Source organism: Microbacterium sp. KKR3/1 (assembly GCF_021272365.1).
GTDB classification, from domain to species: Bacteria; Actinomycetota; Actinomycetes; order Actinomycetales; family Microbacteriaceae; genus Microbacterium; species Microbacterium aurugineum.
The window spans coordinates 223,493-277,895 of the sequence record NZ_JAJSDW010000003.1; the positions used below are offsets into that span (position 1 = coordinate 223,493).

At 68.3% G+C, this 54,403-nt stretch carries 56 protein-coding genes and 2 tRNA genes (2 of these 58 cut by a window edge); 37 read left to right on the forward strand and 21 right to left on the reverse strand.

From position 1 onward, the window contains the following. Positions 1 to 325, forward strand: the 3' portion of a protein-coding gene (locus tag LVJ59_RS15935) for an Lrp/AsnC family transcriptional regulator (protein ID WP_047519065.1). It extends 143 nt beyond the left edge of the window; the window shows 325 of its 468 coding nt (coding positions 144–468); its start codon lies off the left edge, out of view; the stop codon is at positions 323 to 325. Next, positions 322 to 1,716 (forward strand): aspartate aminotransferase family protein, encoded by a 1,395-nt coding sequence (locus LVJ59_RS15940; RefSeq protein ID WP_232763757.1) that lies wholly within the window; start codon positions 322 to 324, stop codon positions 1,714 to 1,716. The genes LVJ59_RS15935 and LVJ59_RS15940 overlap by 4 nt, the downstream gene beginning before the upstream one ends. A 156-nt stretch (positions 1,717 to 1,872) precedes the next feature. Here LVJ59_RS15940 and LVJ59_RS15945 read toward each other — a convergent pair whose 3' ends face one another. Then, a complete protein-coding gene (locus LVJ59_RS15945; protein WP_232763758.1) occupies positions 1,873 to 3,414 on the reverse strand; it encodes a PucR family transcriptional regulator in 1,542 nt (513 codons plus the stop codon). A gap of 100 nt (positions 3,415 to 3,514) precedes the next feature. Here LVJ59_RS15945 and LVJ59_RS15950 point away from each other — a divergent pair, with 100 nt between their 5' ends. Both LVJ59_RS15950 and LVJ59_RS15955 read left to right on the forward strand, forming a co-directional pair. Next, on the forward strand, positions 3,515 to 4,999 hold the full coding sequence (locus LVJ59_RS15950; protein ID WP_232763759.1) for a CoA-acylating methylmalonate-semialdehyde dehydrogenase: 1,485 nt from the start codon (positions 3,515 to 3,517) through the stop codon (positions 4,997 to 4,999). Positions 5,000 to 5,013: 14 nt separating this feature from the next. Further along, the gene (locus tag LVJ59_RS15955) at positions 5,014 to 6,402 is read left to right on the forward strand and encodes an aspartate aminotransferase family protein (protein ID WP_232763760.1); all 1,389 of its coding nucleotides are present in this window, start codon (positions 5,014 to 5,016) and stop codon (positions 6,400 to 6,402) included. Positions 6,403 to 6,441: 39 nt separating this feature from the next. Here the strand turns inward: LVJ59_RS15955 and LVJ59_RS15960 are convergent, their stop codons facing one another. After that, a complete protein-coding gene (locus LVJ59_RS15960; RefSeq protein WP_232763761.1) occupies positions 6,442 to 7,695 on the reverse strand; it encodes an MFS transporter in 1,254 nt (417 codons plus the stop codon). Positions 7,696 to 7,998: 303 nt separating this feature from the next. On the opposite strand from LVJ59_RS15960, the gene LVJ59_RS15965 reads away from it, so the two are divergent. Then, on the forward strand, positions 7,999 to 9,315 hold the full coding sequence (locus tag LVJ59_RS15965) for an alpha/beta hydrolase (protein ID WP_232763762.1): 1,317 nt from the start codon (positions 7,999 to 8,001) through the stop codon (positions 9,313 to 9,315). Positions 9,316 to 9,427: 112 nt separating this feature from the next. On the opposite strand, the gene LVJ59_RS15970 is transcribed toward LVJ59_RS15965, so the two are convergent. From LVJ59_RS15970 to galU, 4 genes are all read right to left on the reverse strand, one after another. Next, a tRNA-Ala gene (locus tag LVJ59_RS15970) sits at positions 9,428 to 9,500 on the reverse strand. 51 nt (positions 9,501 to 9,551) lie between these two features. Further along, positions 9,552 to 10,400: a hypothetical protein gene (locus LVJ59_RS15975; protein WP_232763763.1), complete on the reverse strand. Its 849-nt coding sequence runs from the start codon at positions 10,398 to 10,400 to the stop codon at positions 9,552 to 9,554. Between the two features lie 93 nt (positions 10,401 to 10,493). Next, entirely contained in the window at positions 10,494 to 11,105 is a 612-nt protein-coding gene (locus LVJ59_RS15980; RefSeq protein ID WP_081997095.1) for a GNAT family N-acetyltransferase, read from the reverse strand. 42 nt (positions 11,106 to 11,147) lie between these two features. Further along, positions 11,148 to 12,035 carry a UTP--glucose-1-phosphate uridylyltransferase GalU gene (gene galU / locus LVJ59_RS15985; protein WP_131491515.1) on the reverse strand — a complete coding sequence of 296 codons (888 nt, stop codon included), beginning with the start codon at positions 12,033 to 12,035 and terminating at the stop codon, positions 11,148 to 11,150. Positions 12,036 to 12,076: 41 nt separating this feature from the next. Between galU and LVJ59_RS15990 the strand changes: the two genes are divergently transcribed. Genes LVJ59_RS15990 through mscL form a run of 3 tightly spaced genes read left to right on the forward strand, consistent with a single transcriptional unit; the run spans position 12,077 to position 13,408 of the window. After that, positions 12,077 to 12,673, forward strand: a complete 597-nt coding sequence (locus LVJ59_RS15990) for a 5-formyltetrahydrofolate cyclo-ligase (RefSeq protein WP_232763764.1) — start codon at positions 12,077 to 12,079, stop codon at positions 12,671 to 12,673. A gap of 15 nt (positions 12,674 to 12,688) precedes the next feature. Next, entirely contained in the window at positions 12,689 to 12,961 is a 273-nt protein-coding gene (locus LVJ59_RS15995; protein ID WP_232763765.1) for an FmdB family zinc ribbon protein, read from the forward strand. A 24-nt stretch (positions 12,962 to 12,985) separates the two neighbouring features. Then, positions 12,986 to 13,408: a large conductance mechanosensitive channel protein MscL gene (gene mscL, locus LVJ59_RS16000; RefSeq protein ID WP_131491513.1), complete on the forward strand. Its 423-nt coding sequence runs from the start codon at positions 12,986 to 12,988 to the stop codon at positions 13,406 to 13,408. A 90-nt stretch (positions 13,409 to 13,498) separates the two neighbouring features. On the opposite strand, the gene LVJ59_RS16005 is transcribed toward mscL, so the two are convergent. Next, on the reverse strand, positions 13,499 to 13,705 hold the full coding sequence (locus LVJ59_RS16005) for a hypothetical protein (protein ID WP_047524264.1): 207 nt from the start codon (positions 13,703 to 13,705) through the stop codon (positions 13,499 to 13,501). Further along, complete coding sequence (locus LVJ59_RS16010) at positions 13,698 to 17,417, reverse strand: AAA family ATPase (protein ID WP_374199089.1); 3,720 nt, start codon at positions 17,415 to 17,417, stop codon at positions 13,698 to 13,700. The genes LVJ59_RS16005 and LVJ59_RS16010 overlap by 8 nt, the downstream gene beginning before the upstream one ends. Positions 17,418 to 17,595: 178 nt before the next feature. On the opposite strand from LVJ59_RS16010, the gene LVJ59_RS16015 reads away from it, so the two are divergent. The 3 genes from LVJ59_RS16015 (at position 17,596) to LVJ59_RS16025 (ending at position 19,521) form a co-directional block, all read left to right on the forward strand. Then, positions 17,596 to 18,108, forward strand: coding sequence for a methylated-DNA--[protein]-cysteine S-methyltransferase (locus tag LVJ59_RS16015; RefSeq protein WP_047524472.1), 513 nt, complete (start codon positions 17,596 to 17,598; stop codon positions 18,106 to 18,108). A gap of 135 nt (positions 18,109 to 18,243) precedes the next feature. Then, positions 18,244 to 19,101: a LuxR C-terminal-related transcriptional regulator gene (locus LVJ59_RS16020; RefSeq protein WP_232763766.1), complete on the forward strand. Its 858-nt coding sequence runs from the start codon at positions 18,244 to 18,246 to the stop codon at positions 19,099 to 19,101. Between the two features lie 75 nt (positions 19,102 to 19,176). Then, the gene (locus LVJ59_RS16025; protein ID WP_047522476.1) at positions 19,177 to 19,521 is read left to right on the forward strand and encodes an Lsr2 family protein; all 345 of its coding nucleotides are present in this window, start codon (positions 19,177 to 19,179) and stop codon (positions 19,519 to 19,521) included. A 30-nt stretch (positions 19,522 to 19,551) separates the two neighbouring features. Here LVJ59_RS16025 and LVJ59_RS16030 read toward each other — a convergent pair whose 3' ends face one another. Further along, complete coding sequence (locus LVJ59_RS16030) at positions 19,552 to 20,202, reverse strand: MarR family winged helix-turn-helix transcriptional regulator (protein WP_232763767.1); 651 nt, start codon at positions 20,200 to 20,202, stop codon at positions 19,552 to 19,554. A 90-nt stretch (positions 20,203 to 20,292) separates the two neighbouring features. On the opposite strand from LVJ59_RS16030, the gene idi reads away from it, so the two are divergent. From idi to LVJ59_RS16070, 8 genes are read left to right on the forward strand one after another with little or no spacing between them, the layout of a single operon-like run. After that, complete coding sequence (idi, locus tag LVJ59_RS16035; protein ID WP_232763768.1) at positions 20,293 to 20,814, forward strand: isopentenyl-diphosphate Delta-isomerase; 522 nt, start codon at positions 20,293 to 20,295, stop codon at positions 20,812 to 20,814. Between the two features lie 3 nt (positions 20,815 to 20,817). After that, a complete protein-coding gene (locus LVJ59_RS16040; protein ID WP_232763769.1) occupies positions 20,818 to 21,900 on the forward strand; it encodes a polyprenyl synthetase family protein in 1,083 nt (360 codons plus the stop codon). Beyond that, positions 21,897 to 22,805: a squalene/phytoene synthase family protein gene (locus tag LVJ59_RS16045; protein WP_047522490.1), complete on the forward strand. Its 909-nt coding sequence runs from the start codon at positions 21,897 to 21,899 to the stop codon at positions 22,803 to 22,805. The genes LVJ59_RS16040 and LVJ59_RS16045 overlap by 4 nt, the downstream gene beginning before the upstream one ends. After that, positions 22,802 to 24,391, forward strand: coding sequence for a phytoene desaturase family protein (gene crtI / locus LVJ59_RS16050; RefSeq protein WP_153244562.1), 1,590 nt, complete (start codon positions 22,802 to 22,804; stop codon positions 24,389 to 24,391). Before LVJ59_RS16045 ends, crtI begins: the two co-directional genes overlap by 4 nt. After that, complete coding sequence (locus LVJ59_RS16055) at positions 24,391 to 24,738, forward strand: lycopene cyclase domain-containing protein (RefSeq protein ID WP_047522494.1); 348 nt, start codon at positions 24,391 to 24,393, stop codon at positions 24,736 to 24,738. Before crtI ends, LVJ59_RS16055 begins: the two co-directional genes overlap by 1 nt. Beyond that, entirely contained in the window at positions 24,735 to 25,076 is a 342-nt protein-coding gene (locus LVJ59_RS16060; protein ID WP_232763770.1) for a lycopene cyclase domain-containing protein, read from the forward strand. Before LVJ59_RS16055 ends, LVJ59_RS16060 begins: the two co-directional genes overlap by 4 nt. Then, the gene (locus LVJ59_RS16065; RefSeq protein WP_232763771.1) at positions 25,073 to 25,966 is read left to right on the forward strand and encodes a prenyltransferase; all 894 of its coding nucleotides are present in this window, start codon (positions 25,073 to 25,075) and stop codon (positions 25,964 to 25,966) included. The genes LVJ59_RS16060 and LVJ59_RS16065 overlap by 4 nt, the downstream gene beginning before the upstream one ends. 38 nt (positions 25,967 to 26,004) lie before the next feature. Continuing rightward, the gene (locus LVJ59_RS16070) at positions 26,005 to 28,191 is read left to right on the forward strand and encodes an MMPL family transporter (RefSeq protein WP_232763772.1); all 2,187 of its coding nucleotides are present in this window, start codon (positions 26,005 to 26,007) and stop codon (positions 28,189 to 28,191) included. A 40-nt stretch (positions 28,192 to 28,231) separates the two neighbouring features. Here the strand turns inward: LVJ59_RS16070 and LVJ59_RS16075 are convergent. The 4 genes from LVJ59_RS16075 to LVJ59_RS16090 all read right to left on the reverse strand — a co-directional run bounded on the left by LVJ59_RS16075 (position 28,232) and on the right by LVJ59_RS16090 (position 30,948). Continuing rightward, a tRNA-Arg gene (locus LVJ59_RS16075) sits at positions 28,232 to 28,304 on the reverse strand. 47 nt (positions 28,305 to 28,351) lie between these two features. Next, positions 28,352 to 28,849: an HNH endonuclease gene (locus LVJ59_RS16080; protein ID WP_134351903.1), complete on the reverse strand. Its 498-nt coding sequence runs from the start codon at positions 28,847 to 28,849 to the stop codon at positions 28,352 to 28,354. 309 nt (positions 28,850 to 29,158) lie between these two features. After that, entirely contained in the window at positions 29,159 to 29,971 is an 813-nt protein-coding gene (locus LVJ59_RS16085; RefSeq protein WP_232763773.1) for a M23 family metallopeptidase, read from the reverse strand. A gap of 275 nt (positions 29,972 to 30,246) precedes the next feature. Then, positions 30,247 to 30,948 carry a metal-dependent transcriptional regulator gene (locus LVJ59_RS16090; RefSeq protein ID WP_047522511.1) on the reverse strand — a complete coding sequence of 234 codons (702 nt, stop codon included), beginning with the start codon at positions 30,946 to 30,948 and terminating at the stop codon, positions 30,247 to 30,249. A 101-nt stretch (positions 30,949 to 31,049) separates the two neighbouring features. Here LVJ59_RS16090 and serC point away from each other — a divergent pair, with 101 nt between their 5' ends. Continuing rightward, positions 31,050 to 32,162 carry a phosphoserine transaminase gene (serC, locus tag LVJ59_RS16095; RefSeq protein WP_232763774.1) on the forward strand — a complete coding sequence of 371 codons (1,113 nt, stop codon included), beginning with the start codon at positions 31,050 to 31,052 and terminating at the stop codon, positions 32,160 to 32,162. A gap of 10 nt (positions 32,163 to 32,172) precedes the next feature. Here serC and LVJ59_RS16100 read toward each other — a convergent pair whose 3' ends face one another. Both LVJ59_RS16100 and LVJ59_RS16105 read right to left on the reverse strand, forming a co-directional pair. After that, positions 32,173 to 32,814, reverse strand: a complete 642-nt coding sequence (locus LVJ59_RS16100) for a DUF3027 domain-containing protein (RefSeq protein WP_232763775.1) — start codon at positions 32,812 to 32,814, stop codon at positions 32,173 to 32,175. Next, entirely contained in the window at positions 32,798 to 33,178 is a 381-nt protein-coding gene (locus LVJ59_RS16105; RefSeq protein WP_047522525.1) for a cold-shock protein, read from the reverse strand. Before LVJ59_RS16105 ends, LVJ59_RS16100 begins: the two co-directional genes overlap by 17 nt. 118 nt (positions 33,179 to 33,296) lie before the next feature. Here LVJ59_RS16105 and LVJ59_RS16110 point away from each other — a divergent pair, with 118 nt between their 5' ends. Genes LVJ59_RS16110 through LVJ59_RS16120 form a run of 3 tightly spaced genes read left to right on the forward strand, consistent with a single transcriptional unit; the run spans position 33,297 to position 36,972 of the window. Then, positions 33,297 to 33,572: a hypothetical protein gene (locus tag LVJ59_RS16110; protein WP_047522527.1), complete on the forward strand. Its 276-nt coding sequence runs from the start codon at positions 33,297 to 33,299 to the stop codon at positions 33,570 to 33,572. 10 nt (positions 33,573 to 33,582) lie between these two features. After that, a complete protein-coding gene (locus LVJ59_RS16115; protein WP_232763776.1) occupies positions 33,583 to 35,295 on the forward strand; it encodes a helicase-associated domain-containing protein in 1,713 nt (570 codons plus the stop codon). A gap of 36 nt (positions 35,296 to 35,331) precedes the next feature. Beyond that, on the forward strand, positions 35,332 to 36,972 hold the full coding sequence (locus LVJ59_RS16120; RefSeq protein WP_047522531.1) for a DNA repair helicase XPB: 1,641 nt from the start codon (positions 35,332 to 35,334) through the stop codon (positions 36,970 to 36,972). A 35-nt stretch (positions 36,973 to 37,007) separates the two neighbouring features. Here LVJ59_RS16120 and LVJ59_RS16125 read toward each other — a convergent pair whose 3' ends face one another. Beyond that, a complete protein-coding gene (locus LVJ59_RS16125) occupies positions 37,008 to 38,015 on the reverse strand; it encodes a CPBP family intramembrane glutamic endopeptidase (RefSeq protein ID WP_232763777.1) in 1,008 nt (335 codons plus the stop codon). A gap of 162 nt (positions 38,016 to 38,177) precedes the next feature. On the opposite strand from LVJ59_RS16125, the gene LVJ59_RS16130 reads away from it, so the two are divergent. From LVJ59_RS16130 to LVJ59_RS16140, 3 genes are all read left to right on the forward strand, one after another. Beyond that, entirely contained in the window at positions 38,178 to 38,870 is a 693-nt protein-coding gene (locus LVJ59_RS16130; protein WP_047522533.1) for a response regulator transcription factor, read from the forward strand. Between the two features lie 62 nt (positions 38,871 to 38,932). After that, entirely contained in the window at positions 38,933 to 40,639 is a 1,707-nt protein-coding gene (locus tag LVJ59_RS16135) for a cell wall metabolism sensor histidine kinase WalK (RefSeq protein ID WP_232763778.1), read from the forward strand. A gap of 162 nt (positions 40,640 to 40,801) precedes the next feature. Next, complete coding sequence (locus LVJ59_RS16140; protein ID WP_131491493.1) at positions 40,802 to 41,089, forward strand: WXG100 family type VII secretion target; 288 nt, start codon at positions 40,802 to 40,804, stop codon at positions 41,087 to 41,089. Between the two features lie 66 nt (positions 41,090 to 41,155). On the opposite strand, the gene groL is transcribed toward LVJ59_RS16140, so the two are convergent. From groL to LVJ59_RS16160, 4 genes are all read right to left on the reverse strand, one after another. Continuing rightward, complete coding sequence (gene groL, locus LVJ59_RS16145) at positions 41,156 to 42,775, reverse strand: chaperonin GroEL (protein WP_047521477.1); 1,620 nt, start codon at positions 42,773 to 42,775, stop codon at positions 41,156 to 41,158. 124 nt (positions 42,776 to 42,899) lie between these two features. Next, the gene (locus LVJ59_RS16150; RefSeq protein ID WP_232763779.1) at positions 42,900 to 43,478 is read right to left on the reverse strand and encodes a LytR C-terminal domain-containing protein; all 579 of its coding nucleotides are present in this window, start codon (positions 43,476 to 43,478) and stop codon (positions 42,900 to 42,902) included. 79 nt (positions 43,479 to 43,557) lie between these two features. Further along, the gene (locus LVJ59_RS16155; RefSeq protein WP_047521479.1) at positions 43,558 to 43,815 is read right to left on the reverse strand and encodes a DUF3263 domain-containing protein; all 258 of its coding nucleotides are present in this window, start codon (positions 43,813 to 43,815) and stop codon (positions 43,558 to 43,560) included. 9 nt (positions 43,816 to 43,824) lie between these two features. Continuing rightward, entirely contained in the window at positions 43,825 to 44,817 is a 993-nt protein-coding gene (locus LVJ59_RS16160) for a DUF2332 domain-containing protein (protein WP_232763780.1), read from the reverse strand. Positions 44,818 to 44,888: 71 nt separating this feature from the next. Here LVJ59_RS16160 and msrB point away from each other — a divergent pair, with 71 nt between their 5' ends. Next, positions 44,889 to 45,293 (forward strand): peptide-methionine (R)-S-oxide reductase MsrB, encoded by a 405-nt coding sequence (gene msrB, locus LVJ59_RS16165; protein WP_047521486.1) that lies wholly within the window; start codon positions 44,889 to 44,891, stop codon positions 45,291 to 45,293. Beyond that, a complete protein-coding gene (locus tag LVJ59_RS16170) occupies positions 45,290 to 45,883 on the forward strand; it encodes a nitroreductase family protein (protein WP_232763781.1) in 594 nt (197 codons plus the stop codon). Before msrB ends, LVJ59_RS16170 begins: the two co-directional genes overlap by 4 nt. Before the next feature lie 4 nt (positions 45,884 to 45,887). Here the strand turns inward: LVJ59_RS16170 and LVJ59_RS16175 are convergent, their stop codons facing one another. Continuing rightward, complete coding sequence (locus tag LVJ59_RS16175; protein ID WP_232763837.1) at positions 45,888 to 46,799, reverse strand: DMT family transporter; 912 nt, start codon at positions 46,797 to 46,799, stop codon at positions 45,888 to 45,890. Positions 46,800 to 46,905: 106 nt separating this feature from the next. Between LVJ59_RS16175 and LVJ59_RS16180 the strand changes: the two genes are divergently transcribed. The 9 genes from LVJ59_RS16180 to LVJ59_RS16220 form a co-directional block, all read left to right on the forward strand. Then, positions 46,906 to 47,538, forward strand: coding sequence for an SOS response-associated peptidase family protein (locus LVJ59_RS16180; RefSeq protein ID WP_232763782.1), 633 nt, complete (start codon positions 46,906 to 46,908; stop codon positions 47,536 to 47,538). Positions 47,539 to 47,617: 79 nt separating this feature from the next. Continuing rightward, a complete protein-coding gene (trxB, locus tag LVJ59_RS16185) occupies positions 47,618 to 48,595 on the forward strand; it encodes a thioredoxin-disulfide reductase (RefSeq protein ID WP_232763783.1) in 978 nt (325 codons plus the stop codon). Beyond that, complete coding sequence (gene arsB / locus LVJ59_RS16190; protein ID WP_308191519.1) at positions 48,595 to 49,701, forward strand: ACR3 family arsenite efflux transporter; 1,107 nt, start codon at positions 48,595 to 48,597, stop codon at positions 49,699 to 49,701. The genes trxB and arsB overlap by 1 nt, the downstream gene beginning before the upstream one ends. Continuing rightward, positions 49,698 to 50,690: a metalloregulator ArsR/SmtB family transcription factor gene (locus LVJ59_RS16195; protein WP_232763784.1), complete on the forward strand. Its 993-nt coding sequence runs from the start codon at positions 49,698 to 49,700 to the stop codon at positions 50,688 to 50,690. Before arsB ends, LVJ59_RS16195 begins: the two co-directional genes overlap by 4 nt. 25 nt (positions 50,691 to 50,715) lie before the next feature. Then, on the forward strand, positions 50,716 to 51,126 hold the full coding sequence (locus tag LVJ59_RS16200) for an arsenate reductase ArsC (RefSeq protein ID WP_047521495.1): 411 nt from the start codon (positions 50,716 to 50,718) through the stop codon (positions 51,124 to 51,126). 105 nt (positions 51,127 to 51,231) lie between these two features. Beyond that, positions 51,232 to 52,143: an ABC transporter ATP-binding protein gene (locus LVJ59_RS16205; RefSeq protein WP_047521497.1), complete on the forward strand. Its 912-nt coding sequence runs from the start codon at positions 51,232 to 51,234 to the stop codon at positions 52,141 to 52,143. Continuing rightward, positions 52,140 to 52,955 (forward strand): integral membrane transport protein, encoded by an 816-nt coding sequence (locus LVJ59_RS16210; protein WP_047521499.1) that lies wholly within the window; start codon positions 52,140 to 52,142, stop codon positions 52,953 to 52,955. Before LVJ59_RS16205 ends, LVJ59_RS16210 begins: the two co-directional genes overlap by 4 nt. Before the next feature lie 10 nt (positions 52,956 to 52,965). After that, a complete protein-coding gene (locus LVJ59_RS16215) occupies positions 52,966 to 54,240 on the forward strand; it encodes a histidine kinase (RefSeq protein ID WP_232763785.1) in 1,275 nt (424 codons plus the stop codon). Beyond that, positions 54,237 to 54,403, forward strand: partial view of a response regulator transcription factor gene (locus LVJ59_RS16220; RefSeq protein WP_232763786.1) — the 5' portion only. It continues 511 nt past the right edge of the window; 167 of the gene's 678 nt are visible here — the first part of the coding sequence; its start codon is at positions 54,237 to 54,239; the stop codon falls past the right edge of the window. The genes LVJ59_RS16215 and LVJ59_RS16220 overlap by 4 nt, the downstream gene beginning before the upstream one ends.

Sequence of the window (54,403 nt, forward strand, 5' to 3'; positions counted from 1 at the left end):
GCGGCTCACCGAGTCCGGCGTGATGCAAATCGTCGCCGTGACCGACCCCATGCAGCTCGGCTTCCCGCGCCAGGCCCTGATCGGCATCCGCGTCTCCGGCGACACGCGCCACGTCGCCGAGGCCGTCGCAGCGATCGATGCGGTCGACTACGTGGTCATCACGGTCGGCTCCTTCGACGTGCTCGCCGAGGTCGTCTGCGAGGACGACGACGACCTGCTGGCACTGATCAACGACACCATCCGGCCGATCGACGGAGTCCTCTCCACCGAGACCTTCATCTACGCGAAGCTGCAGAAGCAGCTCTACAACTGGGGGACCAGATGAACACCGCCCGCACCGCTCCCTCGGAGTCCGCACTGCAGACGATGGCGAAGGACCATCTGTGGATGCACTTCACCCGCCAGTCGACGATGGCCGAGTCCGGTGTGCCGATCATCGTGAAAGGCGAAGGCCACCGGATCTGGGATGCGAAGGGCAAGGAGTACTTCGACGGGCTCGCCGGCCTGTTCGTCGTGAACGCCGGGCACGGTCGACGTCGGCTGGCCGAGGCGGCTGCCGCACAGGCATCGGAACTGTCGTTCTTCCCGCTGTGGTCGTATGCCCACCCGGCGGCGATCGAGCTGGCCGACCGTCTCGCCGACGAGGCGCCCGGTGACCTCAACCGCGTCTTCTTCTCGACGGGTGGCGGCGAGGCGGTCGAGACCGCGTTCAAGCTGGCCAAGCACTACTGGAAGCTGCAGGGGAAGCCCACCAAGCACAAGGTCATCTCGCGCGCGGTCGCCTACCACGGCACTCCGCAGGGAGCGCTGGCGATCACCGGTATCCCGGCGATGAAGTCGATGTTCGAGCCGGTCACGCCCGGAGGCTTCCGCGTGCCCAACACGAACTTCTACCGCGCGGCCGAGATGGGAGGACCCGCCGACGACCTCGAAGCCTTCGGCCGGTGGGCGGCCGATCGCATCGAGGAGATGATCCTGTTCGAGGGGGCCGACACGGTCGCCGCGGTCTTCCTGGAGCCGGTGCAGAACTCCGGCGGGTGCTTCCCTCCCCCTCCCGGCTACTTCGCCCGGGTGCGCGAGATCTGCGACCGCCACGATGTCCTGCTCGTCTCGGACGAGGTGATCTGCGCGTTCGGTCGCCTCGGCCACACGTTCGCCTGCACGGGGCTCGGGTATGTGCCCGACATGATCACCTGTGCCAAGGGGATGACGAGCGGGTACTCCCCGATCGGCGCGACGATCATCAGCGACCGGATCTACGAGCCGTTCTCGCACGGCGACGTCTCTTTCCCGCACGGCTACACGTTCGGCGGGCACCCCGTCTCGGCTGCGGTCGCGCTGGAGAACCTCGCGATCTTCGACGAGGAGGGACTCAACGCCCACGTGCGCGAGAACTCACCGCTCTTCCGCGCCGAGCTCGAGAAGCTGCTCGACCTGCCGCTGGTCGGCGACGTGCGCGGGGACGGCTACTTCTTCGGCATCGAACTCGTCAAGGACAAGGGCACGAAGGAGACCTTCGATGATGCCGAGTCCGAGCGCCTGCTGCGCGGCTTCCTCTCCCCCGCATTGTTCGAGGCCGGTCTGTACTGCCGCGCCGACGACCGCGGCGACCCCGTCATCCAGCTCGCACCTCCGCTCACGGTGGGCCCTTCGGAGTTCCGTCAGATCGAGCAGATCCTCCGGGACGTGCTGACCCGCGCGCAGTCCGCACTGTAGACCCCGTCCTGTCGTCGAGCCCCGTCCTGTCGTCGAGCCCCCGTCCTGTCGTCGAGACCCCGTCCTGTCGTCGAGACCCCCGGTGGTTCACGCGACCTGGCGGGGGCCTCGACGCGGAGAGGGGGTCTCGGCACCAGAGTGAGAGGGACGGCGCGTTCAACCGTGCGCAGCGCTCCGCCGCGCGGTGAGGGCGAGGTGCAGCGCCGCGAGGATCTCCCCGTCGTCGAGGTCGGCACCCAGAAGCTCGGCGATCAGGGTGAGGCGCTGGTAGAAGACGGACCGGGATAGATGGCTCGCTGCCGCCGCTGCTGACCGGTTGCCGGGGTGTGCGACGAGCGCCGCCAGCACATCCACGAGGTCGCCGCGGCGCTCCCGGTCATGCTCGACGAGCGGCGCGAGCATCCGTTCGCTGTGCTCGTGAAGCCGATGATCGTCCCGCAACGAAGCGACGAGCCGTTCGAGGGGACGGTCCTCGACCCTGCGCACACGAGGACCGGCACCCGGATGATCCCCCGCCGCAAGGTCTCGGGCGATGCGGAGGGAGGCGAGGAGTCCGAGGACGTCTTCCGCGGACGGACCGACGAACACCGTGCGGTCGGGGCCCACGATGCGCGAGATCATGGCGTCGGTGAAGGGTACGGATGCCGGCGCCGAGAGCAGCGCGACATCGTGGGAGTCCACGCGGGCCGCGACCACCGCGCACCCCGCCTGACGCGCCCGATAGGCGAGCTCACTCGCCGATACCACCCCGTGCGCGACGATGCCGTGGCAGTGATGCCCGTCGAACACGAAGCCACCGGCGGCGAGACGGGCGGCGATGTCGGCGGGGCTCGCGAACCGCGCTCCGAGCAGGTCGTCGATGAGTCCGCTCTGCGCCAGGATCGACCACTCGGCGTCGCCCCCGTCGGCGAGGCACCCGAAGGCCAGCGCCGTCGCCCCCTGTTCGAGCACCGTGAGTCGCCCGGCCGGGTGCGCGGGACCCTGCAGCGCTGACAGGGTCCCCCAACGCACCCCTCGCGCCTGCACGGGCACCGACTCCCCGTCATCGGCGAGCCGCGCGAGCACCTCGACGACGGGCACGCGAAGAGGTTCGACGGCGATCACCTCGTGCGCGAGATTCTGCAGCACCACCGGAGACCCCAGTGCCCGCGCGGTCTCCGCGACCACCACGTCGGCCGGAGCGCCCTGGAGGCTGAGCGCCGTGAAGAGTTCGTGCAGGCGCTGACGCTCGGAGAGGGCGTCGGTCTGCGCGGAGATCAGCGCTCGATGCACGGCCTCGGTCACGGCCACGAACTTGACCTCGCTCGTCAGCACGATCAGCGCGAGTCCGGTCTCGGCGCACTCATCAGCCACCGCATCCGGCACCCGGGCATGCGAGACGCCGAGTTCCAGGACGATCCCCGCGATGCCCGCGCGACGCAGCCCCCGGACGAAAGCCCTCTGCTCGTCCGCCTCCTCCGGCCACCCTGCGCCCGTGCTCAGCAGCAGTTCGCCGCCGTCGAGCAGCCGGGCGACACCGGCGCTGTCGGAGACGTGAGCCCAGCGCACTTCGGCGTCGAGTGCGGCCCCACCGACGAGGACTTCCGGCGCCCCGGCCTGCACCACCGGCTCCGCGAGGACCTCGGCGACCGTGAGCAGGGCGGTGGCACGGATCGGACGATCTGTCCGATCCGACCCGAAGTCCTGACGGTCTGACATCACAATTGTCCCCCAGACTCTGTGAACATTGAGAAACACCAGCGTAGCGAACCTCGGTCAGAGTGTTCGAGATCACTTCTTCACCACTCGGAGGAACACCGTGGACATCGTCCGTCACGTCATCAACGGAGTGGAGACCGCCGAGGCGGCTCGCACCGGCCAGGTCTTCGATCCCGCCACCGGCGAGGTCTCCACGCACGTCGCCCTCGCCTCGTCCGCCGAGGTCGAATCCGCCATCTCCGCCGCAGCGGCCGCCCTGCCCGCATGGCGCGAGACGAGCCTGATCAAGCGCGCCGACGTCTTCTTCCGTCTGCGGCAGCTCCTCAAGGAGCGCACCCCCGAACTCGCCGCGATCGTCACGTCCGAGCACGGCAAGGTGCTCTCGGATGCCGCGGGCGAGGTGTCGCGCGGTATCGAGAACGTCGAGTTCGCCGCCGGCCTCGTGCACCTCCTCAAGGGCGAGCGCAGTGAGCAGGTGTCCCGCGGCGTCGACGTCCACTCCGTCAAGCAGCCCGTCGGTGTGGTGGCGGCGATCACGCCCTTCAACTTCCCCGTGATGGTGCCGCTGTGGATGATCGCCTCTGCGATCGCCTGCGGCAACACGGTCGTCCTCAAGCCCAGCGAGAAGGATCCCTCCGCCGCCGTGTGGATCGCGAAGCTGTTCGCCGAGGCCGGGCTTCCCGACGGCGTGCTCAACGTCGTCAACGGCGACAAGGAGGCGGTCGACGCACTCCTGGAGTCGCCTCGGGTGAACGCCGTCAGCTTCGTGGGGTCGACCCCGATCGCCCGCTCGATCTACCAGCGCGCCTCGGCCGCAGGGAAGCGGGTGCAGGCGCTCGGCGGCGCGAAGAACCACATGGTGGTGATGCCGGATGCCGATATCGACGCCGCCGCCGATGCCGCGGTCTCCGCCGCCTACGGTTCTGCCGGGGAACGCTGCATGGCCGTCTCCGTGCTCGTCGCCGTGGGTGACATCGCCGACGACCTGGTCTCTGCGATCGCCTCGCGCATCGACGGCCTGAAGATCGGCCCCGGTACCGATGCCGCGAGCGAGATGGGTCCCCTCATCACGCGCGAGCACCGCGACAAGGTCGCCTCCTACGTGACGGGAGCCGACGCCGAAGGCGCGACGGTCGTCGTGGACGGCACGCAGAAGTCCTTCGATTCCGAGGGGTTCTTCCTCGGCGTCAGCCTGATCGACCGGGTCGCGCCGGGCATGAAGGTCTACGACGACGAGATCTTCGGGCCGGTGCTGTCCGTGGTGCGCGTGGAGACCTACGCCGAAGCGGTCGAGCTCGTGAACGCGAACGCCTATGGCAACGGGACCGCGATCTTCACGCGCGACGGCGGCACCGCCCGCCAGTACGAGTTCGACATCGAGGTCGGCATGGTCGGCGTGAACGTCCCGATCCCGGTGCCGATCGGTGCCTACTCGTTCGGCGGATGGAAGGACTCGCTGTTCGGCGACTCGCACATCTACGGTCCCGAGTCGGTGCACTTCTACACCCGCTCCAAGGTCGTCACGACCCGCTGGCCGGACCACACCCCGTCGCAGATCGATCTCGGCTTCCCGAGCAACCACTGACTGGAGCGACCACGATGACGAACTTCACCGACCGCCACGGGGCCGCCCACCCGCTCCCCGCCCCCGAGGCCGAGGCGCAGGTGCGCGCGGACGACCGCGGCCATGTGTTCCACTCCTGGAGCGCGCAGGCACTGATCGACCCGCTGCCCGTCGCCACGGGTCAGGGCTCGACGTTCTGGGACTACCAGGGGAACGCCTATCTCGACTTCTCGAGCCAGCTGGTGAACCTGAACCTCGGGCACCAGCACCCCGACCTGGTCGCCGCGATCCAGCAGCAGGCGGGGCGCCTCGCGACCATCCAGCCCTCGATGGCGAACGACGTGCGCGGTGAGCTGGCGCGTCTGATCGCGGAGGTCGCACCCGATGGCCTGGAGAAGGTCTTCTTCACCAACGGCGGCGCCGAGGCCAACGAATACGCGGTGCGCATGGCACGGCAGTTCACCGGCCGGCGCAAGGTGCTCTCGATGTATCGCAGCTACCACGGCTCCACGTCGACGGCCATCTCGCTCACGGGCGACCCGCGTCGCTGGGCCAATGACACGGTCGACTCCGGCGCGGTGCGCTTCTTCGGCCCCTATCTGTACCGTTCGCCGTTCCACGCCGAGACGCCGGAGCAGGAGTCCGAGCGCGCGCTCGCGCACCTCGAGCAGACGATCCAGCTGGAGGGGCCGCAGACGATCGCGGCGATCATCATCGAGACCGTCGTGGGCACGAACGGCGTGCTCGTGCCACCGCCCGGCTACCTGCAGGGCGTGCGCGATCTGTGCGACCGCTACGGGATCGTCTACATCGCCGACGAGGTCATGGTCGGCTTCGGTCGACTCGGCGAGTGGTTCGGCATCGACGCGTTCGACGGACGCCCCGACCTCATCACCTTCGCAAAGGGTGTGAACTCCGGCTACGTGCCGCTGGGCGGGGTCGTGATCTCGGACCGGATCGCGAGCGCCTTCGACACGATGCCGTTCGCCGGCGGGCTGACCTACTCCGGGCACCCGCTCGCGTGCGCGGCCGGGGTCGCGACGTTCGAGGTGTTCCGCCGCGACGGCATCCTGGAGCGCGTGTGCGACCTGGGCGCGCGTGTGGTCGAGCCGACCCTGCGTCGATGGGAGCAGACGCACCCGAGCGTCGGAGAGGTCCGCGGGCGCGGGCTCTTCTGGGCGATCGAGCTCGTGCGCGATCAGGAGACCCGCGAGCCGCTGGTGCCGTTCGACGCGACCGGAGCGGATGCCGCCCCGATGGGTGCTTTCGCCGCGGCCGCCAAGAAGGCCGGCGTCTGGCCGTTCACACACTTCAACCGGGTGCATGTCGCTCCCCCGCTGGTGATCGACGAAGAGGAGCTGGTGCGCGGTCTGGACGCGATCGACAGCGCGCTGACGGTCGCCGACGAGGTCGCCGCCGGCTGATCCGAGCTCGAGCCCCGCGCGCTCCCGCGGGGCTCGAGCTCAACCGCCCGACGGGTCCGAGTTCGTGGTCGCAGCACCCTGCAGCGAGTGCAGCTTCGCCAACGGCGAGAGGGCTACGTAGAGCAGCTGCGCAGCGAACAGTGCGGTGGCGAGAAGCAGGCATCCTGCCGTGCCCCAGAACACGCTCACCAGCGCGGCCAGTGCCGCGCCGACCGGTCGGGCACCGTAGGTCGCCACGACGAGAAGGGAGGAGACGCGCCCCAGCATGTCGACCGGCGTGATCGCCTGACGGATCGACGTCGTTGTGATCGCCCAGATCACCGGGCCGAATCCGAAGAGGAAATAGCTCAGCATGGCGAGCACGGACGTGGGCGCGACAAGTGTGACCGCCAGGGCGAGCGCGGCTCCGAAACCTCCGAGAGGACCGAGCAGCGCCGCGCCTCCGAGGCTGAGCCGCCTGGTGATCGCGGGCGAGACGGCTGCACCCACGGCCATGCCCACTCCGCTCGCGGCGAGCGCGTACCCCACGTGCACCGGCGTCATGAGAAGGATGTCGACGGCGTAGACGACGAAGATCGCCTGGATGATGAACCAGCCGATGTTGAAGACGAGCGAGGTCAGGATGATGGTGCGCAGCACCGGGATCGACCATCCGAATCGGGCGGCCTCGCGCAGGTCACGCAGGATGGGTCGACGAGGTGCGCCGCTCTGCGGTGGGATGTCGAGGCGGAGAAGCAACAGTATGCCCAGCACGCACAGTGTGGTCGCCACGACGAAGGCACTCGATGCGCCGAGCCACGACGCGAGCAGGCCGGCAGACGCGGGCCCGGCGATGAGCGCCGCGCTCCGGCCGAGCTCCACCCAGCGGTTCGCCTGGATGAGTTGATCCCGATCGACGAGCTGCGGTACGACAGCGGGCATCGCGACGCTGAACGCCACGGTTCCGACGGCGCCGAGGAAGCCGATGAGCACGAGCTGTGGGAACGTGAGCACCTCGCTGACCAGGAGGACGATGGTCAGCGCCAAGGTCACGGCACGCAGCGACTCGGAGACGATCAGCACGGATCTGCGGTTCAGCCTGTCCACCAGCAGACCGACGGGGATCGCGAAGAGCAGGAACGGGAGCGTGTGAGCCACCTGCAGAACCGCTGTCTGAGCCGGGGAGGCTGAGAAGACCAGCACAGCGACCAGCGGCGCGGCGGCGAGGGACACCTGCTCGGCGAATTGGACGAGGACACCCGACCAGCCGATGCGAACGAAGGATCGGGGAAGCTTGCTCGTTACCGAAGACACGTCCTCACGCTATTGAGCATCCGCGGCGGACTCCGGCGGGAATCGGACGCGGCATCCGGCGAGCAAATCTCGGCGGAGAGGGGACAGAACCACTCAGCTCCCGACGAGCGACTACTGAGTTCAAGGATTCTTCGCCACAGTGTCTCACGGAGCCACGTAAGTTAACCCAGTCGCCAAAATGCCGGACACATCCCGAATCACGGCATCACCCACGGATCTGCAGGACTCGAAGCCTGGTCCGACGCTGAGCGACACTGCGTGGTGCGCACACGTGCGCCACTGGTCACATTATAAGGAACTTCCATGAATTCTGCTACCCCCAAACGTCCCTCGATCGGCGCACGCATCAGCCGCAGGACAGCCTCCGTCGTTGTCTCGATCGTCGCCGTCGTCCTCGGAATCGCTCTCGGTGTGCTCGCTGCCGTCCTCGGCCTCAGCATCAGCCTGCCGCTCGGTCTGATCGCTGGGGCGGTCACCCTCTTCGCCAGCGTCTGGGTACTGACGGCCCTCGCACACAAGATCTGGCCGTCGAGCAAGTCGATCCGCCCGAGGCTGGCGCGCCGGAAGGCACCCTATGTGGTCGCCGGTGCCGCCCTCGCGATCGCGGGCGTCGCCGCAGGAGCCACGGTGCTCGCTCCGGTGGAAGGCGAGGAGAACCCGGTCGCAGCGATCGAACCCCGCTACTGGGATCTCGACACGGGCTCGCGCGTCGCCTATTGGAAGTTCGATGCCAAGACCGCATCCACCTCGGATGTGCCGATCATCTTCGTTCACGGCGGCCCTGGAGGCTCCAACCAGGCTCACGACTTCGAGTTCTTCCCCGAGCTCGCGGCGACCGGACACGACGTGTACCTCTACGACCAGCCCGGCGCCGGCTTCTCGCCGAACCTCGACCTCGACGACTACACGCTGGAGCGCATGGTCGAAGACCTCGACGCGATCCGCGAGGAGACCGGCTCAGAGAAGGCCATCGTCATCGGCCAGTCGGCCGGTGGGTTCGTGATCGAGGCGTACGCTGCCGAGCACCCCGAGCACGTCGAGAAGGCCATTCTGACCGCCCCCGGCGGGTACCTCACCTCCCCCGAGATCACGGCTGCCTCGGCCGAAGAGGAGAAGAAGCGCGAGGAACTCGGTCTGAACGTAGACGCGGGTGACATCGGCAACATGAACGAGAAGGTCACGCCCCGCATCCTGACGACCATCATGCTCCACTCGTTCGGCTTCTCCGCCGCCGCGGAGAACCTCACGTCGCAGGACGACGTCAAGCGCTGGTCTGCCGTGGCCCTGGGCGACAACACGGGTCTGAACTTCCACGCCAACCTCATGCTCGCCAAAGACTTCGGGATCCACGCCGAAGACACCCTGGAGAAGCTGAAGGAGCTCGACGTACCGACCATGATGCTCAAGCCGCAGTTCGACTACGTGCTCTGGAGCGTTCAGTACCCGTACGTGGAGGCGAACCGCGACATGCAGGTCGTCTACATCGAGGACGCGGAGCACACCGCCTGGGTGAAGCAGCCGAAGGCAGCCCGTGACGCGATCGCCACCTTCATCGAAGGAGGAACGCAGGACGTCTACACCGGTTCGGAGTCGCCCGCGATCACCCTCGGCAGCCGCTGAGACCTGGCGGGACGCACGTCCGGTGTGAGCATTAGGAGCTCCCTTCGCCCGTGCAGCAAAAGAGACGGCCGGTCAGTCATGATCTCTCATGTCTGATCGGCCGTCTTCTCGGTGGACCTAAGGGGATTCGAACCCCTGACCTCCTCGATGCGAACGAGGCGCGCTACCAACTGCGCCATAGGCCCGTGAACAACATCTACGCTATCACGGCGAACGGGATGCTCGCTTCCGTCCGATCATCCGGCGGCACGGCGAGAGAGGAGTTCGCGCACGTGCGCCTCGATCTCGGCGTCGTCGACGAAACCCATCTTCGCGTAGGGCGAGGATGCGGCGGGAAGCGGTGTGGGCGCGGCCGGCGCCATCTGCTCGGCACGCTCACGGAGCGCGGCCACCCGCGCGGCCTTGCGGCGTTCTTCCTGCGCCTCGATCTGATCCTGAGCGGCCTGCGCGCGCGACCCGGCGACGGAGACCAAGGGCTCCGGCAGCGGCCGTGGCGTCCAGGTCGCTCGGCCCTGGTCATGCAGTTCAGGAGCAGCGACGCGTTCGACCACCGGAGCGGACACGACGTGCGTGGCGCGTGCGGCCCGAGCGGCGACAGCTGCCATCCGCTGAAGTGCGATTCCGGCGGGAACGATCAGAGCGCCACCGAGCCACAGCAGCAGCGAGGAGCCGGCGACGACGAGCTGCCAGACGCCGAAGCCGACGGCGGCGAGGCCGAGCAGGAGCGAGACGGTGGACACCATGCGCACGCGACGACGGGCGCGGGCACGACGGATCACCGGGTCGGCCCTGGTCGCGGCGAGCTGTTCCCGCAGCGACTCGAGCTCTGCGGCCTCACGTTCCGACTGCACGCGCTTGGCGAGCTTCTGCTGCGCCAATGCGGTGCGCGCATTCAGTTCGAAACGCACCTCTTGCGGCGTCTCGCTCGTCTCGGCGAGAACCCTCAGCGCCTGGTTCAGGCGGACGGCGTTGCGCTCCGCGGCGTTGTACTGAAAACGACCACGCCACGACGGGAGCAGATAGAGCATCCAGAGGAGCACGGCGACGAGGACGATCACCCCTCCACTCAGCACCGGCCCGTCCATGGTGATAACGCTACGGGCACAGGGGCGGCGTGGCCGTACAGAAGGGCGCGTGTCGCGGCGAGTCCTTCCGGATCCGCCCGGTTCGGGGTCTCGTCAGAACGAGATGCGGTCGGAGGGCGGCACGGTCGAGGCATCCGGCGGCACCTGACCGCTCAGCCACCGCGCCAGCACTCCCTGCGGCACATCCTCCTGCGTCAGCGCGAACGCGTAGTGATCACGCCAGTCGCCATCGATGTGGATGTACCGGCGGCGCAGACCTTCGTAGCGGAACCCGAGCTTCTGCACGACGCGGATGCTCGCGGCGTTCTCGGGACGGATGCAGATCTCCATCCGGTGCAGCCCGTACTCCGTGAAGCATGCGTCCGTGGCGAGCGCGACGGCGGTCGGGGTGATGCCCCGCCCGGCGAACCGCTCGCTCACCCAGTAACCGATCGTCGCCGAGCACAGGGAGCCGCGGGCGACACCCCACACGTTGAGCTGTCCCGCCACCTCACCGTCGTACTCCATGACGAAGGGGTAGCCCGAACCGTCGCGGTACTGCTGCAGCAGCCTCCTGATGCTGAGTCGCATGTCGAAGGACACCGAGCCGTAGGGGACCGTCGCCTCCCACGGCTGCAACCAGGAACGGTTCGCGAGCAGTTCGTGCTGCAGCGGGCGGGCATCCTTCGCGCGGATGAGCCGCAGTTCGATGGGTCCGTGTCGCATCCCCGCCGCCAGTTCCATGCCGCACCGACCCCGCAGAGTCGCCTAGAGGCGTTCCGCGAACTCCTTGAGCCACGGGCGCAGTTCGGGGCCGAGGTCATCCCGGTCCGCTGCGAGCTGGACGATCGCCTTGATGTAGTCGACGCGGTCGCCCGTGTCGTAGCGGCGTCCGCCGAAGATGACGCCGACGACGCCGGGACCCTGCGGATCGGTCGCGAGCTCCTGCAGCGCATCCGTGAGCTGGATCTCGCCGCCCTTACCCGGCTCGGTGCGCTCGAGGATCTCGAAGACCGATGCCGGCAGGACGTAGCGGCCGATGATGGCGAGGTTCGAGGGAGCATCCTCCTGCGCGGGCTTCTCGACGAGCCCGGTGACGCGAACGGCGTCCGACCCCTCGATGTCCTCGACAGCGGCCGCGCCGTACATGTGGATGTTCGCGGGGTCGACCTCCATGAGCGCGATCACCGCGGCACCGGTGCGTTCGTGCTCGGCGATCATGTCCGTCAGCAGGGGGTCGCGCTCGTCGATGAGATCGTCTCCGAGGAGCACCGCGAAGGAGCTGTCCCCCACGTGGGTCCGTGCCCGCAGGACGGCGTGCCCGAGGCCCTTCGGCTCTCCCTGACGCACGAAGTGGATGTCGGCGAGGTCGCTCGACTTCATCACCCGCTCCAGCCGCCCCGTGTCGCCCTTCTCCATGAGCTTCACCTCGAGCTCGGGAACCGAGTCGAAGTGGTTGGAGATCGCGTTCTTGTTGCGGCCGATGATGACGAGGATGTCATCGATCCCGGCGTCCGCCGCCTCTTCGACCACGTACTGGATGGCCGGCTTGTCGACGACCGGAAGCATCTCCTTCGGCATCGCCTTCGTCGCAGGCAGGAATCGTGTCCCCAGTCCTGCTGCGGGAATGACGGCCTTGATCTTCTGTGCACCCATCCCCACAGCCTAGCGGTGAGCATCGCCGTAGACTCGAAGCCATGTCGAACGACGTCGAACACGCCAAACGCGCGCTCCGCGCCGATCTGCGCGAGCGGCGTCAGCTCCTCTCGGACGCGCAGCGCGAAGCCGCCGCCACCGCCATCGGCGAACGACTCGACGCGCTCATCGACGATCTCAGCGCCCGCTCGATCTCGTGCTTCCTCTCCACCACCACAGAACCGGGCACTCGTGAATTCGTGACGCGGGCGGTGCGCCGCGGAATCCGCGTCCTCCTTCCCGTCACACGCGCCGACGGGCTTCTCGACTGGGCCGTCGCCACGGAGGACGATGAGATCACCGAGGGGCTCTACGGACTTCCGGAGCCGACCGGAGAGGTCCTCGGCCCGATCGCCGTCAACGACGTGGAGCTGATGATCGTCCCCGCCTCCGCCGTCGACCGCAGCGGGATGCGGATGGGCTGGGGGCGCGGATACTTCGACAAGACGATCGGCTCGATGGAGAGATGCCCTCCGGTCTATGCGGTCGTCTATGATTCCGAGGTACTCGACGAACTTCCGAGCGAGGTGCACGACCAGCCGGTGAACGGCGTCGTCACCCCCTCGCAGACGCTCACCCTGTCGCCTCCGCGACGCTGACCCGCAAGGACGCCCATGCCCACCTACGCCTATGCCTGCACCTCGTGCGGACACCAGTTCGATGCCGTGCAGAGCTTCGCCGACGATGCGCTCTCGGTGTGCCCGGAGTGCGGCGGCGCCCTGCGCAAGCAGTACGGCTCGATCGGGGTGACGTTCAACGGCTCCGGCTTCTATCGCACGGACTCGCGCGCCAAATCCAGTGGTTCGAAAGACACTTCGGCATCATCGAAGTCGGAATCGACGACGAGCGCCAAGCCGGCCGCTGCGTCGACACCGGCCTCTTCCTGAGGCCCTGACCTGTTCGGAGATCCCATGTTCAAAGGCTTCAAGGACTTCCTGCTCCGCGGCAACGTCATCGACCTCGCCGTCGCCGTCGTCATCGGCACGGCGTTCACCGCGATCGTCACCGCGGTCGTCAACAGCATCATCAACCCACTGATCTCCCTCTTCCTCAAGGCCGACGCCGCGGGAGACTTCGGGATCCCCGTGACGAACATCTACGGCGAAGAGGTCCTGTTCCCGATCGGCGACCTGATCTCGGCGATCATCAGCTTCCTGGCCGTCGCCGCGGTGGTCTACTTCGTCTTCGTCCTGCCGATGAACACCTTCAAGGCCCGGGTCGAAGCACGAAAGGGCACGCCGGCGGAAGAGCCTGAGGAAGAGCCCGCCGCAGCGAGCGAGGCCGAGCTGCTCGTCGAGATCCGCGACCTGCTCAAGGCACAGCGCGGGGCCTGACCGCTCCCCCCGTCAACAGAGACGCACGGCCCCTCCTCGGAGGGCCGTGCGTTTCTCGTCCGCCGACAGCACCATCGGCAGCCCGGTCCCTCAGTAGTGCGGGGGCACGTCCTGGATGAGCTGGTCGTCGTTCGGACCTTTCGGTCCCTTCGACCGCGCCGGTGGCGGCGTCGACTCACCGGGTGCGGACTCCGGTGCCGGATCACTGCCGGGAACCGGCGTCAGGCGAGCACGACGGGAGCCGGGGACCCGCACCACGCTCTGGCGCGGAGTCCGGTCGTCATTCTCGTCAGTCATTCTGGGTGTCGATGATGTCGATCGGCTGCGTGTCGTTCTCCGCACGCGGGGCGGAGTCGGAGATGCCGAGCACGGCGGCGATGCGCGTCGCCACCGTCACCGGATCGCTGTACAGATCGAAGGCGTGCACGCGCACGTAGTGCCAGCCGAGACGACGCAGCACGTGCGGCCGCAGACGCAGGGTCTCCCGCAACGATTCGCCCCGGGATTCCGGATCGGATTCGATGACGACGGCCTTGCCCGCGTGCTGCGCGACGAGCGGCAGCAGCCCGCGGTAGTCGACGTCGACAGAGGCACCGAGCCGCCGGAGCTCCCGGGCCAGAGCGAGGGTGAGGGGGTCTGCGAGGTCCTCGAGCCGCGCATCCCGACTGCGCGTGGCGAGTCCCCCGAGGATCGACATCAATGTGGCCGCGCCGTGCTCGAGACGCCCATCGTCGAACGACGAGGGCCGGATCGAGGAGACCAGGACCATCGAACGGCGGGCACGAGTCATCCCGACGGTCAGGAGCCGCTCGCCATCAGGGGTGGAGAGGTCGCCGAAGTCGCTCAGGACACGACCGTGCTTGGTGAGTCCGAAGCCGAGCGAGAAGATGACGCGGTCCCGGCTCTCGGCGACCGATTCCTCGAGGGTCAGCACCGCGAAGGGCTCGACCGTGTCCCGTCCGACGAAGTCCGCCACATCCGATCGGCCCGCGAAAGCGGAAGTGACGGCCGCGCGGACCCGCTCCGCGTGGCGAGCGCTGGCCGTGACGACCATGAGCGACTCCGACGGGCGGTGCACGGCATGCTCGACCACGAGTGTGACCACTCGGGCGACCTCGGCATCCGGGCTCTCGACCGCGCCCGAGATCGGATCGGGAGTGCCGGTGCCGCCCTCGACGTAGTCGACCGTGAGACTACCGCGACCGAGGTACGAGCCGGCCCAGGGCAGCGACACGATCTCGCCGCCGTAGAACGCGTCGTTGATGAGTTCCGCGAGGTCTTCGCCACCGGCTCGGTAGCTCCGGGTCAGCGTCATCACAGGAAGCAGTTCGGACAGCCGCTCGAACGCCGAGACGTCGTCGAACGGGACCTCGGGCTCCCACGAATCCTCCGGATCGACCGCGATATGGAAGGGCGTCGGACGCTGTGTGACCGGGTCCCCGAACGCCACGATCTGACGAGCACGACGGATCGTCGGCGCTGCCTCGGCGAGGTTGATCGCCGCCGCGTCGACGAGGAGGACGGTGTCGAACTCCACGGACTCCGGGATCTCCGGCACCTGATACGGCGAGGAGATCCAGACGGGAGCAAGCACGTCGACGAGCGTGGGCGCGGCACTGACGATCTGCGCGGTGGTCGCCGACTGCTGCGTCAGCGCGCGGCGGAGGTGCTGCGATTGCTGAGGCTCGTCGACGATCGCGATCCGCCACTGGTTCGCGAGCTCCCAGGCGAGAAGAGGACCCGCCATCGCGGCATGCGCTTCATCCACCAACCGGAAGTCCCGCTCGAGACGGTCGACCACGGCGGTGTTCGCGCCGAGGAGGGCACGGTTGTCCTGCAATGCTCGCTCGAGGAGTGACTGCCACCAGGCGAACTCGAGCTCCTCCCCCACCTGCGACTCGGAGACGTGTCGCACCGAGAGTTCCGTGAGCAGCGGCTCGAGCCCGAGGAGCGCCAGACGGTCACGCAGCTGTGCGCGCTCCACGAGGTTCTCGAAGACGTCGGACTTGGCAGCGAGCCCGGCCAGGGTCCGCACGAGTCGTGCCACGGGCAGCGAGGCCAGAGGCTCGCGGCGCCCGAGCGCGGCATCGAGCTCGGCGAGCTCGGCCTCCGCTCGCTGCCAGGCGGCGTAGACGTCGGCGAGACCGAGCGGGATCTCCGGAGCGGCACCGGCTTCGACATAGCGCTGCCACTGCGTGCGCTGGGCCTGGATCCGCAGCAGCGCCTCGTGCATCTCGGTGACGTGGACGCCCGGACGCACATATTCCTTGGCGAGACGACGCAGCCGCCGCCTGTTCGCCCCGGAGAGCCCGGGCGCATCGCGACGCGAGCCGTGCGCCTGGATGAGCTCGCCGAGCGGACGCTCGAACACGGTGGGACTGAAGCGGTCCAGGGAGTCGCGGATGCCCTGCAGCAGCCGCAGGTACTCGCCGAGTTCGTCGATGGTCGAGAACGGACGCATGTGCGTCTGCGCGATGAGTTCGTAGCCGCGTTCCAGGAGGGCGGGAACGCTGCTGGAGTGCAGCCTCCCGGCCAGTTCATGGGCGGCGCGTGCGGCCTCGGTGCTGGCGAAGGTGACGCCGTACCAGGGAGAGTCGTTCGGACCGAAGCGGAACTCGCCGAGACGTGCCGCCTGGGCGAGCGCTTCGGCGGCTTCGCTGCGGTCTGACGCCAGACGACGCAGTGCGTCTGCTCCGAGCCGCGCGGTCGTAGAGGGAGGAACCGGCAGGGAGGCGAGCCGGGTGAGTTGGCGGGTCGCGTCGAGCACCGATGCGTCCATGCCGGCGATCGGCGCGGTGAGCGCCTGTCGATAGTCGCGAAGCACCGTGCGCAGGCGCACCAGCGCATCGTCGACCTCGCTGACCTTCGGAGCCGTGGCCTTCTCGTTGCGACCGATGGCCCTCACGAGGTCGCGGCGGACGCTGGCGGGCGAGATCGCAAGACTGTCCAGACCGATGCCCGCGAGCCGATGCCGCACACCGTCCAGCGTCGACCGACGGGCGGAGACCACGAGCACCCGCTTACCGCCCCGCACCAGTTCGCCGAGCGCGTTGATCACGGTCTGCGTTCCGCCCGTGCCGGGAAGTGTCGCGACGGTCAGGGAGTGCCCCGCGGCGATGCGTGCGAGCACGGCTTCCTGCTCGGCGTCGGCATCGAGGAGCAGGTTGTCAGACGCGGGAGCACGATCGTCGGGGCCGGTGTGGTGCGGCGTGGCCCGCGGTGCCGTGACACGCTCGCGGTCGCCGACGTGGCCGCCCAGCGCGTTGAGGACCACGTGGTCGAGGCTTCCCCCATCACGCGACATCGCACCGGACACGTCCGCGAACGTCGAGACGACGAGCCGCGGCTCGACCGAGAACGTGTCGATGGAGCGCGTCATCGCTCGCAGGCTGTCGATCACGGGCTGCGGCTTGAAGATGCCGCCGTCATAAGCGAGGGCGGCGAGCGCCGCGGCGTCGATCGAGAGACCGAAGTGTTCGCGTGCGATCCGGACGAGCGCGGGGTTCACCTCGAAGGCACCCTGCAGCTTCAGCTCGAAGTCCGAGTGATGGCGACGGATCGCCAGCGGGCGAAGCAGCACGGGTGCGGCGAAGCCTGCCCCTCCGATGCGCCACCCCGCGACGCCGACGGCGAGGTGCACGGCCTCGATCCCTCGGACCGTGCGGAGTTCGGTGTTCTTCGCGGTGATGCGCTCCGCCGCGAGTCGCGCGGTGCGCAGGCCCACCTCATCGCGGAACAGATTCGACAGGAGGGTCGACTTGCCGGTGATGAACTGCGGCAGGCTGCCCGGATGCGCTTTGGAGATGTCGATGCCGGACTCGACGGTGTCGCGGAAGCTGACCAGCGGCGACGGCCCCCCCAGATCAGCGGCCTCGGCCCTCAACCGGGTCCGTTCGGCCTCGGCGGCATGCGCGATGTCGACACCGGTCGCGGTCTCACGCAGGTCACCGATCGACACAGCGGCTTCCGCCGCTGCGTCCTCCGCAGACCTGTCTTCACGTCGCCACACATTGACACCCTAGGCGCGACACGCGGAGAGCGAGAGTATCCCAGGCGGGTTTCCGCCGAATTTCCGCCGGAGACGGGTGACCCGCACTCCTCCTGCCCCGCGCTCCACCGTTTCGTCTTATCCACCTGAGCCGGGCGGAGGATGGTCCGCGACCACTGTCGCCGGTCAGGATGGTGCCATGACCTTCCGCTACGACTTCGCTCCGACTCCGTTCGGCGACGCCCTCGCGGTGTTCTCCGACGAGGGCATCGTACGATTCGACCTCTCCGAGTCCGAAGACCCGCACGTCCCCTGGCTCCTCGAAGGGGTCGCCCGCCAACTGCACGCCGTCCCGGAACCCGACCCCGGCGCCGCCGACGAGCTCGCGCACCTGCTCGCCGAGTACTTCGACGGCACACCGGTCGCCTTCCAGGAGCACCTCCGGCTCGATTGGCGCCTGACCGACGGTTTCGCGCGCACCGCGCTGCAGACCATCAGCGGCATCGCCTGGGGAGAGACGATGAGCTACGGCGACGTCGCCGTGATGGCAGGACACCCCGGCGCCGCTCGCGCCGTCGGCACCGCGTGTCGGCTCACACCGTTCTCGATCATCGTTCCCGTGCACCGGGTGGTGCGCTCGGATGGAAGCCCTGGGCATTACGGCGCACACCCCGAACGCAAGCGGTTCCTGCTCGACCTCGAAGCCGGCTGACCCCGCGTGGCGCGAGACGTGGACCCGGCGAGTAGGCCGCCGGGTCCACGTCTGACGCCAGGAGAGAAGAAGGCCGGGTGATAAAGTCGACGCTACGAAACGGGGCACGCAGTCGTCACCCGGAAGCAGGTAATCGTGAGCGCTCCCGCCACCCTCGAATCCGAGACCGAACTCGTCGCCAATGCCGTGCGCGAGCTCGCCAGACGAACTCGTTTCCCCGTCGCTTTCGGCGGTCTCATCGAAGAGGGCGTCGTGAGCGTCACCAGTATCGTCGGCGCACGCACCCGCTCGCTGGACGGACTGCGCGTCCGCCCGGAGCGCGGACTGGGCGGACGAGCGATGATGGAGTTGCGCCCGCGGATGACGAGCGACTACGGCTCGTCCCAGCAGATCACCCATGACTACGACGTGTTCGTCCTCGGTGAAGGCCTGCGCACGCTCCTCGCCCTGCCGATCATCGTGCAGGGCCGCCCCCGCGGCGTCCTCTACGCCGGCGGGTGGGATGAGGAACAGGTCGGCGGCGTGACCACCGCACCTGCCATGCAGGTGGCGCAGTCGGTCGCCGACGAGCTGCGCATCCGCGACGAGGTCCAGCGGCGGATCCAGGCGAACACCGGCGGGGGTGATGCCGTAGCCCCGCCACAGCGTGAGGAACTCCGGGAGAGCTTCGCCGAATTGCGCAGCATCGCGGCTTCCCTCGATGACGCCGAACTCCGTGCGCGCATCGCGCGGGTCGAGCAGCGTCTCGTCACCCTCGCAGGCGACGATCCGGCCGTCTCGACCAGTCCGATCCCCACCGTTCGCCTCTCTCCACGGGAGACCGACGTGCTCGCCTGCGCCGCGATGGGTGCGACCAACGCGGAGATCGCGACGCAACTGGGTCTGCGCGAGGGCACCATCAAGGCGTATCTCGGCACGGCGATGTCCAAACTCGACGCCTCCACGCGACATGCCGCCGTCACGCGCGCACGGCGTGCAGGTCTCCTCCCGTGAACATATTCACCGCATGAATGTCAATTCGCTATTGTCCGGTTGCTCGGTTTCGCCGGATGACATATATTCGCATTCATGGCGAGAAGAATTGTGCATCAGCTGGTAGACGACATCGACGGCAGTGTCCTCGAAGTAGGTGAAGGCGAGACCGTCCACTTCTCGTTGAATGGCACCTCCTACGAGATCGATCTGAATTCGTCCCATGCCGAGGAGTTGCGCGCGGCTCTCGAGCCGTACATCTCCGCCGGACGCCGCGCCGGTTCTTCCGCCGCGACCCGCACGTCGCCTTCGCGCAAGCGCCCTGCCCGCAATCCGGAGGTCGCGGCGATCCGCGCATGGGCCAAGGAGAACGGCCACGCCCTCTCCGAGCGCGGACGAATTCCCGCGCCTATCGTCGACGCGTACAACGCCGCACACTGATCTCGTACCGAGTCATCCCTTCGGGGAAGACTATTCGGCCGTCTCCTTCACCCACGGCTCATCCCGCAAAGTGATCTCCTCGGTCATGTCCGCGAGGAATCGGATGACGACTTCCCTTTCCGCAGGGCTGAGGCGCGCCGCGGAATAGAAGCGCTTGGCCTGCTGACGGCCGACCGTCTCCATCGCAGCCAATCGCGTCTCCGGCGTGATGGCGATATGAAGTGCCCGTCGGTCGGTGGGGTGCGGCGCCCGCGTGATGTGCCCGCCCTTCTCCAACCGGTCGAGGAGCTTCGTCGTCGCCGCCGTGGAGACACCGAGGTGGTGCGCGATGCCCCCGGGGGTTGCGACCAGCTGCCGGTTCGCGCACACGATCAAGTAGTGCAGCGCACGCATGTCGGTCTCATTGAGCCGCATGTAGCGCCGGGACGCCTGTGAGAGCTTCTGCTCCGCCTCTCGCAGATTCGCGAGCGACTCCATGAGCCGGGCGATCTGTCGCAGCTCCTCGGGTGGCACACCCTGCCGGTCCACGAGCGTGCTGCGCGGATCACTGGCGTCGACGTCGTAGATCGCCGAATGCGTCAGTCCGTCGGGAGTCTTCTCGTGCCCACTCTCGCTGGGGTCACCGTTCGACAACACTTCCTCCGCGCTCTCCTGCGGGGTGGTGCCGGGCTCCGTGTCCATGCGATCATGTTACACACCAACAGTTTCATGCTAAGTTGACTACTTACCAAGTTAGCGAAACACCGGACGCCTCGGAATCAAGGAGATGCCATGGATGACGTGACCCTCCTTGCCGAAGACGGGACCGCCGTGGGCACGCTGCCAAAGCAGGACGTCCACACCCGCGACACCCCGCTGCATCTGGCGTTCTCCTGCTACGTCCTCGACACGCACGGTCGCCTCTTGCTCACTCGTCGCGCACTGGCGAAGAAGACCTGGCCGGGTGTGTGGACGAACAGCTTCTGCGGTCACCCCCGCCCCGAGGAGGACATGCTGGATGCCGTCCGGCGGCACGGTGTCCACGAGCTCGGGATCGATCTCACCGACCTGCGCCTCGTCCTCCCGGACTACCGCTACCGAGCCGTGGACGCGAGCGGGATCGTCGAGAACGAGATCTGTCCCGTGCACGTCGCCGTCATCGACGGCCAGCCCTCAGCGAACCCCGACGAGGTGTCCGAGTGGATCTGGGTCGACGTGGCCGCTCTCGTCGAGGGCATCACGCACACCCCGTTCGCCTTCAGCCCCTGGCTCGTCGAGCAGCTTCCGATTCTTCGACGACTCGGCGAGGTCTGACCGATGAGCGGCACGGTGACGGAAGAGGACCTCGGGACGCGCATCGAAGAAGCTCTGCGCCACCGCTTCTCGGAGCGCAGCACGGCTGCCGAGAAATACGGAGCGGAGTTCGTCGGACTCTGGCGCGCCGCCGCGCAGCACGCTCTCGGCGGAAAGCTCGTCCGTCCTCGCCTCCTCATCGACCTTCTGCAATCACTCTCCCCCTCCCCCTTGTCGGAGCGGGAGACCGCGTGCGCGATCGATGTGGCCGCACACGTCGAGCTCCTCCACTTCGCCTTCCTCCTGCACGACGACGTCATCGACGGCGACCTGACCCGGCGGCGCGGTCCGAACCTGATCGGCGCTCTGGTCGCGGCCCACGCCGATACTCACGTCGAGCCCGCACTGCACTGGGCGCGCTCGAGTGCGATCCTCCTCGGGGACATGCTTCTCTCCTCGGCCGTGCTGGGGTTCGCGCGAGCCGATGTCTCCGCCGACGCCCGTGAGCGTCTGCTCTCGCTGCTCGAGCAGACGATCTTCGAGACTGTGGCCGGAGAACATGCCGACGTCGCACTGAGCGACGGCGTGATCGCGCCCGATCTGCGGACCATCCTCGCGACGAGCACTTACAAGACGGCGACCTACTCCTTCGTGCTCCCCCTGCGCGCCGCCGCCGTGCTCGCGGGCTCATCCCCCGCCGCCGAGGAACAGCTCAGCGAGATCGGTCGGCATCTCGGCCTCGCCTATCAGTTGCAGGATGATCTGCTCTCCGTTTTCGGGGACCCCGGACAACACGGCAAGGACGCCTACTCCGACCTGCGCGAGGGCAAGGAGACGGCGATCATCGCCTACGCCCGCATGACGGCGCACTGGGAGAGCATCGAGGTGCACTTCGGCAGATCCGAACTCACCGTCTCGGAGGGGTCCGAAGCCCGAGATCAATTGCGCGCGTGCGGTGCCGAGAGCTTCGTCCTCGGACTCATCGACGAGCATCTGGATGCGGTGTCCACCGCGCTTGCCGCCGCGGAGTCCGACGGTACGCTCCCCGCCGCGGCTGCCCAGACGATCCGCGCTCACGCGTCCCGCGTCGAAGGGCGCCGCCGATGACCGCGGAACCGGCTGATCGCACGGACGACACCGCGCTGCGGCGCTTCAACCGCACGGCGGAGATCGCCACGACCGATGTGATCCGCACGTACTCGACCTCGTTCGGCCTCGCCACCCGGCTTCTCGGCAGACGTCATCGTCAGCACGTCCGCAACATCTACGCCATGGTGCGCATCGCCGATGAGATCGTCGACGGGGTGGCCGCCGAGGCCGGACTCGACAGCACTGCGCAGACGGCGGCGCTCGCCTCCTACATCGAAGAGACGCACCGCTCGATGCGGACGGGCTACAGCAGTGACCTCATCCTGCACGCCTTCGCGCGGACGGCACGGGAGTGCGGTATCGGTGAGGACCTGACCGGGCCCTTCTTCGCCTCGATGAGCGCCGACCTCGCCGACGACGCCGACTTCACGGCCTACGATGCCGACGCCCACGCCGACTACGTCTACGGTTCCGCCGAGGTGGTCGGACTCATGTGCCTCCAGGTCTTCCTTCGGGGGGCGGATCGGACGGACGAAGAGCTCCGCACGCTCCGCCGCGGTGCGCGCCAGCTGGGCGCCGCGTTCCAGAACGTCAACTTCCTCCGCGATCTCGCCGACGACACGGACCGGCTCCACCGCGGGTATCTCGGGGGGTCCGCGCGGCTGACGGATGCGGACCGCGATGCCTGGGTGGCGACGGTGTTCCGGCAGCTGGCGGATGCCGAAGCCGCCATCCCCCTCCTCCCGAAGGATGCCCGCGCCGCGGTGCGGAGCGCACTCGCCCTGTTCGCCGCGCTCACCCGACGCGTGGCGAAGACGCCCGTGGAGGTGCTGTACCGCCGACGCGTTCGTGTGCCGGATCCGATCAAGGCCGTGCTCGCGGGTCGCGCCGTGATCGTGACGACGTGGGAGCGGGACCGATGAGCCGCGTGGTGGTGATCGGTGCGGGCGTCGCCGGCCTCGCGACGGCCGGCCTCCTGGCGAAGGACGGGCACGAGGTCGTCGTCCTCGAGAAGAATGACCGCGTCGGCGGGCGCGCAGGATCCATCGAGCGGGACGGGTTCCGCTTCGACTCAGGGCCCTCGTGGTACCTGATGCCGGAGGTGTTCGATCACTTCTTCGCGATGATGGGGACCTCGACGTCGGAGCAGCTCGACCTCACCGCGCTCGACCCGGGATATCGGGTGTTCCGTTCGCCTCGGTCCTCGGGGTCGGTGAGCGTCCCCGCGGGACGTGACGCGGTCACCGAGCTCTTCGACGAGCTGGAGCCGGGCTCCGGTCCCGCCCTCGACGCGTATCTGGACTCCGCGCGCGACGCAGCGGCGATGGCGGAGAAGTACTTCCTGTACAACCCGTTCACCCGCATGCGCACTCTCGCCGCCCCGGAGGTCCTGCGGGCGCTCCCCCGGCTGTTCACGCTCCTCGGCACCCGACTGCAGTCGTTCGCGGAGCAGCGATTCCTTCATCCGGTCGTGCGACAGATCCTCGGCTACCCCGCCGTCTTCCTCGGCACCGACCCGCGCACCGCTCCTGCGATGTACCACCTCATGAGCGCACTCGACCTCGATCAGGGCGTGCGCTACCCCCAAGGCGGCTTCTGGCGCGTCGTCGAACGGATCGACGCGCTGGCTCGCGCTGCGGGCGCGCGGATCGTGACCGGTGCTGATGTCACCGGCATCCACACGCAGGACGGCCCCGACGGCGTTCACACGACCGGCGTCGGCTGGACGGACGACGCGGGCGTCGCACACGTGGAGCACGCCGACATCGTGGTCTCGGCCGCGGACCTGCACCACACCGAGACCGTGCTGCTGCCGCCTTCCCTGCAGACCTACCCCGAGTCCTGGTGGTCACGGCGTACCAGCGGGCCCGGCGGGGTGCTCGTGATGCTGGGAGTGCGGGGCTCGTTGCCTGAGCTTCCGCATCATTCCCTGTTCTTCACCGATGACTGGGACGCCAACTTCGACGCGATCTTCGGAGCGACCCCGACCGTTCCCGATCCGGCGTCGACCTACGTGTGCCGACCGAGCGCGTCGGATCCCGATGTCGCTCCGGAGGGCCATGAGAACCTGTTCGTCCTGATCCCGGTCCCGGCAGACGTCGAACTCGGACACGGCGGACCCGACGGGACGGGATCACCCGCGGTCGAGAGCGCGGCGGATGCCGCGATCGATCAGATCGCCACCTGGGCCGGGATCCCGGATCTGCGCGAACGCATCGTGGTGCGCGAGACGATCGGCCCCGCGGACTTCCAGGACGACTACCACTCCTGGCGCGGAGGGATGCTGGGGCCGGCGCACATCCTGTCCCAGAGTGCGATGTTCCGCGCGCAGAACGCCTCCCGGCGTGTGCAGGGCCTGTTCTACGCCGGGGCCACCACCGCGCCGGGTGTCGGCGTCCCGATGTGCCTCATCAGTGCGGAGATCGTCCTCAAGCGCATCCGCGGTGACCACTCCCCCGGCCCGCTCCCCGTGCCCGTGCCCACCGTTGTCGGGACGGAGGCGTCCTGATGGGCATGGTGTACCTGGCGGCCCTTCTCCTGTCGCTGGGCTGCATGCTGCTGCTGGATTGGCGGTTCCGCCTCTTCTTCTGGCGCGATGCCGTGTCGGCGACGGTCGTGACGGTCGTCGGGCTCGTCTTCTTCCTCCTGTGGGATGTGGCGGGCATCGCCAACGGGATCTTCTTCCGCGGTGACGGCGCGATCGCGACCGGGATCGTGCTCGCGCCGGAACTGCCGATCGAAGAACCCGTGTTCCTGCTGTTCCTCGTGGTGTGCACGATGGTGATCTACACCGGGGCCGAACGCCTGATCACGCGCTGGCGTGAAAACCGTCGTGCAGGGGCGGGTGCGTCATGAGCTACATCCAACTCGCCGCCTGCTTCCTGCTCGTCGCCGTCGTGGTCGGTGTCATCCTGCCGCTTCTCCGCCGACGCCGCGGACCGCTCCCGGCCGCTGTGCTGCTCACCGTGCTGCTGCTCTTCGTCCTCACCGCCGTGTTCGACACCGTGATGATCGCGAGCGGATTGTTCCACTACGCGCAAGGTCCGCTGCTCGGCATCCACATCGGGCTGGCCCCCGTCGAGGACTTCGCCTACCCGCTGGCCGGTGCCCTGCTCCTTCCCGCCGTGTGGGCCGAACTGCGCGCGCGACGGCGGGCACGCGAGGACCGCAACACCGACGAGGAGCACGGATGAGCGCCGGAGCCACACCATCCCGCACGCTCGGACGGGATCTCGCGCAGATCCTGCTGTCGTCGCGACCCATCAGCTGGATCAACACCGCGTTCCCTTTCGCAGCCGCCTACCTGCTCACCACCCGTGAGCTCGATGTGACCTTGCTGGTCGGCACGCTGTACTTCCTCATCCCGTACAACCTGGCGATGTACGGCATCAACGACGTCTTCGACTACGCGTCCGACCTCGCGAACCCGCGCAAGGGCGGGATCGAGGGCGCGCTCCTGGCACCGCGCATCCATCGCGCCACCCTCTGGGCAGCGGCAGTGACGAACATCCCGTTCCTCGCCTATCTCGTGATCGTGGGCAACCCGGCGTCCTGGTTCTGGCTGGCCGTGAGCGTGTTCGCGGTGATCGCCTACTCCGCACCCGTGCTGCGCTTCAAGGAGCGGCCGTTCCTCGATTCGATGACGTCGAGCACGCACTTCGTCAGCCCGGCGATCGTCGGGCTCGCGCTGGCCGGAGCATCCGTCACGGCCGCCACCACGCTCACCCTCGTCGCGTTCTTCCTGTGGGGCATGGCAGCGCATGCCTTCGGTGCCGTCCAGGATGTCGGACCGGACCGCGAAGCCGGGATCTCCTCGATCGCGACCGTGATCGGGGCGAGGGCGACCGTACGACTGTCCCTGTCGCTGTGGGTGCTCGCCGGAGCCGCGATGCTCCTGACTCCCTGGCCGGGACCGCTCGCCGCGGTGCTCGCACTGCCCTATGTGGTGAACGCAGCACCGTGGTGGAACGTCGACGACGCCGGCTCGGCAGCCACGAACCGGGCCTGGCGGCGCTTCATCGCGCTGAACTATTTCGCCGGTTTCCTCGCGACGATGATCCTCATCCTCGCGTGGGTGTCCTGACCCTCCCCGACAACAGAAACCCTTCCGAGAGGAACACGATGTCCCGCCCCGACTCCGCGCCGACTCCACCGATCAGGGAGCGCTCACGACGCCACTCCTGGGTACGCGTGTTCCTTCCGGTGGCGCTGATCCTCGTCTGGTTGGTGGGTGCCTCGCTCGGCGGTCCCCTGTTCGGCAAGGTCGACGAGGTGTCGTCCAACGACCAGACGACCTATCTGCCGGAGTCGGCGCAGGCCACCGAGGTCCAGCAACTGCTCGGCGAGTTCAACGACAGCGATTCGATCCCGGCCATCGCAGTGTTCACCTCGGAAGACGCGCTCACCTCTTCCGAGCTGGACGCCATCTCCGACGCCGTCGCGGACGCACCGAACGTGGAGGGCGTCGGCGACGACGTCTCTCCGGCGCTCCCCTCCGAGGACGGGAAAGCCGTCCAGGCCTTCATCCCGATCGAGAGCGACGCGGAACTCGCCGATGCGACGGCGGCTCTCGGCGACGAGCTGCGCGGCGCCGTCCCCGACGGCATCACGGTGTACATCACCGGCCCAGCCGGCTTCAGCGCCGATCTGGTCGCGGGCTTCGCAGGCATCGACGGTCTGCTGCTCGGTGTCGCGCTCCTGGCCGTCCTGATCATCCTGGTGCTCGTCTACCGATCGTTCCTGTTGCCCCTCGTCGTGCTGTCCACGAGTCTGTTCGCGCTCTGCGTGGCACTCCTGGTCGTGTGGTGGCTCGCGAAGTTCGAGGTGCTGCTGCTCAGTGGCCAGACCCAGGGCATCCTCTTCATCCTCGTGATCGGCGCCGCCACCGACTACGCCCTGCTCCTCGTGGCACGCTTCCGGGAGGAGCTGCGGGTCTCCCAGGACAAGGGCGTGGCGCTGCTCGCCGCCTGGAAGGGGTCGGTCGAGCCGATCGCCGCCTCGGGTGGGACCGTGATCGCCGGGCTCCTCTGCCTGCTGCTGAGCGACCTGAAATCGAACAGCACCCTCGGCCCCGTGGCCGCGATCGGCATCGTGTTCGCGATGCTCTCCGCGCTGACGCTGCTGCCCTCGCTCCTGCTGCTCTTCGGCCGTGCGGTGTTCTGGCCACGACGTCCGCACTTCGAGCCCGAGGTCGTCGCCGCCGAGCACGGCATGCGGACGACGGGCCTGTGGGCTCGGTTGGCCGGCGTGATCAAGCGCCGCCCTCGGGTGATCTGGATCGTGACCACACTCGTCCTCCTGGCCGGAGCCGCCGGAGTGACCCAGCTCGATGCCAACGGTGTTCCGCAGTCCGAGCTGGTACTCGGCGCCTCGGAGGCCCGTGACGGACAGGTCGCGCTCGGTGAACACTTCCCCGGCGGATCCGGCAGCCCCGTGTACGTGGTCGTCGACGAGGACCGCCTGCAGGATGTCGCCGACGTGCTCCTCGCCAACGACGGCGTCGATGCGGTCTCGGTCACCGCGGCGGATTCCCCCAGCGGCAGCGCGCCCGTGACGGCCGACGGCATCACAGCCGTCGGTCCTCCCGGGACGCCGGTCCCCGAGCCGACGACCGTCGACGGCGAGGTGCTCCTCCAGGGAACGCTCACGGACGCGGCGGACTCCGAAGCCGCCGCGGCCACGGTGCGCGAGCTGCGGACCGAGCTCGACGGCACGAACGCCCTCGTCGGCGGAGTCACCGCCACGTCCATCGACACGAACGACGCGTCGATCCACGACCGCAACCTGATCATCCCGGTGATCCTCGTCGTGATCATGGTGATCCTGATGCTGTTGCTGCGCTCGATCCTCGCCCCTGTCCTGCTGATCCTCACCACGGTGCTGTCGTTCGGCACGGCGATGGGAGTCTCGGCGCTCGTGTTCAACGGGATCTTCGACTTCTCCGGTGCGGACCCCGCCGTCCCGCTCTTCGGCTTCGTGTTCCTGGTCGCGCTGGGGATCGACTACAACATCTTCCTGATGACCCGTGTGCGCGAGGAGTCGAAGGCGCACGGCACGCGCGAAGGGATCCTGCGCGGGCTCTCGATCACGGGGGGCGTGATCACGTCGGCGGGTCTGGTCCTGGCCGCGACGTTCGCCGCGCTCTCCGTGATCCCGATCCTGTTCCTCGTCCAGCTGTCGTTCATCGTCGCCTTCGGAGTGCTGCTCGACACGTTCGTCGTCCGCTCTCTGCTCGTGCCGGCCCTGACCTACGACATCGGCAAAGCGATCTGGTGGCCTTCGAAGCTCTGGCGGCGCGGAGAGGACTGAGACGCACCGCCCCACAGCGGGAAGCGACGACCTCGTTGGGTGCCCTCGACAGGATTCGAACCTGCGACCTGCCCTTTAGGAGAGGGCTGCTCTATCCCCTGAGCTACGAGGGCGCGCGTCAAGTCTACGTGACTCGAGAGCGCGCCCTCGGCGCCCCTGGCTAGGCGGCGAGAGCCAGGTACGGCTCCCATCGCGGGTCGCTGCGTTCGGTTCCCCGCACCGTCCAGGCCGTGCCGTGCGGGGGACGCGGCGTGAATCGCAGCTGCCAGCGCATCTCCTGCGGGGTGCGGTCGCTCTTGACGTTGTTGCAGCGCAGGCAGCAGGCGACGAGGTTCTCCCAGGAGTCCGCGCCTCCGCGCGAACGCGGCAGCACATGGTCGATCGTGGATGCGGCTTTCCCGCAGTAGCCGCACCGGTGATTGTCGCGACGGAGCACGCCACGCCGCGTGACCGGCACTCGTCTGCTCGTCGGCACCCGGACGTACCGGGCGAGGATGATGACCGCAGGACGATCGTAGACACCGTGGGTGCCCCAGACGGGGTCGTCTTCCACGCGTTCGACAACGGTCGCCTTGTCGTTCATGACGAGCACGAGGGCTCGTTTGAACGACACGATCGCGAGCGGCTCGTATCCGGCATTCAGGACCAGTGTGCGCATTCGTCATCCTCTCGATCCGCCGGGACGGCTTCCCGGCACTCTCGACTCACACGAGGTCGCGCAGGTGGCAGAGCGATCGCAGGGACGAAAAAAGGCGCCGTCTAAAGACAGCGCCTTTCGCGCACGGCAACGCCGTGGCATCCCTGCGGGCTATGCAGAAGGACGTGACGACCGAGGGCATCCATGGTTCGGATGGTCGGTATTCGCTCCATCTGCCTCTCCCCGCTGTTCGACAACGGGATCAGGCTAACCCATCTCCCTGGATGCAGGGCGAAACAGCGGGTGAATGAGGGAGAACGTGTCGGAGAATCAGCCGGCGTTGACCGACAGCCACGACATGGGCTCGACGAGTCCGCCGTTGATCCAGACCTCGAAGTGGAGGTGGTTCGCGGTCGATCGTCCGGTGCTGCCCACGTAGCCGATCAGCTGCCCCGCGGCGACCGTCTGGCCGACCTGCACCTGACGCGAGCCGTAGATCATGTGCCCGTAGGTGGTCTGCACGCGCTGCCCACCGACGACACTGTCGAGCATGATGCACACGCCGTAGCCGCCGATGCTCTCTGCCGAGGCGCGGACCACACCCGCCGCGGCCGCATAGATCGGGGTTCCAGCGGGAGCGAGCATGTCGGCACCGTTGTGGCCGCCGCCGATCGTGCGACTGACGTTCCAGGAGCCCATCGGGAGCGGGTACCGGACCTCGCCGGACCCGGGCGAAGTGAGGGCGTAACCCGCGGAGTTGAACTGAGCGGACGCAGTGGTCGCGGCGGCGGCACGAGCGGCTGCGGCCTCCTCCGCCTTCTTCTTCGCGATCTCCTCCGGAGTCGTGGCGCTGAAGGTTCCACGGCTCAACGGTGCGGCAGTGGCCTGCGAGGCGACGACGAGGGACTGCGCGTCGACCGCGGCGAGCTGTTGCAGGGTCGTCGTCGCGGCGGCTTCGGTCGGCTTCGGCGAGGCGAAGGCCGGAAGCGCGATCCCGGCGACCAGTGCACCGACGGCCCCGAAGATGGCGATGGAACGAAGTGGCTTCAGAGCCTTGCGAGCACCCGCGCGCGCGCCGGTCCGGCGGGCTGGTACTCGGTCTTCAGATGTCTTCTTCGCGGTCGGTTCGATGTCTGCGGCCAAAACGTGGTCCTCCTGGGCCCTCGCGCTTTCGGGTAGCGCTGGCTCGTCGGCACTCTGCTCTCGTGGCATGAATGTAGCTCGGGGTACTTCGTGCGTTCCTGCCGTGAAGACGACGAGCCTGGAAGGCGAATCTTCGCGGTGCGTCTCCAGCGGGCTTCTTCGCTGGCGACTCGACCGAGGTTACCGGAAGATAACGATCGTGTCACCCCAGGAACCTGACAATCATCGCAGAGGCCCAGTCGGGCGCCTTCTCCGCGCCTGGATCCCGCGGAGGATCAGGCCGGTTCGCCCACCAGGAAGATGTGCGAAGCCAGCTCGACAGGAAGCTCGAGTCCGTCGGTCTGGCCGTCCATCTGGATGAGGACGTATCCCTCGCTGAAACGGAAGTCACCGTGCGCGCCGGGCACCACGCCGGCGTCGCGGAGCTGCTCCAGCAGTTCGGGGTCGACCTGCGCGGGCTCGGCGAGACGGCGGACCGTGCCTTCGACGGGCTCCCCCGCCGCGTTCAGACGCTGCACGAGACCGATGACGCCTTCGTCGAAGGTACGAGCGGGGATGTCGCCGAGCTGGTCGAGGCCCGGAATCGGGTTGCCGTAGGGCGACTCGGTCGGGTGGCCGAGGAGCTCGACCAAGCGGCGCTCCACCTGCTCGCTCATAACGTGCTCCCACCGGCAGGCCTCTTCGTGGACGAACGCCCAGTCGAGCCCGATGACGTCCGAGAGCAGGCGCTCGGCGAGACGGTGCTTGCGCATCACGTCGACGGCCTTGCGACGCCCCGCGTCGGTGAGCTCGAGCGTGCGATCTTCGGAGACGATGACGAGACCGTCGCGCTCCATACGCCCGACCGTCTGCGAAACCGTGGGACCCGAGTGGCCCAGGCGCTCGGAGATGCGCGCGCGCAGCGGCACGATGTTCTCCTCCTCGAGTTCGAGGATGGTGCGGAGATACATCTCCGTGGTGTCGATCAGATCGGTCATGTGCAGGCCCTCCGGGGTTCTTAGGCAAGCCTACATTCCCGGACGGACATCGGACCCGTGCACGGTGCGGGAGCCCACCGCTCGCCCCCTAGAATCAAGCCATGGCGATCGAGATTCCCCGTGACCTCCTGCCCACTGACGGCCGCTTCGGCTGCGGCCCCTCGAAGGTGCGCCCCGCGCAACTCGAGGCCCTGGCCGCCTCGGGAGCCTCGATCCTGGGGACATCGCACCGCCAGGCCCCGGTGAAGAACCTCGTCGGAAGCGTGCGCGAACAGCTCGCTGCACTACTGCGCGTTCCCGAGGGATACGAGATCATCGTCGGCAACGGCGGATCCACCGCGTTCTGGGATGCCGCTGCGTTCGGACTCATCGAGCGCCGCAGCCAGAACCTCGTGTTCGGTGAGTTCGGCGGCAAGTTCGCAGCCGCCGCGGGGGCTCCGTGGCTCGAGGCTCCCGATGTCCGCAAGGCCGAGCCGGGATCGCTGACCGTCGCCGAGCCCGTGCCGGGTGTCGACGTCTACGCCTGGCCCCACAACGAGACCTCGACCGGAGTCGCGGCACCCATCGCCCGCGTCGACGCCGAGGGGGCGCTCACCGTCATCGACGCGACGAGCGCTGCCGGCGGAATCGACTTCGATGCCGCCCGGGCCGACGTGTACTACTTCGCACCGCAGAAGAACCTCGGTTCGGACGGCGGCCTCTGGTTCGCCGCCGTCTCCCCCGCCGCGATCGAACGCATCGAACGCATCGCCGCGACCGACCGGTACATCCCCGAGTTCCTCAGCCTGAAGAACGCGGTCGACAACTCGCGCCTCAACCAGACGCTCAACACCCCGGCCCTCACGACGCTGCACCTGCTCGACAGCCAGTTGCGGTGGATCCTCGACAACGGAGGACTCGCCTGGGCCGCGGCCCGCACGGCGGAGTCCTCTTCGGTGCTCTACGACTGGGCGGAAGCGTCGTCGGTCGCCACTCCGTTCGTCGCCGATGCCGCGCACCGGTCACCCGTGGTCGCGACGATCGACTTCGACGACAGCATCGACGCCGCCGCCATCGCGAAGACGCTCCGCGCCAACGGGATCGTCGACACGGAGCCCTACCGCAAGCTCGGTCGCAACCAGTTGCGCGTGGCGACGTTCGTCTCCATCGAGCCGGACGACGTGCGCCAGCTCACCCGTGCCATCGAGTACGTGCTGGAGAACCTGGGCGCCTGAGCGCCCGGGCTCACTCCTCTTCGTCGACCTCGCCGGCGTCCTCATCGAGGGCGCCGGCTTCGTCGTCCTCGGTTTCGTCGTCCTCGTCTTCGTCCGCGGCGTCGTCGTCCTCGGTCGCGTCCGCGTCGGCTTCGGCGACGGAATCGTCGAGCTCATCGATGTCGACGCCGTCGACGTCACCCGCATGCAGGATGTCCGAGACGTGGTCGCCCTCATCGAGGTCATCCTCGTCTTCGTCGAGGTCCTCGTCGAGATCGTCGTCCGCGTCGTCGTCCAGCTCGTCGTCGGGCGATACTCCGTCATCGTCCGCCGCGGCCGCTTCGGCGAGCTCGGCCTGGTGTGCGCGATACTCCGCCAGCCGCTCGGCCCAGGGCACCCACTCCGGCGCGAGGAGAGCACCTTCACCGGGGAGCAGTTCGACCTCGAGGACCGTCGGGTCCTCGTCGTCCACTCGGGCGATCGTCACCGTCCAGTACCACCCGGGGTAGCCGGCGAGACGGTTCTCGAATCGCAGCGAGACGGAGCCGTCGTCCTCGGGGAGGTAGCCGGCAGCCGGTCCGATGGAGGACGCAGGGGTGATCTCGCGCAAAGCTGCCAGCGCGAGATCGTGGGCGCCGATGAGACGGGCGTCGGCGTCAGGCTTCGAGGTCATCGGCGACCTTGCGCAGGACGGCCGCGATCTTGCGGCCGTGTCCGGAGGAGGGGTAGCGTCCGCGGCGCAGGTCTCCGCCGATGCCGTCGAGGAGCTTCACGAGGTCTTCGACGATGATCGCCATGTCGTCGGCGGGCTTGCGCTTGGCCTTCGACAGGCTGGGCGGCGCCTCGAGCACCCGCACCGAGAGGGCCTGGAGGCCACGCTTGCCGTCTGCCACGCCGAACTCCACGCGCGCACCCGCCTTCACCGCGGCACCCGCAGGCATCGCAGAGGCGTGCAGGAAGACGTCCTGGCCGTCATCGCTGGCGATGAAGCCGAAACCCTTGTCTTCGTCGTAGAACCTGACCTTGCCGGTGGGCATGGGAGAACCTCGCTGAGATCGATATGCAGAACCATTGACGCGCTGGTGCGCGTACTCCCAGCCTACCGGTCGCGGGCTTCGCCGATCCGATGGTGTCGGTGAGAGTAGGCTGAGGCGGATGAGCACGCAGAATTCCGAACCGGAGGTTCCCGTCCGCCGGCTGGATCGTTTCCTGGCGTTCACCGCGCTCGGTATCGCCGCGGCTTCCGTGGTGTGCTTCTTCGCCATCATCATCGGGACCGCTGTCGGCATGGACCAGAGCGCCTTCGGCGAGGGAGCGTGGCCGTTCATCGCGGCGATCCCCTATTGGGGCCTCCCCGTCGCCTTCCTGATGATCCTCACGCTCCTCATCATGAGCTTCGTCCGAAAGGGACGCGCTTCCACGCGTTCGTGAGGAATCGGCCATGAGCACTCACGCACGACCGCTGGCGGACTGGCTGGCAGCGGCGAGCGATGACGACCTCCGACGGCTCTTCACCGCGCGTCGGGTGCGACCGGATGCGGCCTGGCAGGACTTCTTCGACGCGGCTGAGGCGCTGCTCGACCCGGCGTCGCTGGCGAAAGTCCTCCCCGCGCTGACCGCGGCCGAGGCGAGGGCCCTCACCGACACGACATCGGGCGCTTCTGCCGGTGCCCTGCAGGAACGACTGACAGCGCTCGCTCTGCTGCGCCCCGACGGCACACCGTATCCACCCGTGACCGCCGCGATCGCGGGACGACTTTCTCCCGAGCCCGTGACGGATCGACCGGTTCCGCCCCGCTCCTCCGACGCCGCCTCGGCGCACGCGGCCGAACGCGCCTTCACGACGGTGGCCGTGCTCGCAGACCTCCTCCTCATCGCGCGGGAGCGTCCCTTCGCGCTGCTCACCGGCGGCGGTGTGAACGCGGGCGAGAAGCGTCAGCTCACCGAAGCAGGTGTACCGGGGGAACTGGTCGACACCCTGGCATCCATCGCCCTCCAGGCAGGTCTCGCCGTCTCCGCCGACCGCCGTCTTCGATCGAGCCGGTCCGCAGAGGAATGGCTGCGTTCCTCGGCCGTCGAGCGCTGGAGCGTGCTGGCACGCTCTTTTCGCGATGCCCTTCCGCGCGGAATCCGGTCCGCGGACGGCGGATGGATCCCGCCGGAGTCGTGGCTCGACGCTCACCCCTGGGACCAGGGCTGGCCGGAGCGCTCTGAGGCGCTGCACGACGCGGCCCGCCTGCTCGGCCTGATCGCCGAAGACGGCACCGAACCCGAGTGGGCTGCGGCACTGCGCAGCGGCGACGCTGCGGAAACGGACGCACTCGCAAGACTCCTTCCCGCCGAGGTCGACCGGATCTTCCTCCAGAACGACCTCACGGCCATCGCCCCCGGCCCGCTGGAACCCGCACTCGACGTGCGGCTGCGCACGATCGCCGCCCGGGAGTCCGCGGCGCAGGCTTCGTCCTACCGTTTCACTGCGGAGTCCGTCGCACACGCCTTCGCGACCGGAGAGACGGAGCAGTCGATCCTCGACTTCCTCGGCGCCCTCTCGCTCACGGGCATCCCGCAGCCGCTCAGTTACCTGATCGCGCAGACGGCGCAGCGGCACGGTCTGGTCCGCGTCTCCACGGACGAGGAGACCGGCCGCACGCGGATCGAGAGCACAGACGGACACCTCATCGACACGATGGCCGTCGACCAGTCCCTGCGGCCGCTCGCTCTCACCGCACACGTCGGATCGCTCACCACCCGGGTCGGCCGAGACACCGTGTACTGGGCGCTCACGGATGCGCGATACCCGGCGACCCTGGTCGGGCCTGACGGTGCCCTCCTCATCCGCGAGCGCCACCCGGCCCCCGCGTCCGATGCCGCACACACCGACGCGTCGGACCTGAGCCCTCTCATCGCCCGGTTGCGGTCGCACCAAGGACCGGACGCCGACGCCGCCTGGCTCGATCGCGAGCTCGAGGCCGCGGTACGGACGAAGTCCGTGCTGCAGGTGACCGTCGGCATGCCGGACGGCTCGACGCGAGAGCTTCTCCTGGAGGCGACGGGGATGGGCGGCGGACGGCTGCGCGGGCGCGATCGCGCCGCCGACGTGGAGCGCACCCTTCCCGTATCGAGCATCCGCGCTGCGACGATCGTCGCGCCGTAGGCCCCGTGCCTCGCGCGACCGGTAAACTGGTCAGCTATGTCTGATGGCCCCCTGATCGTCCAGAGCGATCGCACCGTGCTGCTCGAAGTGGCCCATGCCGACGCCGAGAGCGCCCGCCACGAACTCGCGATCTTCGCCGAGCTGGAACGCGCTCCCGAACACATCCACACGTATCGCATCACCCGGCTGGGTCTGTGGAACGCCCGTGCCGCCGGGCACACCGCGGACGACATGCTCGAGACGCTGGACCGCTGGTCGCGATTCCCGGTGCCGCCCTCCGTCTCCGTCGATCTGCGTGAGACGGTGAATCGCTACGGCCGGCTGGTCATCGAGCGTGACGACGAAGGCACCCTGATCCTGCGTTCGTCGGATCCTGCCGTCCTCGCGCAGGTGGCGAACAACAAGCGCATCCAGCCTCTGCTGATCGGTCATCCGAGCCCGGAGACGTACGTCGTCGATGCCTGGGCACGCGGACAGATCAAGCAGGAGCTGCTGAAGATCGGCTGGCCCGCCGAGGACCTCGCCGGCTATACCCCCGGCACTCCGCACGAGATCGACCTCGCCGAAGACGGCTGGGAGATCCGTCCGTACCAGCAGGATGCCGTCGATGCTTTCTCGAAGGACGGTTCGGGCGTCGTGGTGCTCCCCTGCGGTGCGGGGAAGACGATCGTCGGCGCCGGGGCGATGGCCGCGACGAAGACCACCACGCTGATCCTCGTCACCAACACGGTGTCGGCCCGGCAATGGCGCGACGAGCTGCTCAAGCGCACAAGTCTGACCCCCGAGGAGATCGGCGAGTACTCCGGCCAGGCCAAAGAGGTCAAGCCCGTCACCATTGCGACGTATCAGATCCTCACCGCGAAGCGGAAGGGCCAGTACGCGCACTTGGCATTGCTGGATGCCCTCGACTGGGGCCTCATCGTGTATGACGAGGTCCACTTGCTCCCGGCCCCCGTGTTCAAGCTCACCGCCGACCTGCAGGCCCGCCGCCGCATCGGCCTGACCGCGACCCTGGTCCGCGAGGACGGGCGCGAGGGAGACGTCTTCAGCCTGATCGGGCCCAAGCGCTTCGACGCGCCGTGGAAGCAGATCGAGGCGCAGGGGTTCATCTCCCCCGCCGCCTGCTACGAAGTGCGCGTCGACCTTCCACCGAGCGACCGGCTCGAGTACGCCGCGGCGACCGACGACGAACGCTATCGGCTCGCCGCTTCCGCGCCGGCCAAGGTGACGGCGGTGCGCGAGCTCATCGCCAAGCATGAGGGCGAGCGCATCCTCGTGATCGGCCAGTACCTCGATCAGCTCGAGTCGCTGTCGGCGGCCTTGGATGCTCCGCAGATCACCGGGGCGACGCCGGTCGACGAGCGCGAGGAGCTGTACCGGGCCTTCCGCGAGGGCGAGATCTCACTCCTGGTGGTGTCGAAGGTCGCGAACTTCTCGATCGACCTGCCGGAGGCATCCGTCGCCATCCAGGTGTCCGGCTCGTTCGGATCGCGCCAGGAAGAGGCCCAGCGACTCGGACGCCTGCTGCGCCCGAAGCAGTCCGGACACACCGCGAGCTTCTACACCCTCGTCGCCCGCGACACCATTGATCAGGACTACGCCCAGAACCGGCAGCGCTTCCTCGCCGAGCAGGGTTACAGCTACACGATCATGGACTCCGACGCCCTCGCCGCCTGATCTCGTCCGTTCGACCTCCCCGGAGGTCGAGCCGCTCAGCCGTGCAGGACGCGCGGCAGATGATGGGTCCCCTCGCGCCGGGCCGGTGCGGGCACAGGCGCCGTCGCCGTGCGCGTGACACCGAGGCGTCGCGCCCAGCGGTCGGCGAGCACCGCGTACACGACCATCGCGATCATCGAGCCGACGAGGTCCGCCACCGTCCCCGACGTGGCGTTCGCATCGACGAGGGCGACGGATCCGAGCAGGAAGATGAGCACGTTGTTGACGATGTGCAGTGAGATCGCCGCCTCGAGACCGCCGGTCCGCCAGGTCAGCCAGGCGGCGACGATCGCGAACGCCCCCACGCTCGCAGCGCCCCAGACGTCGTAGCCGTGGCCGAGGACGAACAAGGGGACGGGCAGCAGGATGGCGAAGGCCGGATGCCGGAGCCAGCTGCCGACCAGCTGCATGAGGTAGCCGCGGAAGACGTACTCCTCTGCGGCTGCCTGGAAGGGGATCAGCAGCAGCACGAGGAGGACCATGATCCACAGTCCGGGGTGCGAGAAGTCAGCGACCACGGCCTCTCCGGCGAGCGCCGACCACCCCAGCACGACGGCGAAGTACACGGCGAACACCGCGAGCGCCAGCAGGAGGCTCTTCCCGAGCCATCCCATCCGCAGTCGTGCCGTGACCGAGGACAGCAGCCCGACGCCACGGCCTTCCACGACCCGGGATGCCAGCAGCAGGGCCGGGATCATCAGGATCAAGGGGAGCACCAGCGCGATCAGCAGCCAGGGACGGTCGAGATCGAAGTACCGCACGGAGGTGAGGAGCACCATCATCTCGTCGCCCCACCCCGGGATGACCACCGCTGCGACGACCAGGGGCACCGTCAGGACGAGGAGGAGGACGACGTAGAACGCGAGGGCGACGAGCCCGGTCAGGAGCGGCCGCCACCAGCGATATCGCGGTCGCAGGTGCGCCAGGCGGTGGTACGGGATCTGCGTGGCAGGCGAGAGTGTGGGCGGGGCGGGGGCGGCGGACGCGTCCTCGTTCGAGCTCATGTCTCAATCCTGGCCTGTTCACCTGTGCCTCTCCTCCCACCCCGGAATGATGTCGTTTCCCGCGTGTGACGAGCGCGTCGGCGGCCTCCCGGGAGAGCGCGACTCCACGCCGTTCCGCACAATAGTCAGCATCCGCATGGCCGGAGTCACCATAATGGGGACATGACTGCTCCGCGCATCCTGGTCGTCGATGACGAACCCAACATCCGCGACCTGCTCTCCACGGGTCTCAGCTTCGCCGGATTCCAGGTGAAGACGGTCGCCAACGGCGCCGCCACGATCTCGGCCGTCCTCGAAGAGGAACCGGACCTGATCATCCTGGACGTCATGCTCCCCGACATGAACGGGTTCAGCGTGACCAAGCGCCTCCGCGGCGCCGGGTTCACCGCCCCGATCCTCTTCCTGACGGCGAAAGACGGCACCGACGACAAGATCGAGGGTCTCAACGCCGGCGGTGACGACTACGTCACCAAGCCGTTCAGCCTCGACGAGATCGTGGCCAGAGCGCAGGCGATCCTCCGCCGCACCATGCAGGCCGACGAGGAGTCGATCATCCGTGCCGGCGAGTTGTCGATGGACCAGGACACCCATGACGTCCACGTGGGCAAGGAGCCGATCGAGCTCAGCCCGACCGAGTTCAAGCTGTTGCGCTACCTGATGCTCAACCCGAACCGTGTGCTGTCGAAGGCGCAGATCCTCGACCACGTGTGGGAGTACGACTTCAACGGTGACGCGGGCATCGTCGAGAGCTACATCTCGTACCTTCGCCGCAAGATCGATCCCCACACCGAGGAGTCGCTGATCCAGACGAAGCGCGGCTTCGGATACATGTTGAAGGTCGGCAAGTCGGCCTGACCCCCGGGCCACCACCACTCGACGCCGCACAGCGGCGTGTTCGCCGCACCGAGGAGGACCGCATGGCGCACAAGCCCGATGCGGTCACCAGCTGGTGGCGGCGCATCAGTCTCCGGGCGAAGGTGACCGGAGTCACGGTGGCCGTTCTGGCGCTCGGGCTGCTGGTGGCAGGCATCGGAACGGTGCCGATCCTGCGCAACGCCCTCGTCGCGAACATCGATGCGCAGCTTCCCGCGCTGGTCTCCAGTGATCTCGTGGAACGGTACTTCGAGACCGCGACGGTGGACGGAACCACCACCTACACACCGCGCGAAGAGCAGCCGCGGGACTTCTCCTTCGCCATCTACGATGCGACCGGTGTGCTGCGGGCCACCGCGCGCGGCACCTCCGGCCCGTCGCCCCTCTTCCCCTCCGAGTATTCGCTCGCCAAGGCGACCGCCGATTCCGAACGCACCCCGATCGAGCTCGCAGGACCCGATGGCGAGGTCTTCCACGCCGCGGTCGCCGTGGTGGGCTCGGAGGGAAGCGGGGGCGCGCTCCGCATCCAGCTGGTCGCCCTGCCGCTCGCACCAGCGGATCGCATCGTCAGCCAGTACTTCGGCATCTACATCACGATCGCCCTGATCACGATCCTCGTCGCCGCGCTGCTCATTCGCGGCCTCGTCACCCTGACCTTCCGCAGACTCGGCCAGGTCGAAGCGACCGCCATGTCGATCGCCGCCGGCGACTTCCGGCAGCGCCTCACCGATCTCGAGCCGACGACGGAGGTCGGCCGTCTGAACGCGGCGATCAACACGATGCTCGATCGTGTCGACCGCTCGCTCGCGCAGCGCGACCGGACCGTGCAGCACATGCGACGTTTCATCGGCGACGCCAGCCATGAGTTGCGCACACCCCTCGTGAGCGTTCGCGGGTATGCGGAGCTCTATCGGATGGGCGCGATCAAGGGCGAGGAGGACACCGCCAGAGCCATGGAGCGCATCGAGAAGGAAGCGATCCGGATGGGCGTCCTCGTGGAGGACCTCCTCGCGCTGGCGCGCCTGGACGAGGAGCGGGAACCGGAGATCGTCCCGCTCGATCTGCGTCCGATCGCCCGCGACGCTGCACTCGACCTGCGCGCCGCCGCTCCTGGCCGGACGGTCACCGTGATCGACCGGACCGTCGGCGCCCCGGCCGCGACCCCTTTGCGCATCACTCCTTCCCCGCAACCGCAGGATGCCGCGTCCCCGGCTCCCCGCGGACTCTCCCGGACAGCACTCTCCCGTCTGCGTCGCCGTCCCCGTGCTCCCGAGCCGGCTCCGGCCATCGACTTCACCGAGATCCCGGACATCCCGGTGCGGACGCCTCCGATCGTGCTCGGGGAGGAGAACAAGGTGCGCCAGGTCGTCACCAACCTGCTGGGCAATGCCCGCCGCTTCTCCCCCGAGGACGGGCCGATCGAACTCATCGTCGACTCCGACCGCGTCCGCGGCACCGGGAGCATCGCGGTCGTGGATCATGGCGAAGGCATCCCGCCGCAGATCCGCGAGCAGATCTTTGAGCGATTCTGGCGCGCCGACACCTCACGGGCGAGGGAAACCGGGGGATCGGGCCTCGGCCTCGCGATCGTCGCGTCAATCATGAAGGCGCTGCACGGGGGCGTCGAGGTGTCGGAGACCCCGGGAGGCGGCGCGACCTTCACGGTCACCCTCCCCCTCGCACCGGCCCGCGCGACCCCCGCGCACCTGCTCGAGGACACGCAGCCGTTGGAACGGCTCGACCTCCCCTGACCCGCAGCCGCCACGGACGAGGGGATGATCCGTGACGCCGAGAGTTCTGCACGGCTCACGGGATCGATCGGGTTCCCCCAGATGCCGAGAACTCCCGCGACGGACACGTTTCTCGGAGCCGCCTCGCACCTAGCGTCGGAGCTTCAACGAGAAGGAGTTCCCATGTCTGTCTTCACCGTCGACACCGAAGCCGTCCACGCTGCCCACGGCGCCGTCAGAGCCACCATCGAGCGCCTGCAGAGTGAATCGGCGACGCTCATGGCGCAGCTCCGTCAACTGCAGACGTCCTGGGTCGGAAGCGCCTCCAACGCATTCCAGGGCTGTGCAGAGCAGTGGCAGGGAGCCCAGCTGCATGTGGAGCAGGTCCTCGACTCGATCGGCACCTCGCTCGGGTCGGCCGCCTCCCAGTACGCCGATGCCGACCAGTATTCGGCGAGCCTGTTCCGCTGAGACTGGTCCCCGAGAATGCAGAACGCCCCCGGCCGAAGCCGGGGGCGTTCTGTCAGGAAGGATGGATCAGAAGTCCATGCCACCCGACGGGTCAGCCATCGGAGCAGCTGCCTTCTCGGGCTTGTCGGCCACGACGACCTCGGTCGTGAGGAACAGGGCCGCGATCGATGCCGCGTTCTGCAGCGCCGAGCGGGTGACCTTGGCCGGGTCGATGATGCCGGCGCCGAACATGTCGACGTACTCGCCCGTCGCCGCGTTCAGGCCCTGGCCCGCGGGGAGCTCGGCGACCTTGTTGGCGACGACACCGGCCTCGAGACCGGCGTTCAGCGCGATCTGCTTCAGCGGAGCCTGGATGGCGACGCGGACGATGTTCGCGCCGGTCGACTCGTCGCCCGTGAGCGAGAGGGCGTCGAGCGCCTTCGTGCCGGACTGGATCAGCGCGACGCCACCACCGGGGACGATGCCCTCCTCGACGGCCGCCTTCGCGTTGCGGACGGCGTCTTCGATGCGGTGCTTGCGCTCCTTGAGCTCGACCTCGGTCGCTGCACCCGCCTTGATGACGGCGACGCCACCGGCGAGCTTGGCCAGGCGCTCCTGGAGCTTCTCGCGGTCGTAGTCGCTGTCGGTGTTCTCGATCTCGCGACGGATCTGCGTGACGCGACCCTCGATCTGGTCAGCCTCGCCGGCACCCTCGACGATCGTGGTCTCGTCCTTGGTGACGATGACCTTGCGCGCACGGCCCAACAGGTCGAGCGTGGCGTTCTCCAGTTTGAGGCCGACCTCTTCGGTGATGACCTGACCACCGGTGAGGATCGCGATGTCCTGCAGCTGTGCCTTGCGACGGTCGCCGAAGCCGGGAGCCTTGACGGCGACCGACTTGAAGATGCCCTTGAGCTTGTTCAGCACGAGCGTCGCGAGAGCCTCGCCCTCGACGTCCTCGGCGATGATGACGAGCTCCTTGCCGTCCTGGATCACCTTGTCGACGATGGGCAGGAGGTCCTTGATGTTGGAGACCTTCTGGTTCGCGATGAGGATGTACGGGTCCTCGAAGACAGCCTCCTGGCGCTCCGGGTCCGTGACGAAGTACGGGTTCAGGTAGCCCTTGTCGAAGCGCATACCCTCGGTGAGCTCGAGCTCGGTGCCGAACGTCTGCGACTCCTCGACGGTGACGACGCCCTCCTTGCCGACCTTGTCGATCGCCTCGGCGATGAGCTCGCCGATCGCGGGGTCCGCAGCGGAGATGGAAGCCGTGGCCGCGATCTGCTCCTTCGAGTCGATCTCCTTGGCGGTCGAGAGCAGCTCCTCGGTGATCGCTGCGACGGCCTTCTCGATGCCGCGCTTGAGCGAGATGGGGTCGGCGCCGGCCGCGACGTTGCGCAGACCTTCACGGACCAGAGCCTGAGCGAGGACCGTGGCGGTGGTGGTGCCGTCACCCGCGACGTCGTCGGTCTTCTTGGCGACCTCCTTGACGAGCTCCGCGCCGATCTTCTCGTACGGGTCGTCCAGCTCGATCTCCTTGGCGATGGAGACACCGTCGTTCGTGATCGTGGGGGCGCCCCACTTCTTCTCGAGGACGACGTTGCGACCGCGCGGGCCGAGGGTCACCTTGACCGCGTCGGCGAGGATGTTCAGGCCGCGCTCGAGGCCGCGGCGGGCCTCCTCATCGAAAGCAATGATCTTTGCCATGAGTTTTTTCGTCCCTCCTGGACGTAGACGTTGGGTTTAGCACTCAGAGTGAGAGAGTGCTAACGCCATTCTGGCACTCGACACCCTCGAGTGCAAGCCGCCGGGCGCGGGTCGCCTCCGGAGGTCAGGAGGCGGGCTCGTCGGCGGGTGTCTCCGGCGCGGAGGGCGACCGATCGAGACCGATCACCACGGTGAACTGCTTCTCCCCGTCTTCGGTCTGACCGGAGTAGTAGTCGCTCTGCTGGACCTGTGCGCCACCGAGGAGGTTGGCCAATCCGATCGCGGCCTCCTCATCCTCTTCGTTGACGTAGAAGACGGTCGTCTCGGCGAAATCCTGGCTGGAGCTGTCGCCGGCGAAGACGTCGTCGGCCGCCCAGCCGTTGTTGATCAGGGTGTCGCGCATCTGCGTGTCGAGCCCCTCGTCCGGCGTCCCGTTCAGGACCATCACGGAGATGGTCGGGTCGACGATCCCCGTGTCGACCGGCGACGGGACCGCCGACGGCGCGGCCTCGGGGAACAGCGAGACCCGGCCCATCACGACGAGCGAGCCGAAGATGCCGGCGATGATGAGGATGAGCGCGGCGACGAAAGACCACAGCAGCACGACCCAGCCGTTCATGCCGGGAGCTTCGGCGCGGTGCGCTCCCACGCGTCCGGAGGAACGGGGAACGTCATCGAAACGATCGCGGGAGGGCTTTGACACCCCTCGATGCTAGCGGCAGGTTCCTGTCAATCGGTTCTGCGGCGAGGCGACGACGCCCCCGCGATTCGGGCAGGACCGCTCAGCCGACGAAACCGGGGGTGCGTGCGCGACGCCGTGCCGCTCGCGAATCGCGGAGTCGACGGAGCCTGCGCACCAGCATCGGGTCGTATTCCAGCGCGACCTCCGAATCGATCAGACGTCCGAGGAGCTGGTAGTAGCGTGCGGCGCTCATCCCCAGCTGCGTGCGGATGACCTCTTCTTTCGCCCCGTCATGCCGGGGCCAGGTCCCTTCCAGGGCGAGGATCGCGCGATCGCGCTCCGTGAGGTCTCCGATCATGGGTACAGGTTAGGACGCGTTCGCAGGCAGAGCCGCTCGCCACTCCCACCAGCGCCCGAGCGGATCCGCGGCAGCGCGCACTCGACCGTCCAGCGCGACCACGAAACCCGGCCAGTCGTCTGCATCGATGGGCGGCTCCCAGACGTCGAGCACACCCGGCGGATCGATCGTGATCCAGCGCGCGTCCAGGCCGTGGATGGTCGCGACGAGCGCGTTCCGGGACGCCCGCGGGATGTGCACGAGCACCCCCGGCGTCGTGATGACGAGGGTGGCGTCGTGCGGGGCGGACGCGGCGAGCGCCTCGATGGACGCCAGCGCATCTCCGGCGACGAGCTTCGGAGGATCGGCCGCGACGATGTCGAGGGCGGCGGCGATGCGCTCATCGCGCCCCGTCTCGCCGGGCCACACGAGCCCCCGCAGCCAGCGACGGTCACGCTCGTCCCCCGCGTCGAGCGGAGCCAGGTCGATTCCGGCACGCCAGACCACCTCCGGTACCCGCAGGGGCGGCAGGGGCCCGGACACGCGGGTCTCCAGCACGACCGAGGACGGTCCGTCCACCGGATCCAGTGCGACACGCACCTCCCCGTGCTCATCGGCGACGCGATACGAATACCGATCCGGATAGAGACAGAGCCCGGCTGCCGCGCCGACCTCGAGCAATGCCACCGGGCCGGGTATCTCGGAGAGCACGGGAAGGAGGGCGGCGAGTCGAAGCGGCTCGTTGGTCTGCAGCGACCGGCGGGCGCACTCGGCGACGATGGCATCCGCATGCTGCAGCACGAAGCGCCGCCACTGCGGGTATGCGGCCAGCGGTACGCCGAGCATCCGGGTGACGGCGAACACCAGCGGCGGCTGCCTCCTCGTCTCCGGGATCCGGCGGAGGACCGCACGCACCGCATCGTCCTCCGCGACGCCGCTCGCCCATTCGACGTAGAGGGCGCTGCGACCCGGCGCCTCGTCACGAGCGAAGCGCGCATACCGCTCCTGGACAGCATCCGTCATCCGTCCATTCTGACGCGAAGCACCCGAGAGGCCGTTGCAGGAGGGAGAATGGAGGCGACTCAGGAGGACACATGTCGTACAGCGTGGACAAGACCGAAGACGAATGGCGCGAGGAGCTCGGCGATGAGCGATACGCCGTGCTGAGGAAGGCCGCCACCGAGCGCGCGTGGACGGGAGAGCTTCTCGACGAGGAACGCGCGGGTCTCTACACCTGCGGCGCCTGCAACGCCGAGCTGTTCAAGAGCGGGACCAAGTTCGACTCCGGCTGCGGCTGGCCGAGCTTCTACGAGTCGATCCGCCCCGATGCGGTGGAGCTCCTCGAGGACGACAGCCTGGGCATGGTGCGCACAGAAGTCCGCTGCGCCAACTGCGGCTCGCACCTCGGCCACGTGTTCCCCGACGGGTTCGGCACGCCGACCGGCGACCGCTACTGCATGAACTCGATCGCGATGAACTTCACCCCCGACGCCTCGTGAGCGCCCTGGACGCCGTTCGCGCGCGTCAATCTTGGTCGAAGGTGGAAGACACGGCCCCCGGCCGCGAGGAGTTGCTGACCTTCGTGGCCGCCGCCGGTCGCGTCGCCGATCATTCCTCATTGCGCCCGTGGCGGCTCATCGAGCTCCGGGGCGCGGACCGCGAAGTCCTCGGCGCCGCCATCGCGAAAGCCCAGGGCGACTCCTCCCCCTCCACCAAGCCGCTGAGAGCTCCGCTGCTGATCGCCGTCGTCGCGAGCTACCGCAAGAGCGAGAAGGTGCCGCGCTGGGAGCAGGAGGCCGTCGCGTCCGGCGTCGCGCACATGCTGAGTCTGCTGCTCGATGAGGCCGGGTGGGGCGTGATCTGGCGCACCGGTCACTACACCCGCGCCAAAGCAGTGGCGAAGGCTCACGGCCTCGGCAAAGACGAAGAACTTCTGGGGTGGCTCTACGTCGGCGGTAAGCCGGAGGGCAAGAAGGCGGGACGCCGCAAGATGGTCGATGCGCGGAAGCTGCTCACGCGCATGCCTGCGCCCGGGTCGGCTTCCCCGAAGAAGTCGAGCAAGAAGAAGAGGGCCGAGAAGAAGAAGTAGCGCGTCAGCGGCGCCACAGCCGCGGGACCGCGACGAGTACCGATGCGACCGCGACGGTGACCATCGCGATGACCTGCCAGAGGGCGGGCCCCGCCGCAGCCGGCCAGATCAGGTCTATCGCGACCGAGGTCAGAAGCTGCCCGAGCACGGACCCCAGCCCCATCAGGAGCACTCCGGTGTGCCCGACGATGAACGCCCCGAGGAGGATGTAGCCGGCACCGAGGAACCCGCCCAGATACAGCCACGGCTCGGCGGGGAGGGCATCGGGCATTCCCCGGAACGCGATGCTCGCTCCGGCCGCGAGCATCAGCACGACCGTTCCCGTGATGAAACTCATCAGGGTCGCCGCAAGCGGCGAGCGCACGCGCTGAGCGAGGCGTCCGTTGGTGGCCGCCTGCCACGCGATGCCGACGCCCGCGGCGAACGGCAGCAGCAGCATCCACAGCGGAGCGGCGGCGAGCACGTCCCCGGACAGGGAGATTCCGACGGCGGCGAGCGCGAGCACCCCACCGGCGACGCGCCCCGGCGTGACCGCCACGACACCGGCCGGCCCGAAGCCGATCCGATCGAGCACGAGTCCGTGCAGCGTCTGGCCCGCGACGACACCGACGCTGAACAGGGAGACCCCCAGCACGCCGGCCGTCAGCCCCTGCGTCGAAACCGTGAGCGCTCCGCACGCGCCGCCCAGCAGCATCCAGAACGGGATGGTGTTCTCACGGATCCCGCGCCACAGACGCCCGACACCACGACGGGCCGACGGGATGCAGGAGATCACCGCGACGAGGGCCAGCAGGCCCACCGAGAACGAGAGCAGTCCCGCGACGATGCCGTCATCGACGCGCACCCCGAGCACACCATTGATCCGCGCCTGGACGGCTGTCATGACCCCGATCGCGACAGCTCCGCCAAGTGCCAGCGGAGCGGGGAGGCGGCGGGGTTCTGGCACCCATCGACCCTACCCGAGCACGCGCGCCTCGCCCGGTCGCGAGCGCGATGTCGGAGCCCGGGTCTACGCTGACGGCATGTGCGCGAGCTATGGCCTCGATCCCCGGTTCACCGACGACGCCTATCGGGATGCGCTCGATGCCGATGTCCTCGAAGGGCTCCGCTCGTGGGCAGCGGGCAACGACGGCGAGATTCTGCGCCCCACGGGAAAGAACCTGCGCAACCTGAACCCGATCATCACCGACCCCTCCACTGTGCAGCTTGCCTGGTGGGGGTATCTGGTCAACGGCGCGCCCGCGAGCTTCGCGTCGATCAACACCCGATCGGAACGACTCGCCACTGCCAAGGGGGCACTCCCCGATCGCGCGATCGTGCCGGTCTCATTCTGGCGAGAGATGGTCAAGCCGTCCCGCATCTGGCACCACTTCACCGCACCCGCTGACGGTCTCCTCGGGCTGGCAGCGGTCACTCGGCCCGGACGCACCGCCGACGGTGTCGACTACACCTGCTACAGCATCGTGATGCAGCCCGCTGCGGGGCATCTGGCGCACATCCACGACCGGATGCCCTTGCTCATCAATCCGGGTTTCGCCGAAGAATGGCTCACGACGCCGAACGCACCCGGGGAGTTGATCAACGCGGCCGTTGCGGCTGCCGCTCCGATCAATGAGCGGATCCGTGTGGAACCGGCCGACGGGCGATCCTCGTGATCTGACCGCCACGGTGACGAACAGGTGAACTCTTCCGGCATCGGTTGCGCTTGATATCGACAGGCGTCAATATAGACACATGTCGATTCAAGAGGTTGAACTGGTCATCATCGGCTCCGGCCCTGCCGGATACACTGCCGCCGTGTACGCGGCGCGCGCGGGACTCACCCCCGTGGTGCTTGCCGGTTCCGTGACGGCCGGCGGCGCGCTGATGACCACGACGGAGGTCGAGAACTTCCCCGGGTTCGTCGACGGCATCCAAGGACCCGAGCTGATGGAATCGATGCGCGCGCAGGCCGAGCGCTTCGGTGCCCGCATCCTTCTCGACGACGCCGTTCTGGTCGACCTCGACGGCCCCATCAAGACGGTCGAGACGGGGGCTGGGGAGACATTCCTCGCTCGCGCAGTCATCCTGTCCATGGGCTCCGCGTACCGCAAGCTCGGCATCCCCGACGAGGAGCGACTCACCGGACGCGGGGTCTCTTGGTGCGCCACTTGCGACGGTTTCTTCTTCCGTGAGCAAGAGGTCGTCGTGGTCGGCGGCGGGGACTCCGCCATGGAGGAGGCGCTGTTCCTCACCCGCTTCGCGTCGAAGGTCACCGTCGTCCACCGTCGCGCCGAGTTCCGGGCCTCGAAGATCATGGCACAGCGCGTACTCGACCACCCGAAGATCGAAGTGGCATGGAACAGCGAAGTCGCGAGCCTCATCGGCGCCGAGAAGGTCGAAGCAGTCGCACTGCGCGATACCGTCTCGGGCGTCGAGCGGGAGCTGGCGGCAACGGGAGTCTTCGTCGCGATCGGTCATGACCCGCGCTCCGAGATTGTCACCGGCCTCGTCGGCACCGATGCTGACGGCTACGTGCTCGTCGAGCACCCCTCGACCCGCACAAACCTCGCGGGAGTCTTCGCCGCCGGCGATCTCGTCGACCACACCTACCGTCAGGCGATCACCGCCGCAGGTACCGGCTGCGCGGCAGCGCAGGATGCTCAGCACTACCTCGCCGCACTTGACGAAGTCGCCCCCCTTTCGCGCCGGACCGAGGAGGTCTTCGCGTGATCGCGCCGATCGCCGAGGCCACCCTGCCGGCCTCCACGCCAACCGCCCGCCGACTGTCGACCCTCGATCGGTGGCTGCCACTCTGGATCGGACTGGCCATGATCGGCGGCATCGTCATCGGCCGCTTCATCCCCGGGGTCTCCGACCTCCTGGCCCGCCTCGAGGTCGGTGGGATCTCGATCCCGATCGCCCTCGGCCTGCTGGTGATGATGTACCCGGTGCTCGCGAAGGTCCGCTACGACAAGGTCGCCGCCGTCACCGGCGACAAGAAACTCCTCATCTCGTCGCTGGCGCTCAACTGGCTCGTGGGCCCGGCGCTGATGTTCGTCCTCGCGTGGGCTTTCCTGCCCGATCTGCCCGAGTACCGCACCGGCCTCATCATCGTGGGGCTCGCGCGCTGCATCGCGATGGTCGTCATCTGGAACGACCTCGCCTGCGGCGACCGCGAAGCCGCAGCCGTGCTCGTCGCCATCAACTCGGTCTTCCAGGTCATCGCCTTCTCACTCCTCGGCTGGTTCTACCTCACCGTCCTCCCCGGCTGGCTCGGACTCGACTCGCAGGGCTTGGACATCTCGATCGGACAGATCGCGCTCAATGTCCTGATATTCCTCGGCATCCCCCTCGTCGCGGGATTCGCCTCCCGCTTCTTCGGAGAGCGCACGAAGGGACGCGACTGGTACGAAGACAGCTTCCTCCCGAAGATCGGCCCCTGGGCGCTCTACGGCCTCCTGTTCACGATCGTTCTGTTGTTCGCTCTCCAGGGGGAACAGGTCACGAGTCGTCCCTGGGACGTCGCCAGGATCGCGCTCCCACTCCTGGTGTACTTCGGCGTCATGTGGTTCCTCGGCCTCCTCACGGGGAAGACTCTCGGCCTCGGATACGCACGATCGTCGACCCTGGCTTTCACCGCCGCCGGCAACAACTTCGAACTCGCGATCGCGGTCGCCATCGGCACCTTCGGCGCGACATCCGGCCAGGCGCTCGCCGGCGTGGTCGGCCCGCTGATCGAAGTCCCGGTTCTCGTCGGGCTCGTCTATGTCTCGCTCTGGGCCGCCCGGCGCTGGTTCCATACCGATCCATTCACCGCTGGAAGGATTCCGTCATGAACGTCACCCTGACCACCGCGGACGACACTTGCAGTCCCGTCGCCACCCACGCCATCGGACTCGACGCGGCGTCGTCGGTCGCCGCGACGTTGAAGGCTCTGTCGGATCCGCTGCGGCTGCGGATGCTGTCGGCCATCGCGTCCGACCCGCGCGGGGAGTCGTGTGTCTGCGACCTCGCCGAGCTCGCCGAGGTCTCTCAGCCGACCGTCTCCCACCATCTGAAGGTGCTCAAGGACGTCGATGTCCTCACCTCCGAGCGGCGAGGAACCTGGGTCTGGTATCGGATCACCCCGAACCGCCGCAGCGCGGTCACAGCTCTGCTGGAGTCGTTCGCGCCCGCGACGCTCGCACCCGGGGGTGTCACCGGCGACCACGATCACCCGCGACCGGACTTCGACGCCCGCGTGACCCGTCTCGCGGACGAGCTCGCGGCGGAAATCCCCGACCTCGAGCCCGACGTGGTGCTCACCATCGTCCGAGAGTCGTACACCGCGCTCGCGCGCACCGCCAGGGTCACTTCCGCCCTCGTTCCTCTGACCGAGCGCTTCGCGCGTCAGCGACTCGCCGACCTCACTCGTGACCGCGATGCGTCCGTCCCGCAGGTGCTCTTCGTCTGCGTCGCCAACGCCGGACGCTCGCAGCTCGCCGCCGCGCTCGTCAACACGCTCGCCGCCGGCAAGGTCGTCGCACGCTCGGCCGGATCCGCTCCCGCGGACATCATCCACCCGCACGTCCGCTCGATCCTCGCCGAGATCGAAGGCGACCGGGCTGCCGAGCGCTTCCCGAAGCCGCTCACCGACGACGCCGTCCGCGCGGCCGACGTCGTCATCACGATGGGCTGTGGCGACGTCTGCCCGATCATCCCCGGCGTGCGCTACGACGACTGGGCCGTCGGTGATCCCGCCCTCGCGTCGCGGGAGGGCGTCGAAGCCATCCGCGACGACATCGCCGCCCGAGTGCGCGCGCTCGTTGACGACCTTCTCTCTTGACCACCCCCTCTCGCCAGGAGCAACCATGACTGACACGACCACCGCCAAGCCCTCCGTCCTCTTCGTCTGCGTGCACAACGCCGGACGCTCGCAGATGGCCGCAGGGTTCCTCCGCGACATCGCCGGCGACCGCATCGAGGTCCGATCGGCCGGCTCCATGCCGGCACAGCAGATCAACCCGATCGCCGTCGAGGCCATGAGCGAGCTCGGCATCGACATCACCGCTGAGCAGCCCAAGGTACTGACGACCGAGGCCGTACAGGCGTCCGACGTCGTGATCACGATGGGGTGCGGCGACGCCTGCCCGTTCTTCCCCGGCAAGCGCTACGAGGACTGGAAGCTCGACGACCCGGCCGGCCAGGGCATCGATGCTGTCCGTCCGATCCGCGACGACATCCGCGCGCGCATCGAGCAGCTGGTGAACGAACTGGTCTAGGCGAGGCCCGCGCCCGGGATGTCCTCCGCGGGGAGGAGGTCCCGAGCAGAAGACGGTACCTGGGGCGGATGCGGGGTCCGGAGGATGCTCCGTAGCGTGGATGTCATGATCACAGCAGAAGGCCTCACGAAGAGGTTCGGAGACAAGACCGCCGTCGACGACGTGTCGTTCACCGTCAAGCCGGGCAGTGTCACCGGGTTCCTCGGACCGAACGGCGCGGGCAAATCCACCACCATGCGCATGATCGTCGGGCTGGATCGCCCGACCTCCGGCCGCGCCGCCGTCGCCGGTCGTGAGTACCGCAAGTTGCGCGCTCCCCTCACCGAAGTCGGCGTGCTGCTCGACGCGAAGGCCGTGCACACCGGGCGCACCGCGCGCAATCACCTTCGCGCGATGGCGGCGACCCACGGCATCCCTTCCTCGCGGGTGGACGAGGTCATCGACCTTGCGGGCATCGGCTCCGTCGCCCGCAAGCGGGCGGGCAAGTTCTCCCTCGGGATGGGACAGCGCCTCGGCATCGCCTCGGCGCTGCTCGGCGACCCGCACACGCTGATCCTCGACGAGCCGGTCAACGGCCTCGATCCGGAGGGTGTGCGCTGGGTGCGCCAGTTCGTCCGGCATGCGGCTTCGGAAGGACGCACCGTGCTGCTCTCGAGCCACCTGATGAGCGAGATGGCGCAGACGGCGGATCACGTCATCGTCATGGGGCGCGGTCGGGTGCTCGCGGATGCGGCCCTGGCCGACCTCGTGCGTTCCTGGACCAGGAACACCGTGCGGGTTCGCACGCCCCGACCGGCTGACCTGGCGGCGGCCGTGGGCGGCCCGGATGTGGAGATCGTGAGCTCCGCTCCTGATCTGCTCGACATCGTGGGACTGCCCGCCGCACGCATCGGCGACCTGGCCGCCGATCGTGGCATCCCGCTACACGAACTCACCCCCACCACCGGTTCGCTCGAAGACGCGTACCTCGCCCTCACCGGCGACTCCGTCGAGTACCGCACCAAGGAGATCTCATGACCACGACACAGGCACCCGCTCCCACGAGGCCGCGCGTCGACACCGGTCGACGCCTGACGTTCGTGCGCGCGCTGCGCGGCGAGTGGATCAAGCTCGCCACCCTGCGCTCCACCTGGTGGTCCATCGGGATCGCCGCGGCTCTCACCATCGGGATCGCCGTGCTCATCGCACAGGCGGTCGACATGCCGGGCTTCGAGCCGATCCAGGCCGTCATCATGCCGATCCAGTTCACCATGTTGCTCGCCGGCATCATCGGCGCGATCTCGGTCACCGGGGAGTACTCCACCGGCATGATCCGCTCGACCCTGACGGCCAACCCGATCCGCGGATCCGTGCTGGCGGCGAAGTCTATCGTGCTCGCCGTGTTCTTGTTCCTGTCGTCGCTGATCATCTTCGCCCTCGCGGCCGCCGCGGTCTCTCTCGTCGTGGCACCGCGTGACCAGAGCATCGATTGGTCAGACCCATCGATGTCGCTGCTCCCGATCGTCGTGGCCTCGCTCTCGATGGCGGTCTTCGCCCTGATCGGTGTGTCGTTCGGATTCATCCTGCGCTCCGGCGCGGGTGCGATCGCCGCGACCGTCGGTGTGCTGTTCGTACTGCCGATCGTGGCGAGCTTCTTCACCTTCGCCGGCGAGACCTGGGCATGGCTCGTCGATGCCGCGAACTACCTCCCGGTGGCAGCCGCGCAGAGCGCCATCCTGCCGAGTGATGGCGCCCCGCTCGATACTCCTGTGGCCTTCCTGACGCTGGCCTGCTGGGTCGCCGGCGGCGCCCTCGTGGCCTGGGCGGTTCTGCGCACCCGCGACGCGTAGAGTCGGGTCCGTGAGGAGAACGCGAAGCCGCAGCGACTCGATCCGCGAGGACGAGGAGCTGCGGCTTCCGCGTGCGCCGGGGCTCTTCCGACGCTTCTGGGCGCGGCACCCGGTGCTCGCCGATGTGCTGCTCGCGCTTCTCTGCCTCCTCCTCTCGCTCGTCCCCGCCGGGCGACTCCTGGACGATTCGATCCCCGAGGCGACCGCCATCGCGATCAACATCGCCACGCTGTCGATGGTGGTCCTCGCCTGCAGTACCCTGCTCTGGCGGCGCCGGGCGCCGCTGGCCCCCTTCGTTGCGTCGGTGGTCCTGGGCACCGTGGGCCTGTTCACGGGGTTGTCCGGCGGGCTGATCCTTCTGCTCGTCGCCTGCTACGGTCTGGCGGTCTACCGCTCCTCCCGCGCCGCCTGGACCTGGTACGGAATCGGCGCCGCGTGGTTCGTCGGCCTCACCACTCTGCTCATGCTCTCGGGCGGGGTCGTGCTCCAGAGCGGGCTCGACACCGCCCTCAGCTACATCGTGCTCGGCTTGATCGGCACGCTCATCGGCGTCAACGTCGGAGGACGCAAGCGCTACCTCTCCGCCGTCATCGATCGCTCCCGACAGCTCCTCGTCGAACGCGACCAGCAGGCCAAGTTGGCGGCCGCCTCCGAGCGCGCACGCATCGCCCGCGAGATGCATGACATCGTGTCGCATTCGCTGACGGTGATCGTGGCGCTCTCCGAGGGCGGCGCGGCGACGTCGGACCGCGAGCAGGCGCGCAAGGCCGCGCTCTCGACGGCGGACACCGCTCGTGCCGCGCTCACCGAGATGCGGTCGATGTTAGGCGTCCTGCGTGGCGACGATTCACCGCTGCCTCTCGCGCCGCTGCATCCGGTACCGCCCCGGGACACCGTCGAAGCCGCGCAACGCGCCGGCTATCCGGCCACGCTCACCGTGGTGGGGCAGCCCGATGTCTCCCCCGCAGTCGCACACGCGATCGGTCGCATCGTCCAGGAGGGCGTGACCAACGCGATGCGCCATGCACCGACCGCATCGGCGATCACCGTACGCCTGGACTATGGACCGGACACGGCGACGATCGAGATCGTGAACGACGGCGTCACGGGCGAGGTCGGAACCGCCGGTTTCGGTGTCCGCGGACTGTCCGAACGTGCGGCCCATGTGCACGGCACGCTGCAATCGGGGCCGGCCGGTGAAGGACAGTGGGTGCTGCAGGCCGTGCTACCGACAGGAGGAAGCGCTCCCGGCGCCGGGAGCGAGTCGATGGAAGGCGACAGATGACAGACGCGATCAGAGTGCTCTTGGTGGACGATCAGGAGCTCATCCGAGTCGGGTTCCGCATGGTTCTCGAAGCTGAGGGCGACATCGTCGTGGTCGGTGAGGCCGCCGACGGGAGAGCCGCGATCATGCAGAGCAGGAGCCTCGCCCCCGACCTCGTGCTGAT

What these genes read in the sequence shown, in the direction of transcription:
- LVJ59_RS15940 (WP_232763757.1), top strand. Translation starts at nt 322, where the DNA reads ATGAACACCGCCCGCACCGCTCCCTCGGAGTCCGCACTGCAGACGATG.
- LVJ59_RS15945 (WP_232763758.1), bottom strand. Translation starts at nt 3,414, where the DNA reads ATGTCAGACCGTCAGGACTTCGGGTCGGATCGGACAGATCGTCCGATC.
- LVJ59_RS15955 (WP_232763760.1), top strand. Translation starts at nt 5,014, where the DNA reads ATGACGAACTTCACCGACCGCCACGGGGCCGCCCACCCGCTCCCCGCC.
- LVJ59_RS15965 (WP_232763762.1), top strand. Translation starts at nt 7,999, where the DNA reads ATGAATTCTGCTACCCCCAAACGTCCCTCGATCGGCGCACGCATCAGC.
- LVJ59_RS15975 (WP_232763763.1), bottom strand. Translation starts at nt 10,400, where the DNA reads ATGGACGGGCCGGTGCTGAGTGGAGGGGTGATCGTCCTCGTCGCCGTG.
- LVJ59_RS15980 (WP_081997095.1), bottom strand. Translation starts at nt 11,105, where the DNA reads ATGCGACACGGACCCATCGAACTGCGGCTCATCCGCGCGAAGGATGCC.
- galU (WP_131491515.1), bottom strand. Translation starts at nt 12,035, where the DNA reads ATGGGTGCACAGAAGATCAAGGCCGTCATTCCCGCAGCAGGACTGGGG.
- LVJ59_RS15990 (WP_232763764.1), top strand. Translation starts at nt 12,077, where the DNA reads ATGTCGAACGACGTCGAACACGCCAAACGCGCGCTCCGCGCCGATCTG.
- LVJ59_RS15995 (WP_232763765.1), top strand. Translation starts at nt 12,689, where the DNA reads ATGCCCACCTACGCCTATGCCTGCACCTCGTGCGGACACCAGTTCGAT.
- mscL (WP_131491513.1), top strand. Translation starts at nt 12,986, where the DNA reads ATGTTCAAAGGCTTCAAGGACTTCCTGCTCCGCGGCAACGTCATCGAC.
- LVJ59_RS16005 (WP_047524264.1), bottom strand. Translation starts at nt 13,705, where the DNA reads ATGACTGACGAGAATGACGACCGGACTCCGCGCCAGAGCGTGGTGCGG.
- LVJ59_RS16015 (WP_047524472.1), top strand. Translation starts at nt 17,596, where the DNA reads ATGACCTTCCGCTACGACTTCGCTCCGACTCCGTTCGGCGACGCCCTC.
- LVJ59_RS16025 (WP_047522476.1), top strand. Translation starts at nt 19,177, where the DNA reads ATGGCGAGAAGAATTGTGCATCAGCTGGTAGACGACATCGACGGCAGT.
- LVJ59_RS16030 (WP_232763767.1), bottom strand. Translation starts at nt 20,202, where the DNA reads ATGGACACGGAGCCCGGCACCACCCCGCAGGAGAGCGCGGAGGAAGTG.
- idi (WP_232763768.1), top strand. Translation starts at nt 20,293, where the DNA reads ATGGATGACGTGACCCTCCTTGCCGAAGACGGGACCGCCGTGGGCACG.
- LVJ59_RS16040 (WP_232763769.1), top strand. Translation starts at nt 20,818, where the DNA reads ATGAGCGGCACGGTGACGGAAGAGGACCTCGGGACGCGCATCGAAGAA.
- LVJ59_RS16045 (WP_047522490.1), top strand. Translation starts at nt 21,897, where the DNA reads ATGACCGCGGAACCGGCTGATCGCACGGACGACACCGCGCTGCGGCGC.
- crtI (WP_153244562.1), top strand. Translation starts at nt 22,802, where the DNA reads ATGAGCCGCGTGGTGGTGATCGGTGCGGGCGTCGCCGGCCTCGCGACG.
- LVJ59_RS16055 (WP_047522494.1), top strand. Translation starts at nt 24,391, where the DNA reads ATGGGCATGGTGTACCTGGCGGCCCTTCTCCTGTCGCTGGGCTGCATG.
- LVJ59_RS16060 (WP_232763770.1), top strand. Translation starts at nt 24,735, where the DNA reads ATGAGCTACATCCAACTCGCCGCCTGCTTCCTGCTCGTCGCCGTCGTG.
- LVJ59_RS16065 (WP_232763771.1), top strand. Translation starts at nt 25,073, where the DNA reads ATGAGCGCCGGAGCCACACCATCCCGCACGCTCGGACGGGATCTCGCG.
- LVJ59_RS16070 (WP_232763772.1), top strand. Translation starts at nt 26,005, where the DNA reads ATGTCCCGCCCCGACTCCGCGCCGACTCCACCGATCAGGGAGCGCTCA.
- LVJ59_RS16080 (WP_134351903.1), bottom strand. Translation starts at nt 28,849, where the DNA reads ATGCGCACACTGGTCCTGAATGCCGGATACGAGCCGCTCGCGATCGTG.
- LVJ59_RS16090 (WP_047522511.1), bottom strand. Translation starts at nt 30,948, where the DNA reads ATGACCGATCTGATCGACACCACGGAGATGTATCTCCGCACCATCCTC.
- serC (WP_232763774.1), top strand. Translation starts at nt 31,050, where the DNA reads ATGGCGATCGAGATTCCCCGTGACCTCCTGCCCACTGACGGCCGCTTC.
- LVJ59_RS16100 (WP_232763775.1), bottom strand. Translation starts at nt 32,814, where the DNA reads ATGACCTCGAAGCCTGACGCCGACGCCCGTCTCATCGGCGCCCACGAT.
- LVJ59_RS16105 (WP_047522525.1), bottom strand. Translation starts at nt 33,178, where the DNA reads ATGCCCACCGGCAAGGTCAGGTTCTACGACGAAGACAAGGGTTTCGGC.
- LVJ59_RS16110 (WP_047522527.1), top strand. Translation starts at nt 33,297, where the DNA reads ATGAGCACGCAGAATTCCGAACCGGAGGTTCCCGTCCGCCGGCTGGAT.
- LVJ59_RS16115 (WP_232763776.1), top strand. Translation starts at nt 33,583, where the DNA reads ATGAGCACTCACGCACGACCGCTGGCGGACTGGCTGGCAGCGGCGAGC.
- LVJ59_RS16120 (WP_047522531.1), top strand. Translation starts at nt 35,332, where the DNA reads ATGTCTGATGGCCCCCTGATCGTCCAGAGCGATCGCACCGTGCTGCTC.
- LVJ59_RS16125 (WP_232763777.1), bottom strand. Translation starts at nt 38,015, where the DNA reads ATGAGCTCGAACGAGGACGCGTCCGCCGCCCCCGCCCCGCCCACACTC.
- LVJ59_RS16130 (WP_047522533.1), top strand. Translation starts at nt 38,178, where the DNA reads ATGACTGCTCCGCGCATCCTGGTCGTCGATGACGAACCCAACATCCGC.
- LVJ59_RS16135 (WP_232763778.1), top strand. Translation starts at nt 38,933, where the DNA reads ATGGCGCACAAGCCCGATGCGGTCACCAGCTGGTGGCGGCGCATCAGT.
- LVJ59_RS16140 (WP_131491493.1), top strand. Translation starts at nt 40,802, where the DNA reads ATGTCTGTCTTCACCGTCGACACCGAAGCCGTCCACGCTGCCCACGGC.
- groL (WP_047521477.1), bottom strand. Translation starts at nt 42,775, where the DNA reads ATGGCAAAGATCATTGCTTTCGATGAGGAGGCCCGCCGCGGCCTCGAG.
- LVJ59_RS16155 (WP_047521479.1), bottom strand. Translation starts at nt 43,815, where the DNA reads ATGATCGGAGACCTCACGGAGCGCGATCGCGCGATCCTCGCCCTGGAA.
- LVJ59_RS16160 (WP_232763780.1), bottom strand. Translation starts at nt 44,817, where the DNA reads ATGACGGATGCTGTCCAGGAGCGGTATGCGCGCTTCGCTCGTGACGAG.
- msrB (WP_047521486.1), top strand. Translation starts at nt 44,889, where the DNA reads ATGTCGTACAGCGTGGACAAGACCGAAGACGAATGGCGCGAGGAGCTC.
- LVJ59_RS16180 (WP_232763782.1), top strand. Translation starts at nt 46,906, where the DNA reads ATGTGCGCGAGCTATGGCCTCGATCCCCGGTTCACCGACGACGCCTAT.
- trxB (WP_232763783.1), top strand. Translation starts at nt 47,618, where the DNA reads ATGTCGATTCAAGAGGTTGAACTGGTCATCATCGGCTCCGGCCCTGCC.
- LVJ59_RS16195 (WP_232763784.1), top strand. Translation starts at nt 49,698, where the DNA reads ATGAACGTCACCCTGACCACCGCGGACGACACTTGCAGTCCCGTCGCC.
- LVJ59_RS16200 (WP_047521495.1), top strand. Translation starts at nt 50,716, where the DNA reads ATGACTGACACGACCACCGCCAAGCCCTCCGTCCTCTTCGTCTGCGTG.
- LVJ59_RS16205 (WP_047521497.1), top strand. Translation starts at nt 51,232, where the DNA reads ATGATCACAGCAGAAGGCCTCACGAAGAGGTTCGGAGACAAGACCGCC.
- LVJ59_RS16210 (WP_047521499.1), top strand. Translation starts at nt 52,140, where the DNA reads ATGACCACGACACAGGCACCCGCTCCCACGAGGCCGCGCGTCGACACC.